Origin of the sequence: Roseivivax sediminis, assembly GCF_900112685.1 — a bacterium.
GTDB classification, from domain to species: domain Bacteria; phylum Pseudomonadota; class Alphaproteobacteria; order Rhodobacterales; family Rhodobacteraceae; genus Roseivivax; species Roseivivax sediminis.
In genome coordinates this window covers 1-56,030 of sequence record NZ_FOMS01000010.1, presented here as the reverse complement: position 1 = coordinate 56,030, position 56,030 = coordinate 1, and the positions used below count along the sequence as shown (strand labels likewise).

General features: G+C 67.8%; 51 protein-coding genes (1 of these 51 running past the window's edge). 28 read left to right on the top strand and 23 right to left on the bottom strand.

The window, feature by feature from the left end; genetic code table 11:
• From F3H57_RS15545 to F3H57_RS15535, 3 genes are all read left to right on the top strand, one after another.
• On the top strand, positions 1–1,617 hold the 3' portion of the coding sequence (locus tag F3H57_RS15545) for a GcvT family protein (RefSeq protein ID WP_149756847.1). It extends 891 nt beyond the left edge of the window; the window shows 1,617 of its 2,508 coding nt (coding positions 892–2,508); the start codon falls outside the window, past its left edge; its stop codon occupies positions 1,615–1,617.
• Between the two features lie 261 nt (positions 1,618–1,878).
• Complete coding sequence (locus F3H57_RS15540) at positions 1,879–2,631, top strand: dienelactone hydrolase family protein (RefSeq protein WP_149756846.1); 753 nt, start codon at positions 1,879–1,881, stop codon at positions 2,629–2,631.
• Positions 2,632–2,732: 101 nt separating this feature from the next.
• Positions 2,733–3,065, top strand: a complete 333-nt coding sequence (locus F3H57_RS15535) for an SMR family transporter (RefSeq protein WP_394349841.1) — start codon at positions 2,733–2,735, stop codon at positions 3,063–3,065.
• 1 nt (position 3,066) lies between these two features.
• Here the strand turns inward: F3H57_RS15535 and F3H57_RS22285 are convergent, their stop codons facing one another.
• The 5 genes from F3H57_RS22285 to F3H57_RS15515 form a co-directional block, all read right to left on the bottom strand.
• A complete protein-coding gene (locus tag F3H57_RS22285) occupies positions 3,067–3,237 on the bottom strand; it encodes a hypothetical protein (RefSeq protein WP_188129720.1) in 171 nt (56 codons plus the stop codon).
• On the bottom strand, positions 3,234–4,361 hold the full coding sequence (locus tag F3H57_RS15530; protein ID WP_149756844.1) for a YeeE/YedE family protein: 1,128 nt from the start codon (positions 4,359–4,361) through the stop codon (positions 3,234–3,236). Before F3H57_RS15530 ends, F3H57_RS22285 begins: the two co-directional genes overlap by 4 nt.
• Before the next feature lie 3 nt (positions 4,362–4,364).
• Complete coding sequence (locus tag F3H57_RS15525; protein ID WP_149756843.1) at positions 4,365–5,300, bottom strand: sulfurtransferase; 936 nt, start codon at positions 5,298–5,300, stop codon at positions 4,365–4,367.
• 228 nt (positions 5,301–5,528) lie between these two features.
• Positions 5,529–6,278: a helix-turn-helix transcriptional regulator gene (locus F3H57_RS15520; RefSeq protein WP_149756842.1), complete on the bottom strand. Its 750-nt coding sequence runs from the start codon at positions 6,276–6,278 to the stop codon at positions 5,529–5,531.
• Positions 6,279–6,391: 113 nt separating this feature from the next.
• Complete coding sequence (locus tag F3H57_RS15515; RefSeq protein WP_149756841.1) at positions 6,392–8,821, bottom strand: mechanosensitive ion channel domain-containing protein; 2,430 nt, start codon at positions 8,819–8,821, stop codon at positions 6,392–6,394.
• A gap of 154 nt (positions 8,822–8,975) precedes the next feature.
• Between F3H57_RS15515 and F3H57_RS15510 the strand changes: the two genes are divergently transcribed.
• The 3 genes from F3H57_RS15510 (at position 8,976) to F3H57_RS15500 (ending at position 12,201) form a co-directional block, all read left to right on the top strand.
• Positions 8,976–10,208 carry a putative DNA modification/repair radical SAM protein gene (locus F3H57_RS15510; protein ID WP_188129709.1) on the top strand — a complete coding sequence of 411 codons (1,233 nt, stop codon included), beginning with the start codon at positions 8,976–8,978 and terminating at the stop codon, positions 10,206–10,208.
• A gap of 3 nt (positions 10,209–10,211) precedes the next feature.
• The gene (locus tag F3H57_RS15505; protein WP_149756840.1) at positions 10,212–11,678 is read left to right on the top strand and encodes a UdgX family uracil-DNA binding protein; all 1,467 of its coding nucleotides are present in this window, start codon (positions 10,212–10,214) and stop codon (positions 11,676–11,678) included.
• Positions 11,679–11,742: 64 nt separating this feature from the next.
• Complete coding sequence (locus F3H57_RS15500) at positions 11,743–12,201, top strand: GNAT family N-acetyltransferase (protein WP_149756839.1); 459 nt, start codon at positions 11,743–11,745, stop codon at positions 12,199–12,201.
• A gap of 43 nt (positions 12,202–12,244) precedes the next feature.
• Here F3H57_RS15500 and F3H57_RS15495 read toward each other — a convergent pair whose 3' ends face one another.
• From F3H57_RS15495 to ectA, 5 genes are all read right to left on the bottom strand, one after another.
• The gene (locus F3H57_RS15495) at positions 12,245–12,760 is read right to left on the bottom strand and encodes a hypothetical protein (RefSeq protein ID WP_149756838.1); all 516 of its coding nucleotides are present in this window, start codon (positions 12,758–12,760) and stop codon (positions 12,245–12,247) included.
• A 175-nt stretch (positions 12,761–12,935) separates the two neighbouring features.
• Positions 12,936–14,366, bottom strand: a complete 1,431-nt coding sequence (locus tag F3H57_RS15490) for an aspartate kinase (RefSeq protein ID WP_149756837.1) — start codon at positions 14,364–14,366, stop codon at positions 12,936–12,938.
• A gap of 20 nt (positions 14,367–14,386) precedes the next feature.
• The gene (locus F3H57_RS15485) at positions 14,387–14,779 is read right to left on the bottom strand and encodes an ectoine synthase (protein WP_149756836.1); all 393 of its coding nucleotides are present in this window, start codon (positions 14,777–14,779) and stop codon (positions 14,387–14,389) included.
• A 6-nt stretch (positions 14,780–14,785) separates the two neighbouring features.
• Positions 14,786–16,069 carry a diaminobutyrate--2-oxoglutarate transaminase gene (ectB, locus tag F3H57_RS15480; protein ID WP_149756835.1) on the bottom strand — a complete coding sequence of 428 codons (1,284 nt, stop codon included), beginning with the start codon at positions 16,067–16,069 and terminating at the stop codon, positions 14,786–14,788.
• Positions 16,070–16,124: 55 nt separating this feature from the next.
• A complete protein-coding gene (gene ectA, locus F3H57_RS15475; protein WP_394349838.1) occupies positions 16,125–16,655 on the bottom strand; it encodes a diaminobutyrate acetyltransferase in 531 nt (176 codons plus the stop codon).
• Between the two features lie 211 nt (positions 16,656–16,866).
• Between ectA and F3H57_RS15470 the strand changes: the two genes are divergently transcribed.
• Positions 16,867–17,532 carry a MarR family winged helix-turn-helix transcriptional regulator gene (locus tag F3H57_RS15470; RefSeq protein WP_316633467.1) on the top strand — a complete coding sequence of 222 codons (666 nt, stop codon included), beginning with the start codon at positions 16,867–16,869 and terminating at the stop codon, positions 17,530–17,532.
• Between the two features lie 22 nt (positions 17,533–17,554).
• On the opposite strand, the gene F3H57_RS15465 is transcribed toward F3H57_RS15470, so the two are convergent.
• The 3 genes from F3H57_RS15465 to F3H57_RS15455 form a co-directional block, all read right to left on the bottom strand.
• Entirely contained in the window at positions 17,555–22,870 is a 5,316-nt protein-coding gene (locus F3H57_RS15465; RefSeq protein ID WP_149756833.1) for a translocation/assembly module TamB domain-containing protein, read from the bottom strand.
• Entirely contained in the window at positions 22,867–24,678 is a 1,812-nt protein-coding gene (locus F3H57_RS15460; protein ID WP_149756832.1) for an autotransporter assembly complex protein TamA, read from the bottom strand. The genes F3H57_RS15465 and F3H57_RS15460 overlap by 4 nt, the downstream gene beginning before the upstream one ends.
• Positions 24,679–24,797: 119 nt before the next feature.
• A complete protein-coding gene (locus tag F3H57_RS15455; protein ID WP_149756831.1) occupies positions 24,798–26,312 on the bottom strand; it encodes a malonate--CoA ligase in 1,515 nt (504 codons plus the stop codon).
• A 196-nt stretch (positions 26,313–26,508) separates the two neighbouring features.
• Here F3H57_RS15455 and F3H57_RS15450 point away from each other — a divergent pair, with 196 nt between their 5' ends.
• The 4 genes from F3H57_RS15450 (at position 26,509) to F3H57_RS15435 (ending at position 30,559) form a co-directional block, all read left to right on the top strand.
• Entirely contained in the window at positions 26,509–27,180 is a 672-nt protein-coding gene (locus F3H57_RS15450) for a TetR/AcrR family transcriptional regulator (protein ID WP_149756830.1), read from the top strand.
• A gap of 159 nt (positions 27,181–27,339) precedes the next feature.
• Positions 27,340–27,798, top strand: coding sequence for a (2Fe-2S)-binding protein (locus F3H57_RS15445; protein ID WP_149756829.1), 459 nt, complete (start codon positions 27,340–27,342; stop codon positions 27,796–27,798).
• Positions 27,799–27,801: 3 nt separating this feature from the next.
• Positions 27,802–29,958, top strand: a complete 2,157-nt coding sequence (locus tag F3H57_RS15440) for a xanthine dehydrogenase family protein molybdopterin-binding subunit (RefSeq protein WP_149756828.1) — start codon at positions 27,802–27,804, stop codon at positions 29,956–29,958.
• Positions 29,959–29,962: 4 nt separating this feature from the next.
• A complete protein-coding gene (locus tag F3H57_RS15435; protein WP_149756827.1) occupies positions 29,963–30,559 on the top strand; it encodes an Isoquinoline 1-oxidoreductase subunit in 597 nt (198 codons plus the stop codon).
• Between the two features lie 324 nt (positions 30,560–30,883).
• Here the strand turns inward: F3H57_RS15435 and F3H57_RS15430 are convergent, their stop codons facing one another.
• Positions 30,884–32,572: an acyl-CoA dehydrogenase family protein gene (locus F3H57_RS15430; protein ID WP_149756826.1), complete on the bottom strand. Its 1,689-nt coding sequence runs from the start codon at positions 32,570–32,572 to the stop codon at positions 30,884–30,886.
• Between the two features lie 148 nt (positions 32,573–32,720).
• On the opposite strand from F3H57_RS15430, the gene F3H57_RS15425 reads away from it, so the two are divergent.
• From F3H57_RS15425 to F3H57_RS15415, 3 genes are all read left to right on the top strand, one after another.
• Entirely contained in the window at positions 32,721–33,491 is a 771-nt protein-coding gene (locus F3H57_RS15425; protein ID WP_149756825.1) for a sulfite exporter TauE/SafE family protein, read from the top strand.
• 591 nt (positions 33,492–34,082) lie between these two features.
• Entirely contained in the window at positions 34,083–34,181 is a 99-nt protein-coding gene (locus tag F3H57_RS22985; RefSeq protein ID WP_394349840.1) for a hypothetical protein, read from the top strand.
• Positions 34,163–34,381: a formate dehydrogenase subunit delta gene (locus F3H57_RS15415; protein ID WP_149756824.1), complete on the top strand. Its 219-nt coding sequence runs from the start codon at positions 34,163–34,165 to the stop codon at positions 34,379–34,381. The genes F3H57_RS22985 and F3H57_RS15415 overlap by 19 nt, the downstream gene beginning before the upstream one ends.
• A 21-nt stretch (positions 34,382–34,402) precedes the next feature.
• Here the strand turns inward: F3H57_RS15415 and F3H57_RS15410 are convergent, their stop codons facing one another.
• Both F3H57_RS15410 and F3H57_RS15405 read right to left on the bottom strand, forming a co-directional pair.
• A complete protein-coding gene (locus F3H57_RS15410; protein WP_149756823.1) occupies positions 34,403–34,942 on the bottom strand; it encodes a DUF3859 domain-containing protein in 540 nt (179 codons plus the stop codon).
• 72 nt (positions 34,943–35,014) lie between these two features.
• Positions 35,015–36,613 (bottom strand): phosphoenolpyruvate carboxykinase, encoded by a 1,599-nt coding sequence (locus F3H57_RS15405; RefSeq protein ID WP_149756822.1) that lies wholly within the window; start codon positions 36,611–36,613, stop codon positions 35,015–35,017.
• Between the two features lie 350 nt (positions 36,614–36,963).
• On the opposite strand from F3H57_RS15405, the gene F3H57_RS15400 reads away from it, so the two are divergent.
• The 7 genes from F3H57_RS15400 to F3H57_RS15370 are packed head-to-tail and all read left to right on the top strand — an operon-like array spanning position 36,964 to position 42,379.
• Positions 36,964–37,665 carry a response regulator transcription factor gene (locus F3H57_RS15400; RefSeq protein ID WP_149756821.1) on the top strand — a complete coding sequence of 234 codons (702 nt, stop codon included), beginning with the start codon at positions 36,964–36,966 and terminating at the stop codon, positions 37,663–37,665.
• 1 nt (position 37,666) lies between these two features.
• The gene (locus F3H57_RS15395; RefSeq protein WP_149756820.1) at positions 37,667–39,397 is read left to right on the top strand and encodes a sensor histidine kinase; all 1,731 of its coding nucleotides are present in this window, start codon (positions 37,667–37,669) and stop codon (positions 39,395–39,397) included.
• A 4-nt stretch (positions 39,398–39,401) separates the two neighbouring features.
• Positions 39,402–39,824, top strand: coding sequence for an HPr kinase/phosphorylase (locus F3H57_RS15390; RefSeq protein WP_149756819.1), 423 nt, complete (start codon positions 39,402–39,404; stop codon positions 39,822–39,824).
• 5 nt (positions 39,825–39,829) lie between these two features.
• The gene (gene rapZ, locus F3H57_RS15385; protein WP_149756818.1) at positions 39,830–40,762 is read left to right on the top strand and encodes an RNase adapter RapZ; all 933 of its coding nucleotides are present in this window, start codon (positions 39,830–39,832) and stop codon (positions 40,760–40,762) included.
• Positions 40,759–41,181, top strand: coding sequence for a PTS sugar transporter subunit IIA (locus F3H57_RS15380; protein WP_149756817.1), 423 nt, complete (start codon positions 40,759–40,761; stop codon positions 41,179–41,181). The genes rapZ and F3H57_RS15380 overlap by 4 nt, the downstream gene beginning before the upstream one ends.
• 32 nt (positions 41,182–41,213) lie before the next feature.
• The gene (locus F3H57_RS15375; protein WP_149756816.1) at positions 41,214–41,492 is read left to right on the top strand and encodes an HPr family phosphocarrier protein; all 279 of its coding nucleotides are present in this window, start codon (positions 41,214–41,216) and stop codon (positions 41,490–41,492) included.
• Positions 41,486–42,379, top strand: a complete 894-nt coding sequence (locus F3H57_RS15370) for a lysophospholipid acyltransferase family protein (protein ID WP_149756815.1) — start codon at positions 41,486–41,488, stop codon at positions 42,377–42,379. The genes F3H57_RS15375 and F3H57_RS15370 overlap by 7 nt, the downstream gene beginning before the upstream one ends.
• Before the next feature lie 7 nt (positions 42,380–42,386).
• Here F3H57_RS15370 and F3H57_RS15365 read toward each other — a convergent pair whose 3' ends face one another.
• Complete coding sequence (locus F3H57_RS15365) at positions 42,387–43,262, bottom strand: 3-hydroxybutyryl-CoA dehydrogenase (RefSeq protein WP_149756814.1); 876 nt, start codon at positions 43,260–43,262, stop codon at positions 42,387–42,389.
• 150 nt (positions 43,263–43,412) lie between these two features.
• Between F3H57_RS15365 and F3H57_RS15360 the strand changes: the two genes are divergently transcribed.
• Entirely contained in the window at positions 43,413–44,261 is an 849-nt protein-coding gene (locus F3H57_RS15360; protein ID WP_149756813.1) for a DUF6473 family protein, read from the top strand.
• A gap of 80 nt (positions 44,262–44,341) precedes the next feature.
• On the opposite strand, the gene F3H57_RS15355 is transcribed toward F3H57_RS15360, so the two are convergent.
• From F3H57_RS15355 to F3H57_RS15335, 5 genes are all read right to left on the bottom strand, one after another.
• Entirely contained in the window at positions 44,342–45,268 is a 927-nt protein-coding gene (locus F3H57_RS15355; protein ID WP_149756812.1) for an electron transfer flavoprotein subunit alpha/FixB family protein, read from the bottom strand.
• Complete coding sequence (locus F3H57_RS15350; protein ID WP_149756811.1) at positions 45,268–46,026, bottom strand: electron transfer flavoprotein subunit beta/FixA family protein; 759 nt, start codon at positions 46,024–46,026, stop codon at positions 45,268–45,270. The genes F3H57_RS15355 and F3H57_RS15350 overlap by 1 nt, the downstream gene beginning before the upstream one ends.
• A gap of 151 nt (positions 46,027–46,177) precedes the next feature.
• Positions 46,178–47,311, bottom strand: coding sequence for a M48 family metallopeptidase (locus F3H57_RS15345; protein WP_149756810.1), 1,134 nt, complete (start codon positions 47,309–47,311; stop codon positions 46,178–46,180).
• 4 nt (positions 47,312–47,315) lie between these two features.
• Complete coding sequence (locus tag F3H57_RS15340; RefSeq protein ID WP_149756809.1) at positions 47,316–48,545, bottom strand: DUF898 family protein; 1,230 nt, start codon at positions 48,543–48,545, stop codon at positions 47,316–47,318.
• Positions 48,546–48,616: 71 nt separating this feature from the next.
• On the bottom strand, positions 48,617–50,950 hold the full coding sequence (locus F3H57_RS15335; protein WP_149756808.1) for a DNA topoisomerase IV subunit A: 2,334 nt from the start codon (positions 50,948–50,950) through the stop codon (positions 48,617–48,619).
• A gap of 159 nt (positions 50,951–51,109) precedes the next feature.
• Between F3H57_RS15335 and F3H57_RS15330 the strand changes: the two genes are divergently transcribed.
• The 4 genes from F3H57_RS15330 to F3H57_RS15315 all read left to right on the top strand — a co-directional run bounded on the left by F3H57_RS15330 (position 51,110) and on the right by F3H57_RS15315 (position 53,445).
• Positions 51,110–51,727 (top strand): SH3 domain-containing protein, encoded by a 618-nt coding sequence (locus F3H57_RS15330; RefSeq protein WP_149756807.1) that lies wholly within the window; start codon positions 51,110–51,112, stop codon positions 51,725–51,727.
• A 40-nt stretch (positions 51,728–51,767) separates the two neighbouring features.
• A complete protein-coding gene (locus F3H57_RS15325; RefSeq protein WP_149756806.1) occupies positions 51,768–52,592 on the top strand; it encodes an SDR family NAD(P)-dependent oxidoreductase in 825 nt (274 codons plus the stop codon).
• Positions 52,593–52,663: 71 nt separating this feature from the next.
• The gene (locus F3H57_RS15320; RefSeq protein ID WP_149756805.1) at positions 52,664–52,870 is read left to right on the top strand and encodes a twin transmembrane helix small protein; all 207 of its coding nucleotides are present in this window, start codon (positions 52,664–52,666) and stop codon (positions 52,868–52,870) included.
• A gap of 2 nt (positions 52,871–52,872) precedes the next feature.
• Positions 52,873–53,445 (top strand): cob(I)yrinic acid a,c-diamide adenosyltransferase, encoded by a 573-nt coding sequence (locus F3H57_RS15315; RefSeq protein ID WP_149756804.1) that lies wholly within the window; start codon positions 52,873–52,875, stop codon positions 53,443–53,445.
• Between the two features lie 270 nt (positions 53,446–53,715).
• On the opposite strand, the gene F3H57_RS15310 is transcribed toward F3H57_RS15315, so the two are convergent.
• Entirely contained in the window at positions 53,716–55,083 is a 1,368-nt protein-coding gene (locus F3H57_RS15310) for a cytochrome P450 (RefSeq protein ID WP_149756803.1), read from the bottom strand.
• 117 nt (positions 55,084–55,200) lie between these two features.
• Here F3H57_RS15310 and F3H57_RS15305 point away from each other — a divergent pair, with 117 nt between their 5' ends.
• Both F3H57_RS15305 and F3H57_RS15300 read left to right on the top strand, forming a co-directional pair.
• Complete coding sequence (locus F3H57_RS15305) at positions 55,201–55,815, top strand: hypothetical protein (RefSeq protein ID WP_149756802.1); 615 nt, start codon at positions 55,201–55,203, stop codon at positions 55,813–55,815.
• Positions 55,816–55,935: 120 nt separating this feature from the next.
• On the top strand, positions 55,936–56,030 hold a 95-nt coding region (locus tag F3H57_RS15300), incomplete at its 3' end, for a GTP-binding protein (RefSeq protein WP_227446961.1).

The window sequence follows — 56,030 nt, the reverse complement described above, 5'->3', positions numbered from 1 at the left end:
AGCTTCCGCGCCGACCTCTTCCCGCTCGACCTCGAGCGGATCGAGGAAGAATACATGTCGATGATCAACCGCATCCCCTCGACCGAGACGGTGGGCCTCAAGGACGATTTCAACGGCCCGATCTGCTACACGCCGGACGGCAACCCGCTGATCGGGCCGGCGCCGGGGCTGCGCAACATGTGGCTGGCCGAGGGCTTCTCCTTCGGGATCACCGCCGCGGGCGGGGCGGGGCACTACCTCGCGCAGATGATGGTCGCCGGCGAGGCGGAGATCGACATGGCGTCGCTCGACCCCAAGCGGTTCGGCGGCGACTGGATGACCACCGAATACGCCGCGCGCAAGAACGAGGAAGCCTACGAGAACGTCTACGTCCTGCACCACCCCGACGAGGAGCGCGAGGCCTGCCGGCCGCTGCGCACCGGGCCGTGCTACGACCGACAGAAGGCGCAAGGCGCGCAGTTCGGCTGCGTCAACGGCTTCGAGCGGCCGAACTATTACGGGCCGAAGGACGCGCCCTCGAGCTTCGATCACGACGCGCGGTCGTTCCGCCGCGGCGAGTGGTGGCAATACGCCGTGGAGGAGGCGAAGGCGATCCGCGAGGGCGTCGGCCTGATCGACGCGACGGCCTTTGCCAAGCACGCGGTCACCGGGCCCGGCGCGGCCGAGTTCCTGTCGGGCTTTTCGTGCAACAAGCTGCCGAACGTGGGACGAATCAACCTGACCTACGCCCTGACCGAGGCCGGGACCGTCCGCACCGAATACACCATCGTGCGGCGCGGGGAGCGGGACTTCTACCTTGTCTCGGCCGGCGCCTGGGCGGCCTATGACGGCGACTTCCTGCGCAAGGCGGCCGAGGATTACATGGCCGCCGGCGGCGGCTGCGTCGTGGTGCAGGACATCACCACGCAATGGGGCGTCTTCGCCATCGCGGGGCCGAAGTCGCGCGACGTGCTGAACGCGCTCGTCAAGGACGCCAATCCCGCCACGGCGCTGTCGAACAAGCGGTTCCCGTGGCTGGCGATGCGCAATATCGAGCTTGGCATGGTGCCGGTGATGGCGCTGCGCGTGGCCTATACCGGGGAACTCGGCTGGGAGCTGCACCACCCGATCGAGATGTCGGCGCATCTGTGGGACAGGCTGATGGAGGCGGGCGCGCCGCACGGGCTGAAGCTCGTCGGCGGGCGGGCGCAGAACTGGCTGCGGATGGAGAAATCCTACCGCGCCTTCGGCCACGAGCTCGGCCGCGACGCGACGCCTCTGGAGGCCGGGCTCGACCGGTTCGTCGACTGCACGCGGCCCTATGCCGGCAAGCCGGCGATGCTCGAGACGGGCATCCGGTCGAAATGCTGCACGCTGCTGATCGACGGGCCGGCGGATGCCGACCCCTGGGGTCGCGAGGCGCTGTATACCGAGGACGGGGAGCGCGTCGGGCGCCTGACCTCCGGCGGCTATTCGGTCGCCTTCGGCAAGTCGATCGGCATGGGCTACGTGCGCCCCGGACTGGCGCGGGCGGGCACGAAGCTGAAGGTGCGGATCATGGGCGATCTCTGGGATGCGGAGGTGACGGAGGATTCACCCTACGATCCGAAGAACGAGGTGATCCGCGCGGACGGCTGATGGCGCGGGGTGGGCTGATTGCCCACCCTATTTCCTGTTCGACCGTTCGGCTCTGGTGGGGCGGACGGGAGCGAGGGGCCAGCCCCTCGCGCTCCCCGGGATATTTTCGGGCAGATGAAGAGGGGAAGGGGCGCGGGAGGGCGAAGGCGGGTCGCTGTGCGGCCGGGGCGGTGCGCGAGGACTGACCAATTCGTGAACGCGGTCCGCGGCCGCGGCTCTACCTGCTGGCGTGATCGTTACGTTCAGGAGAGGAGAGCTGGAATGACCCGCACGCTTACCCTTGCCGCGGCGGCGCTGGTGGTGCCGGTGGCCGCGAGCGCCCAGATCATGGGCGAGGCACAAACGTATACCGTCGGCGAGCGCGAATACGAGGGGTACGTCGCGCGACAGACGACGCTTGAAGAGCCGCTGGGCACGGTGCTGATCGTGCACGACTGGGACGGGCTGACCGAGTACGAGATGCGCCGCGCCGACATGCTCGCCGCGCAGGGCTACCTGGCCTTTGCCGTCGACGTCTACGGCGCCGATGAAGAGCCGCAATCGGTGGAGGACAACCGGCGCCTCTCCGGCGCGCTCTACGAGGATCGCGAGGAATTCCGCGCGCGGCTGATGGGCTCCATCGAGGCGGCGCGGTCGCTGGAGGGCGCCACGGACAATATCGCGATGATGGGCTATTGCTTTGGCGGTGCCGCGGTGCTGGAGGCGGCGCGCGCGGGCGCGGACCTCGATGCTTTCGCGACGTTCCATGCCGGGCTCGACCTGCCGGAGGGGCAGGATTACTCCGACGTGAGCGCGCCGGTCATGCTGTTTCATGGCTCTGCCGATCCGGTGTCCGGCATGGACGCCATGGCGATGACGCTGGGCGCGATGCAGGAGGCCGGGATCGCGCATGACGCGCGGATCTTCGGCGGCGCGCGGCATTCCTTCACCGTCTGGGGATCGGACGATTACGTGCTGGAGGCCGACCGCAAGTCTTGGGACGGGCTGCTGGAGTACCTCGACGAAACGCTCTGAGTACCCGTTCCCGCGTGGCGGCCGGGCGGCGGATGGACGGCGCGGCCCGGCCGGGCTAGGGCAGGGCGGACCCTTCCGCCGGAGTGCCGCCCATGCCGTCCCTGTCGATCTATGCCCTGCTTGCCGCCGCGATCTGCGCGGAGGTGATCGCCACCACCGCGCTGGCGCAGAGCGACAGTTTCCGCCGGCTCTGGCCATCGGTCCTGACCGTGGTGGGCTACGCCTTCGCGTTCTACTTCCTGAGCTTTCCGATCAAGGTGCTGCCGACCGGCGTGATCTACGCGATCTGGTCGGGACTCGGCATCGTGCTGATCACGATGGTGTCGTGGCTCTGGGCCGGGGAGCGGCTCGATACCCCGGCGGTGCTGGGTCTTGCCCTCATCATCGCCGGGGTGATCGTGATCAACGTCTTTTCAGACGCGGTGCGCCACTAGGTCATTGTGGCAGCGCCGCGCAATGCGCGCCGCCGGACGCCTGGCCCGACCCGAGCGCGATGATGGGTGGCTGGCCGTAGATGTCGGGTGCGCCGCTCGCCGCGAGGTCGGCGAGCGTCATGGTGGCCAGGCCGACCAGGGCGATGCTGACAACGATCAGGCGGGTTTTCATGTGCGCGGCTCCAGTCCCAGGATCGGGCGCAGCTTGATGCCGTAGAAGGCGCCGCCGAAGGCCGCGGCGAACCAGACCCAGCCGTGCAGGCTGCCGGTAGAGATGCCCGAGAAGAAGGCGCCCACGTTGCAGCCGAAGGCGAGGCGCGAGGAATAGCCCAAGAGGAACCCCGCGATGACCGTCGCGACCCAGGCGCGCGCCGGAAGCTGCGGGATGCCGGCGCCCAGCCCCGCGCGCCACGCCGCGACGAGGGCGGCGCCCGCGACGATGCCGAGATTGGTCAGCGAGGTCACGTCGGTCAGAAGCGACGCGCCAACCCGCTCCATGTTCGCCTCCGTGCCCCAGAAGGAGGAGGCGGAGAGATCCGCGCCGAGCGCCGTCGCCCCCTTCGCCGCCCAGAGCCCGAGGCCGTAGACCACGCCCCAGGGCTGGCCGGCAACCACGAGGTTGGCGATGGCCAGCGCGGCAAGGCAGATCGCCGCGAGCCAGAGCCGGCGGGGGATCACCCGCTGCTCGGGCGCCGCGCGCCACCACAGGAAAGCCGAGACCGCGGCGAGACCGGCGAGCGTGACGATCAGGCCGGTGGTCCCCGAGAGCGCGACCGTCGGAGCGGTGCCGAGCGAGGTCCACCAGAGCAGGTGATCGGCGCCGAAGAAGCTGCCGATTGCGAAGAACGGCAGGGCCAGAAGGCTCACGGCATTGCCGCTGCCGGCATTGACCAGCGTGCCCGAGCCGCAGCCCATGACGATCTGCATGCAGGCGCCGAAGACGAAGGCGCCGCCGATCATTGCAAAGCCGACGGGCGCGTGGGCGCCGATCAGTTCCTGCCCGTGGGTGGCCAGCAGCGGGAAGGCGGCGAGCGCGACGAGGCCGATGGAGACCAGTTGCGCCACGGTGGCGGCGGGGTCACGCTCCCGGATCAGGCGGCGCCAGGGGCCCGCAAAGCCGAAGCGGAAGCCTTCGAGCACGATCCCGAAGCCGAGGCCGATGGCCAGAAGGAGCCCGTAGCGCGCGCCCACGAACGAAGCGACGGCCAGAACGAGGATGGCCGCGCCGACAAGCAGCGCGGCCCGCGGGAGCGCCCCGGGTTCGGGGCGCTCGGCAGCAGGTGAGACGGTGGCCATGGCTTAGAAGACACCCCGGATCTGGTGCCAGAGCGTGCGCAGCGGCCCCGGCACGTTGGCCATGTCGTAGCCCGCGTTGGACCAGCCGACCATGGATTCGGGGTAGAGCTTCACGTTGTCGATCCCGGCGAGTTCGGACAGCGCGAACCAGTTCGTCGCCGCCCAGTGGCCGGTATTGCAGAACGAGATCAGGTTCTCGGCGCCGGTGAAGCCCTGCTCTTCGGCAAGCTGGCGCGCGGCGTCCGCGTCGACGATCGCCGGGCCGTTGGAGAACCAGCCGGCGTGCTCGAAGTAGTCCGACTGCGGCAGGGTGCCGGGTTTGGCGGCGGCCGGGTGCGACTCGGTGCCGTTCCAGAAGCTCTCCGGCCGGGCATCGAGCAGGAGCGTGTCGTTTTCGCCGTCGATGGCGGCCTGAACGTCCTCGGTCGACGCGGTCCAGGTGTCGTCCCATGTCACGTCGATCTGCGACGGCTCGGGGTCGGCGGCGTCTTCGGACAGGTCCAGCCCGGCTTCGGTCCAGGCGTTCACGCCGCCGTTGAGGATGGTCAGATCCTCGATCCCGGCGGATTTCAGCGTCCAGTAGACGCGCGCGGCGGCGCCGAAATCGGAGACGCTCTCACCCTGGTAGGTGACGACGACCGGCGTGTCGGCCTCCAGCCCGAGCTCGCGCAGCGTGTCGGTCAGCGCTTCTTCGGTGGGGAGCTGTCCGGGATTGTCGGACGGGCCGCGGAAGAGGCCGTAGGGTGCGTTCACGGCACCGTCCACATGACCGGCGGCGAAGGCGTCCTCGGCCCGGATGTCGATCACGTCGACCCCGGCCCCCGAGGACAGAAGCTCCGACAGCTCTTCGGGGGTGGCGAGCGGGCCGGGCAGGGTCTGGGCCGAGGCGGCGCTGGCGCAGGCCAGCGCGAGGATGGATGCGGAAGCGAGGGGCTTCATTGGGGAACCTCCGATCTGTGCGGTTTGCGTCTTACTTGCGGCCGCAGCGCGCAGCTTCAAGGTCGCATCGCGCGGGCCCGGCGGCGCGGCGCAGGGCTATCGTTTTGTCCCGGGTGCCTCTTTCCCGACGGCGTTTCGCGGGACCCGCGCCACCGCAAACGCGCGTTTCGCGGCAGGGGCGACACAAGGCCGGTCATTCTTATCTGCCTTTCGGGCCCCCGGTCCGGATCAGAGTCGCAGCAGACCCCGGCTCATCGCCAACGCGAGAGTCTGGTCGCGGCTGTGCGCGTCCATCTTGCGCGCTGCATCGCGGATCTCGCGCCAGACCTCGCGCTCGGTCAGCCGCAGCCGGTCGGCGATGTCGCCCTCGTTCAGCCCATGGGCGAGCAGGCTGAGTATGTCGGTCTCGCGCACGGACAGGCGCTGCCAGTTCGCGCCGAAGAAGCGGGCGGCGTCTGCGCCGCTGCCGGGCGGCCCGAGCGACAGGCTCAGCATCGCAGAGACGGCGGACAGTGCCCGGGCCGTGCCATGGCCGAAGAGATCGGTCGGATCGCCCTCCGTGGCGAGGGCGAGGGTCTTGCCCGTCGTACCTTCGATCCAGCTGTGGGTCAGCATGTAACGATAGCCGTGGCGCAGCATGCCCGCATGGAGCGCCGCGCCGGGCGTGCCGTCGGTGTCCCTCGCGCGCGCGGCCACGTCGTAGAGCGGCGGCGGGGTGCCGGCGATGGCGGCCTGCAGCACCGGATCGCTGTCGTGATATTCAGCGCCGGCATATTCGTCGAGCCAGTCGGGCGCCATGGTACTGCGCATCCAGGCGATACCCGGGGCGCCGCGCAGGAAGGCGCCGGCGTTCACCGCGCTCGCCCCGATGCGGGCCGCCACCGCCTCCACACGCATCCACGCATCGTCGGCGTCTGACGCATCGGCCAGCGTGTCGGCGGCGTCGATCAGCAGCCGGGCAAAGCGGGTGGTGGTCATCTGCGGGCGGCGCTCTTCTCGTGCATCGCACAGAGTGCGTGCTGAGGCGGTTTGGCGTCAAGGTATCTGGCCCGTCCCGCGCCGGCGCCCGGAGCCGGCGCGGGACGGGCGGCTCACTCCTCTCCGGCCTCGGGGCCAAGATCGGCCTCTGGCGGCGCGTCGCGCGTCGGGCGGGTGGTGCCGCGGGACGTGTCGCCCTCCGTGTCGCTGCTGGCCTCGCGCGAGCGGCGGGCATCGGCACGGTCCTCGTCGCGGCCGACATCGCGCAGGCGCAAGGTCTGCGTCGCGCCGGACTTGTCCTCGCCGAAGAACAGGGTCTGGTGCGGGAAGGGGATCTCGATGCCGCGCTCGTCGAAGAGCTTCTTGAGAAGCTCGTTGTAGGCGCGTCCGACGCCCCACTGGCTGCCCGGAAGGGTCATGATGCGCGTGCGCAGCACCACCGCGCTGTCACCCAGCGAATTGACCCCGAACCATTCCAGGTCGCCGATGATCGCATCGCCGTTCTCGCCTTCGCGCAGGGTGGCGAAAGCGTCGTGCATCGCCTCTTTCGCGGCGTCGATATCCTCGCGGTAGGCGATGCCCATGTCGGTGACCGTATATGCGAAGTCGCGCATGTAGTTCGACACCATGTCGAGCGACGAGAACGGGATGATGTGATAGGTTCCGTCCAGCGCCCGGAGCGAGACCGAGCGGATCGTCAGCTTCTCGACCGTGCCTGTGGTGCCGCCGACGGTCACCACGTCGCCGACGTTCATCGCGTTCTCGAGCTGGATGAACACGCCGGTGATGATGTCCTGCACCATCTTCTGGGCGCCGAACCCGATGGCGAGACCGAGAACCCCTGCAGAGGCGAGAAGCGGGCCGATATTGATGCCGAGTTCGGAGAGCGCGAACATCAGCGTCAGGATGATCAGCGCGATCGACGCGGCGTTCCGGAACAGCGAGAAAAGCGTCCGCTCGCGCGAGGTCGGGCGCTTGCCGTGGTTCTCGTCCAGCCGGTAGTCGACCCAGGCATTCAGCGCCAGCCAGACGCCGGCGGCGACGATGAGGATGATCGCCACCGATACGACGGCGCCAGACAGGCGCAGGCCCGGATCGCTCGCCAGCCATTCGGCGATGCCGAGAAGGCCGATCACCTGGATCGTATAGACCAGCACGCCGAAGGCGACGAGCAGGCGCAGCACCATCAGGATCTTCGGAACCACGCTGTTGACGCGCGATTCGAGCAGCGGCAGCCGCTCGGTCGCCCAGTCGGGCAGCGACACGCCGTTCTTCGACGCGCGCCCGAACGCGCCGACGATCACCGAACCCAGGAGGATCGCCGCGGCGATCTTGCCCGACGCGGTCAGCGTGGCGAAGACCACTTCGGCGGGCCGGGTCATCACGATGACGAAGACAACCGCGAGATAGGCCAGCATGAACCAGTGCCAGAGGCGGATGAGCGAGCCGAGGATTCCCGTCGGCTTCATCCGGTCGGGTACCGGGCTTTGCGCTTCGTCATCTGTTTCGTCCACGAAGCGGCCGGAGGCGAGCCGGCGGGCCAGCCAGTCGGCCACCGGATCGCGGAAGCGGATTACGGTGATCACGAGGTAGAGCAGCACCAGCAGCGCCAGCAGCGCCGACACCCCGGTTCCGGCGGCGTAGGAGACGTTGCGGTTCACGATCGGCACGATCAGCAGCTGGCCGTAACCGAGCACGCTGACCACGACGCTGAGGATGCGGTAGAGCCGCTTGGCGCCGGCATCCGCGAGATTCATGAGCCGCAGGCCCCAGGCGGCGGGCGAGACGATCATGCGGATCGCGACCTTCACCAGTTCGACCAGCAGGAAGGCATTAAGATAAAGGGCCTGGCGGAAGCCCATCTGGCCGTATTCGCCGACGACGAGCAGGGTGACCGCGTAGCCGATGGCCCAGGCCAGCGCGACGATGAGGATATCGAGCAGCGCCGAGCCAAGATAGATCAGGATCGTCCGCACGAGGCTGGCTTCTTCGGCGCGGCGGCCCATGCGCGCGAAGATCGGCAGCAGGATCAGCCGCAGGGCCACGAAGACGACGATGGTGATCGCGATCACCAGGAAAAGGTTGCCGAAGGCGTCGAAGAGCACGCTCAGTTCGTTTCCACCCAGACCGCTGAGGACATTGTTGGACATCGAGAAGCTGTCGATGACGGCCATGACCTGCGCCAGGGCGGTCTCGGCCACCGACTGCGTGAACTCCGCGATCTGCGCGCCGAGCGAGGCGGGCGCCTCCGCGGCGCTGGCCGCGCCTGCGTCGGACTGTCCCTCGCCCTCCTCGGTAGCGCCGGTTTCTTCCAGCGCCGTTTCGAGCTGGCGTACCAGTTCCTCGCGGGCAGCCTCGTCCTGCAGCACGGTCAGCAGGCTTTGCAGCGCGAGAGTTTCGGAAGGCACGTCCTCGCCGCTCTCGCTGCCACTTTCGGAAGTCGCGCCTGCCTCCTGCGCGAGCGCCGGGCCGGGAAGCGCCAGCAGTGCCGCGACAACGAGTGCGACTAGACAGGCCGCGAGGCATCGGGCGATCCGGAGCATTGCTGCTTTCTCCTTCGTGCTGTGCAGCCGCGCAAACTAGCGGTGCTGTCGGCCGATGCAAGCGAAGCGTAGCTTTGCGCAAAGAGTCGCACCGGGGCGATCGGTCCGCAGCCGCCCCTTGCCCGTGACGGCTTCTGGAACATAATGTGAACACATGGTGAAGCGCACGCTGGCGGAAAAGCTCTCGATCCTGTCCGACGCGGCCAAGTACGACGCCTCCTGCGCGTCGTCGGGCGGCGAGCGGCGCGACGCGCGCGACGGCAAGGGGCTCGGATCCACGGGCGGGTCCGGGATCTGCCACGCCTACGCGCCGGATGGGCGGTGCATCTCGCTTCTGAAGATCCTGATGACGAATTTCTGCATCTACGATTGCGCCTATTGCATCAACCGCGCCTCCAGCCGGGTGGAGCGGGCGCGTTTCTCCGTCGAGGAGGTGGTGCACCTGACGGTGGAGTTCTATCGGCGCAACTACATCGAGGGCCTATTCCTCTCCTCGGGCATCATCCGCTCGCCCGATGACACGATGGCGGACATGGTGCGAATCGCGCGCAGGCTGCGCGAGGTCGAAGGCTTCCGCGGCTACATCCATCTCAAGACGATTCCCTCGGCGAGCCCGGAGCTGATCGACGAGGCCGGGCGCTGGGCCGACCGGCTGTCTATCAACGTGGAGATGCCGACCGAACGCGCGCTGGCCGACCTCGCGCCGGAGAAGTCTGCGCAGGGCATCCGGCGGGCGATGGCCGACGTGCGCAGCCGGCGCGAGGCGTCGCGCGAGGGGCAGAGCTTTCGCGGCAAGCGGCCGGCGAAATTCGCGCCGGCCGGTCAGTCGACGCAGGTGATCGTCGGCGCGGACGGCTCGGACGACCGCACGATTCTGACGCAGAGCGCGGGGCTCTATGCCTCCTACGGGCTGAGCCGGGTGTATTACTCGGCCTTCTCGCCGATCCCCGATCCGGCGCGCGCGCTGCCGCTGAAGGCGCCTCCGCTGGTGCGCGAGCACCGGCTCTACCAGGCGGACTGGCTGCTCAGGTTCTACGGCTTCGAGGTGGGCGAGATCGGCGGCCGGTCGGGGATGCTCGACCTCGATGTCGATCCCAAGACGGCCTGGGCGCTGGAACACCGCGAGCGCTTCCCGGTCGACGTGAACGGCGCGAGCCGGGAGTCGCTTCTGCGCGTGCCGGGCTTCGGCACGAAGACGGTGGGCCGGATCCTCGCCGCGCGGCGACGCGGGGCGGTGCGCTACGAGCACCTCGCGGCGATGGGCGCGGTGATGAAGCACGCCCGCGCCTTCGTCACCGCCCCCGGCTGGAGCCCGCGAGGCATGCTGGACGAGGACAATCTGCGCGCGCGGTTCGCGCCGAAGCCCGAGCAGCTGGCGCTGTTCTGAACGATGCGGCAGGTGGTTCTTCCGCTCGTCGGAACGGTGGCGGCGTGGCGCCAGGAGGCGCGTGCGCTGGCGGCGGCGCGCGTGCCGCCCGAGGAGGTGCTGTGGTCGGTCGGGGCCGCGTCGGGGGACCTGTTCGCGCAAGGTGGTGGGGACGGGACCGGGGCGCTGCCCCGGACCCCGGGATATTTGAAGGCAGATGAAAGCCCGGTCCAGGTGTCGAAACGGGCGCTGGAGAGCATCGAGGCGGCGCTGTGTCATTCCGATCCCGAGCGCTTCGCGCGGGCCTATCGGCTGGTGCTGCGGCTGTCGGCGGGTGACGTCGCTTGGGGCGACCGGAGCGACGGCGACGTGCGGATTGTGCTGGCGCAGGCCAAAGCGGTGGCGCGCGATGTGCACAAGATGCACGCCTTCGTGCGGTTCCGGGAGGTCGAGGGGGCGGGCGCACGCCGGGCCTTCGCCGCGTGGTTCGAGCCCTGGCATCCGTGCCTTGAGCGTGGGGCGCCGTTCTTTGCCAGGCGTTTCGGGGACATGGACTGGGCGATCGCGACGCCGGATGTGACCGCGCGCTTCGTGGACGGGCGGCTGCGGTACGAGGAGACGCGGGAAGAGATGCGGCCGCCCGCCGATGCGACCGAGGATCTGTGGCGGACCTATTACGCTTCCATCTTCAACCCGGCGCGGGTGATGGTGAAGGCGATGTGCGCCGAGATGCCGAAGAAATACTGGAAGAACCTGCCGGAGGCGGAGCTGATCCCCGGCCTCGTGCGGGACGCCGAGGCGCGGGTGCGCGGAATGGCCGAGACCGCGCCGGCGGAGGGGCCGATGCCGCGGGCGGAGCGGGTGCGGGAGACGACACGGGCGCTCCTGGCCGAGACCGCGCCGCGCGATGCTCTGGACAGGCTGGCGCGCGAGATTCGGGGCTGCGCGCGCTGCGGGATCTGCGCCGCGGCAACGGCGCCGGTGCCCGGGGAGGGGCCCGCGCCGGCCGAGCTTATGATCGTGGGCGAGCAGCCGGGCGACCGCGAGGACCTCGCCGCGCGGCCCTTCGTCGGACCGGCGGGGCAGGTGCTGGACCGGGCGGCGGAGGTGGCGGGGCTCGACCGCGAGGCCGTGTACGTGACCAACGCGGTCAAGGGGTTCAAATATGCGCCGCGGGGCAAGCGGCGCATCCACCAGCGGCCCGATGCGGGCGAGGTCGAGCGCTGCCGCTGGTGGCTCGACCTGGAGCGGGAGCTGGTCCAGCCGAAGGTTATCGTGGCGATGGGGGCGACGGCCGCGGTGGGGCTGACCGGCTCCGACGCGGGGCTTCTTAAGCGGCGCGGGCGGGTGGAGCGCGCGGAGGACGGCACGCCTGTCCTGCTGACGGTGCACCCGGCCTACCTTCTGCGTCTGCCCGATGCGGCGCGCGCGGAGGCGGAAACGGAGGCGTTTCACCGTGATCTGGCGCAGGCGGCGCGGATGCTTGACTGATCGGTTGCGCGGCGGGGCGATCCGTGGCACCCGGCCGGCATCCCTGCAGAGAGGAGACGTGCCCGTGACCGGTCTCACGATCCGCAAGAACGCGCCCTTCGAACTGGTGACGCTAGGCGAGATGCTTACCGATCCGGACGACCTCAAGTTGGTCAATCCGAACGCCAAACACCCGTTCGATGCGCAGGAATGGGCCGAGAAGTGGCTCAACGAGCCGGACGACGCGTCATTCTACATCCTCGACGGCGACGGCACTCCCGTCGGCTTCTTCGCGCTGCGCGTCGGGATCGGGCCGGAGGTGCGCCACCTGACCTACGCCTATGTCGTGCCCGAGGCGCGCGGGGGCGCCGGGGCGGAGATGGCAAGGCTGGTTGAGGAAGCGGCGCGTGCGCTGGATGCACTGACCATTACGCTGAAGGTGGAGACGGACAACGAGCCGGCACTGAACGCCTATCGCTCGGCGGGCTTCGAGGAATTGTCCCGCCGGGGCGGCATGGCCACGATGCGGCGCGACCTGGGATAGGGGGGCCGCCCCGAGGACCGGGGCAGCCGGATCTGCGGGCAGATCAGTTGTTGACCGTCTCGATCGGGCCGGTTTCGAGCGCGGCCGCGAATTGCTGCGTCGTCATGTCGAGCATCAGGCCCTGCTGGCCGAGGCTGAGCGACGAGACGCGGACCGCTGCGTTTTCCACGCCCGGACGCTCCAGCGAGGTTTCCATCGCGGTGTCGATGTCAATGTAGACGCGCCCGGAATCGAGGTCGGTGCGGTAGATCGTGCCGACCACGTTGCCGTCCGAGGACATCACTACCGCGTCGTCGGTGAGCGCGCCCTCGAGCTGAGCGGCGGTGTCGCTGGCGGCGCCATAGGCGCTCGCTGCAGCGTCGCCGGTCGCGTCCACGCCCGATTCGACGGCGTTCGCGGTGCCTTCGACGGCGGCTTCGCCGGTGTCGACGATCGCGTCGCCCGCCTGCGCGGCCTCGGTGCCGAGGCTCTCGTCGGTCGGTGCGGTCGACTGTGCGGCGGCCATGCCGGACAGGCCGAGCGCGATTGCGGTGGTGGTGGCGAGGATACGCTTGGTCATCTGCGGTTTCCTTTCGTCTGTCGCACGGTCCTGATCGCAGACCGTTCACAGACGAAATGCGCTCCCCCTTGCGTCATGTTCCATGTGCGCTCGGAGGCGGCGGATCCTTGCCGGGGCGGTGCGTCCCGCACAAAAAAGGCCCGCCGTGATGGCGGGCCCAGTCGGGTTCAGATCGTCACGCCACCAGCTTGGCTGAGGCGTTGCCCTTTCCCATGAAGGTGTCATGGAGGGACTTGATACACAGGTCGCGGTCATCGCGTTTGACCACGAACTGCGCGTCCACGGTGCGCGTCGTCTGATGCGCGGAAATCACGTCGACCCCGGCCTCGCGCAGCGCGGCGAGCCCCCGTTCGAGCACGTGCAGACCCCGCAGGTCGCGGCCGATCACCGAGACGATCGCGGAAGAGCGCACGTTGATCGACGCGTTCGGGTAGATCCCCGCCAGCTCCTTCTCGACCTTGCGCAGGGCGGACAGCGGGCCATCCACGTAGTGCGTGATCGTGTTGGCGTTCGAGGTCTTCGACACGATGCGCAGGTTGTGGCGCGTCAGGATGTCGAGCGTCGCCGCGTCGTAACCCTTCACGCCGACCATGTCCTGTTCGAACAGTTCCAGCGCCTGCACATCGACGCCGCAGACGATCTCGGCCACGCCCTTCTCGGCGTCCTTCTCGTCGATCAGCGTACCGGGATCCTCGGGCTCGAACGCGTTGGTCACGCGCAGCGGCACCTCGGCCTGGCGCAGCGCCTTGGCCGCGGTCGGGTGGATCGCCTCCATCCCCATGTTCGACAGCTGGTCGGCCACGTCGTAGTTGGTGTGGCCCAGCTTGCGCACGTTCTCGGCCCCGACCAGCTTGGGATCGGCGGAGGAGAGGTGGAACTCCTTGTGGATGATCGCCTCGCGCGCCTTGGTGAGCGCGGCGATCTGGCTGAACGTGACCTCGGAATAGCCGCGGTCGAACTTGTTCATCAGCCCTTCGACGCATTGCGCGTAGCCGGTCACGATCGGCATTTCGGTCTCGAGGTCGACCGAGTCGAGCCCGTCCAGAATGCGCTCTTCGAGCGACAACTCGCGGTCGTCGCGCCAGCCCGAGAGGTCCACGAAGCGCGCGTTGACGCCGTGGCGCTTGAGCAGCTGCGTGGTCACGAAGGCGGAATGCGCCTCGCCGAGACCGGACAGAAGCTCGCGCGTTTCCTGCATGTGGGTCGACAGGCGGAAGTGCCCGTAGGAGCACAGCCGGTGCAGGTCGATCAGGCAGTTGCGCGCGCCCTCGATGCGGTCGCGGACGAAATCGTCGGCTTCCTGACGGTCGCCCTTGTGCTCCAGCAGGCCGTCATGGGCCTCGCGCATGGCGCGGTCGACGCGGTTGAGCGCGGACATCCAGCCATGCTCTTCGGTCTCGTCGGCGAACTCGGCGTAGACGCCCGATTCGCCGCTCTTCTTGTGCTCCAGCAACAGGTCGGTGATGCCCCCGAAGGCGGAGACGACGAAGATCCGGTTATAGTCGGGCGCGGAGACGCGGAACAGCGGCTCCAGCAGTTCGGAGAGGCGGGACATGGACGTCCCGCCGATCTTCTCCACGGTGTGGTTCTTGAACTCTACGGTCATGCAATCCTCGCAGCGTCGCTTCAGGCCACCTCGTCGGCGGCGGCGTAGGAGCCGTCTTCGCGGTGCACCTCATTGCCCGTCACGGGCGGGTTGAAGCAGCAGGCGAGCACGAGCTCTTCCTCGCAGCGCACGGTATGCTTGTCGTGCTTGTCGAGCGCGTACATCACGCCGGGCTTGATCTCGTGCACCTCGCCGGTGGCGAGGTCCTCGATCGTGCCCTTGCCGCGGATGCAGTAGACGCTCTCGAAGTGGTTCTTGTAGTGGAACGTGTGCTCCGATCCGGTCTGGATGTACGTGATGTGGAACGAGAATCCCATCTTGTCGTCGGCCAAGAGCATCCGTACGGAGGTCCATTGCTCGTTCGACACCGTGCGCTCGGTGCCATGCAGTTGGTTTTCGTCACGAACGATCATGGTGTCTTACTCCGCTGCGATCTTGTGTTTTTCGGTGGCTTCGCGGGTCGCTTCGAGCAGGATGTCGAGCCCGCGGCGCAGGTTCTCAGGCGACACGGTCAGCGCGACCAGCACCTTGACGACCTCGTCGTCGGCGCCCGAGGTTTCGATGATGAGGCCCTTCTCGAAGGCGCGGGCGCAGATGTCCTCGGCCAGCTCGCCCGAGCCGACGTCGACGCCCTGCATCATGCCGCGGCCCTTGAGCTTCGCGCCCGGCACTAGGTCAGCCACTGCCTGAAGTCCAGTGGTCAGTTGCACGGCTTTTTCTTGAACCTCTGTCTGGAAGCTGTCGTCCTTCCAGAACTTCTCCAGCGCCACGCGGCCGGTGACGAAGGCGTGGGTGTTGCCGCGGAAGGTGCCGTTGTGCTCGGCCGGTTTCCAGACGTCGTGCTCGCCCTTGATCAGCAGGCACGCGAAGGGCAGGCCGAAGCCCGAGAGCGATTTCGCCTGGGTGACAAAGTCGGGCTGGATGTCCATGCCCTCGAAGGCGAAGTAGGTGCCCGAGCGGCCGCAGCCCGACTGGATGTCGTCGACGATGATCATCGCGCCGTGGTCGCGGGCGAGCTTGGCGACGCCCTCGATCCATTCCTTGGAGGCGGCGTTGAGGCCGCCTTCGCCCTGGATCGGCTCGAAGATGAACGCCGCAGGCTTGTCGATGCCCGAGGACGAGTTGTTGAGCATCGCCTTGATGTAGTCGAGCGTGTTCACGTCGTCGCCGAAGGCGCCGTCATATGGCAGGTGGCTGACGCCATCGAGGTAGCCGCCGCCGGCCCCGCCCCGCTTGCCGGCATTGCCGGTCAGCGACAGCGCACCCATGGTCATGCCGTGGAACGCGTTGGTGAAGGAGATGATGTTGCGACGGCCGGTGATCTTGCGGGCCAGCTTCATCGCCGCCTCGACGGCGTTCGTGCCGGTCGGCCCGGTCATCATGATCTTGTAGTCGTCCATGCCGCGGGGCTTGAGGATGATGTCCTCGTAGGCCTGGAGCCACTTCGCCTTTTCGGCGGTGAACATGTCGAGACCGTGGGCGATGCCGTCCGCGGAGACGTGGTCGATCAGCGCCTGTTTCATGTCCGGGTCGTTGTGCCCGTAGTTGAGCGATGAGCAGCCGGCGAGGAAGTCGATATAGGTCTTGCCGGCCTCGTCGGTCATCTCGGAGCCGACGGCCTTGGTGAATACGGTATCGAAACTACGGCAGTAGCTGCGCGCCTCGGATTCGCGGCGCGCAAAGATCTGTTTGTCTGTCGACATTGGAAAGTCCTCTGGACTGTTAATCGGGGGTAACGCGTAAGCGGGAGCGCGGGTTTCAGGCCGCGCTCTGCACCGCTTCGCGGAAGGTGATGGTCACCATGTGCTCGGTCGCGTGCTCGCCTGCGAAATGCGTGTCGCGGGTGAAGTGCGCGTCCGAGGTGAGATCGCCGTTGGACTTGTCCGCGAATTTACGGAAGAGCGCCCAGGACGCCTCGTTGTCGAGAGTGATGGTGGTCTGCATGCGCTTGACGTCGGCGGTTTCCTCGCGCGCCATCAGAGCTTGCAGCATACGTGAACCGAGACCGATGCCGCGCGCATTCGGCGACACGGCGACCTGCCAGACGAAAACCGCCTCGGGATCGTTCGGCGTGACGTAAGCCGAGATCCAGCCGACGATTTCACCGTCTTTCTCCGCCACCACGCAGGTATCGCCGAAATGGTCGCTTTGCAGCAAGTTGCAGTACATGGAGTTCTCGTCCAGCGGCTTGCAGCTGCGGATGAGTTCCCAGATGGCTGCGCCGTCCTCACGGACAGGCTTACGGAAGGTCACTGTGCCTTCGGGTTTCGCGCTTTGCAGTGTCTGCACGGGTCTGAACCTTTGTCGCGTCTCTTTGTTCGTGACACTAAGTATAGGTGTGGCGAGACATATTTCAACATGCAAAGTAATTTTCTTCCCCGGCATGCGGCTGATTGAATGCGATTTGTGTATAATCTTTTAAATACAGCAGGTTATCATGTTTCCGTTCGGGAAGGAAACTTGAATTCTTCGATGGGCGCGCTGTGTTTCCGAAGCGTACATGACGGGGCGCGCCGTTGCAAAGGTGTATCGCAAGCCTAAATACCTTTGTATGCTTGACCAGTTCGACAGACAAAGCCATGCCTCGACCTGCACGATGGGGTCGTGCGGCGGCGTGGCCAACAAGACGAGTGAGCCGGAGATGGACAGAACTGACGAAAGCTTGGTCGCACTGCGCCGAATTCTTCGCGCGACCGAGCTTTATGGTCGCGACCTGGCGCGGGATGCCGGGCTGACGGCGGTGCAACTTCGCGTTCTGCAAATCGTGAGCGAGCGCGGGCGCTGCCATCCCTCCGAGGTGGCCGCGCAGATGGGCGTGAGCCAGGCGACGATCTCCGTTCTGATCAAGAAGCTGGTGTCCTACGGCCTGATCGAACGGCGCCAATCGGCCTCGGACCGTCGCCAGATCGACCTGACGATCACGAGCGCGGGCCGCGACAAGGTTGCGACCGCGCCCGACGCGCTGCAGCAACGCTACGTGGAGCAGTTCGAATCGCTCCCCGCTTGGGAACAGGCGATGGTCGTCTCGGTGCTGGAGCGGGTGGCGGGCATGCTGGACGCCGGCAAGCTCGACGCGGCTCCTGTCCTCGCGATGGGTGAGATCACGCGGATGCACCAGAACGGCAGCACCCCGCGCGAGGTGGGCCAGAAGAAGAGCGCCGGCTGACCGGCGCCCTTTTCGTTGCCGCTCAGTAATCCCGTTCGTAGTAGACTCCGACGCCGGTGTTGCCGTCTGTTCCGGCCGTTCCCCGGGCCGTGATGCTTTTCGAGATGGTGAGATTGAGGTTGATCTCGGTCTCGCCCTCGCTGTTCACGGTCACGTCGGTATAGGTGCGGTCGTTGATGTATCGGCCGAGACGCAGTTCGGTCTGCCCGTCCGCTCCGGTCTGGATGTCGATATCGTCGAGACCGGTGGATTGGCGCAGACGGTCGACGACGCTGGTGCCGCTGCGCCCGGCGAGCGTATTGATCGCGGTGGCGATGCGCAGCGCCTGTAGGCCGGAGATTTCCGACAGATCGCGCCCGAAGAGCAGCAGCGCCAGCACCTCTTCCTGCGGCCGGTCGGGTGAGGAGGAGAATGTGACCTCCGGATCCGACACCGGCCCCTCGATCAGGATAGTGATGGTGTTGTCGTCGCGCTCGGTGTCGGCGCGGACGGTGATGAACGGGTTGAGATCGCCCTGCAGGACAACCGAGGCCTCGGACAGCGTCAGGCGCTGGCCGAGAATGTCGAGGCGACCGCGGATCAGCTCGAACTGGCCGGCGGGTTCCGGTGACTGGATGGTGCCGCCGACATAGAGTTCTCCGCCCAGTTCGGCATCGAGTCCGCGGCCGCGGATGAAGATCTGCGACGGCGCCGCGATGGTCACGTCGAGGCCGTAGTTCACGCCGCCACCACCACCGCCGGCGCCTTCTTCGACGTCGCCGGCGTCATCGGCACCGCCCAGCAGGCCCGCCCGAGCCTGGGTCTGGCGGACGGCGGGCGGGGTGCCAACGTGTTCGATGCCGAAGCTGAGCCGGCTGGCGCTGGCCCCGCCGGCAGGCACGCGCACCTCGGTACGGCCGACGTCGATGCGCCCCGACAGCGTCGCGGTGGAGGCCAGCGGGCCGGCGAGGCTCAGCGTGCCGTTGAGCTCGGTCTCGTAGAGGCCGGGATCGGTGACGACGAGGTTGTTGAGCGCGATGGCGAGATCGCCGTTGAACGGCGACGAGAGCGTCACCGGCCCGGAGACGGTGACTGTGCCGCCAGTGGAGAGCCCGCCGGTCAGGTCGATATTGGCCTGCCCGCCCGAAAGGCCGATCTGTGCCGAGATTCCTTCGAGCGCGATCCCCTGTCCGGCGACGACGAACGCCGCGTTGGACGTGGACACCGTACCCGACACCGATTCCAGCGCCAGGGGCCCGTTGACGTTGAGCGACAAGCTGGCGGTGCCTTCGAGGATGTTCGGCTCAAGGAACGGGTTGGCGAGGCCCAGCGGCACGGTGCCGTTGGCCGACAGGTTCGCGCTGCCGAAATCCCGCGCGATCGTGCCCGCGACGGTGGCGTCGGCGCCGCCCGGCCCGGTGAGCGCGGTGTCGATGTTGTAGCCTGCAGGCGTGATCGTCGCGGTGCCGTTCGCGGTGGCCGGGCCGTTCAGGTCGGTCACGAAGACCCCGACGTCGCGCAGGCGGACGTCGTAATCCAGATTGCCGCTGGACTCGCCGTAGGTGCCCTGAACCTGGGCGTCGATTTCGGCGGCGTCCACATTCAGCCGGTCGATACGGATGATGCCGTCGGTGCCGCGCGCTGCAGTGGCGCCGAACGTCGTCGTGCCGCCGATCAGCTGGTCGACCGCCGCGATGCCGGTGGAGAGGTTGTTCGCGCTGCCGTCCACGTCCGCCTCGAATGCGCCGGTCTCCATCGTGTAGGCGCCCGAACCTTCGATGGAGACCGAGCCGCCAAGCGACTGGTTCGCCAGCGCGCCGTAGGGCGACAGCGAGGCGACGGAGACGGTGCCGTTGCCCTCGACGCGCTCCAGCGCGTTGTCCACGACTCGCGCGGTGGCGTCGATATCCGCCTGCGCGCCGCCGGGGCCGGAGGCGTCGGCGGTCACGTCCCACGTTTCGGGGCCGGTCCGCTCGGCCCGCGCGTCGACACGGGCGGGGCCGGAGAGGCCGGGGACCACGTCCGCGACGTCGGTCATCTCGGCGAGGATGTCGAAGGCGCTGTCTTCCGCGCGGTAGCCCCCCGCGGCCGTGACGCTGGCGCGCGGCGCGACGATCTGCAGGTTGCGCACGGTGATGCCGTCTTCCTCGCGCGCGGCGTCGATGTCGTAGGTCACCGTGCCGGCAAGAAGCGTGTCGGCCTGGTCGATGCCGGTCACCACGTCGACGGACCGGCCGGTGACGTCGGCAGAGAAGAACTGGCTGTCCATCTCGTAGCGGCCAGACCCTTCGAATTGCGCCGACCCGCCGAGGTCGCGGCCCGCAAGATCCGAGAAGGGAGCGAGGGTGTCGACGCCGAGCGTGCCGGCGGCCTCCACCGCCGTCAGGTCGAGCCCGTCGAGTGTCGCGGTGCCGTCAAGGTCGGCAGAGGCGCCCCCTGGGCCGGAGCCCGTGATGTCGAAATTCAGCGCATCTCCGTCCTGTTCGGCCGTTCCGCGCAGGCTGGCGGAGCCGTCCATGCCTTCGGCGATGGCGGCGAGGTCCGACAGCGTGGCGTCGAAATTCGCGCGGCTGCCGCTTTCGGCGTATACGCCTTCGCCGGTCACCGACAGGCGCGGGGACTGCAAGTCGAGGCTGTTCACGGTGATTCCGTCCTCGTTGCGCAGCGCGTCGATGTCGAGCGTCATGGTGCCTTCGAGGATGGCGTCCACCGGCTCGATCCCGGTGACGATGTCGGTGGTCTCGCCCGAGACGTCCGCGGTGAAGAACTGCGTCTCCAGCGCGTAGGAGCCGGAGCCCGAAAGCGTCAGCGCGCCGCCGATCTCGCGGTCCGCGAGGCCGGAATAGACGGAGATATCCTCGGCCGCGATGTCGCCGGTGGCGGCCACTTCGCGCAGGCGGTCGGCGACCACTTCCGCGGTGCCCGCGATGTCCAGATCGACACCCCCCGGCGCGTCGCCTGTGATGTCGTAGCTCCAGGTGTCGCCGTCCTGCGAGGCGGTGCCCGACAGGGTGGCCGCGCCCGAGAGCGACGGCACGACCGCCTGAAGCTCGCGCAGGGCGACGTCGAAGCGCGCGCTGCTGCCGTCGTCCTGGTAGCTGCCTTCGGCGGTGATGTCGGCGCGCGGCGCGTCGAGGACGAGCTCGCGCAGGGTTATGCCGGTCTCGTCGCGGCCGGCGTCGAGCGTGAACTCCGTCGCGCCGTCGAGAAGGGCGTCGACCTCCGGAATGCCCACGGCGAGATCGTTGGCCGAGCCGGTCACATCCGCCGCGCCGCCCTGCGTTTCGAGGTTGTAGCGGCCGGTGCCGGTGATCTGCACCGCGCCGGCGATCGGGCGGCCGGCGATGCTCGCGTAAGTGTCCAGCGTGTCGACCCGGACCTCGCCGTCGCCGGCAACCGCCTGCAGCACGTTCTCGACCAGCGTGGCGGTCACGGCGGCGTCGATGCGCGCGCCGCCTGGCCCGTTGCCGGTGACGTCGAGCGTGTAGTCCTCGGCCTCCTGCACCACGGTGCCCGACAGGCGCACGGGGCCCGACAGCTCGGGTCGCACGTCCGAGATGTCGGCGATGTCGAGGTCGAAGCGCGCGTCGGTGTCGCTGCTCGCGACGCGCCCCTCGGCCGTCAGGGTCAGCGCGTCGGAGCGCACGTCGAGGCCGCGCAGGATGATGCCCGCCTCGTTGCGCGCGGCGTCGAGCGACAGGTCGATCCGGCCGGCGATGAGGCCGTCGGCCTCGGGGATGCCGGTCTCGATGCCGGTGGCGGCGCCATTGACGGCCATGTCGAAGGCGCCGGTGACCGGTTCGAACGTGCCGGAGGTCTGCACGTCGACAGAGCCGGCGAGGTCGCGCCCCGCGAGGCCGGAGAAACGCGAGATATCCTCGGCCACGACCGCGAGGTCGGGGGCGATGACGATGTTGAGGTCGTTGGCAAGGCCGCTGACCTCCACGTCGCCGGTCGCGGAGACACCCGCACCGGAGAGATCGATGCCGGTCAGTTGCAGCGGCTGGCCTTCGGTCCAGTCGAAATTGACGAGGCCGGACAGGGTGGTGCCGACCGCGGTTTCGAGGTCCGGATTGCTGAAGGCGAGCCCGTCGCCGGACATGTCGAGCGTGCCGGAGGCGCCGCCCTCGGCCGCGCCGTCGCCGCGGACCAGCGTGCCGCCGCCATCGAGCGTGAAGCTCTCGGCGGTCAGGTCCGGCCGGCGCAGCCCCTCGACGGCGATGTCGGCGCGCCACTCGTTGCCGGTCTCCGAATCGTAGGCGACATCGATCACCGTGCGGTCGAGCCGCGTGTCCTGTCCGGGGATCGGTAGCGCCACCGGCCCACCATCGGCTCCGGCCACCTCGCCCTGAAGCGAGAATCGCACCGGCCACTGGTTTTCGGACAATTGCAGGTTGCCGCTGAGATTGATGGCGTCCGACGCCACCTCGAGCGTGTCGATTTCCAGAGCGCCGGAGGGGAAGCGCCGGCCCGCCACATCGAGCGACAGGTTGGGGCCGAAGAATTCGCGGTTCTCGGGCGTCAGGAGCGGGCGGATGTCGCCGTCGATGGCGACGTTGAAGCCGCGCGCGCCGGTCTCGCTCTCGCGGATCCGGATCTGGCCCGAGAGCCGGTCCTCGCCATCGGTGGCGAAGGCCAGATCGGCGGTGAAATCGGTCAGCGGGCCTTCACCTTCGACACTGAGGTTGAGCGGCGGCTCGCCCGGGATGCCGGCGAGCGAGGCGACGATGCCGCCTTCGCCCTCATCGACCTCTAGGTTGACCGACAGAACGCCGGTCTCGTTGGCGTAGGAGCCGGCGAGCGTGACCTCGCCCTGCCGGTCGTCGATGCGGTTCACGTCGAGCGTGACCTCGCCCTCGCCGCCCTGCAGGCTCGCGGAGCCTTCGAGCGACAGTTCGACCGGCTGGCCGATGACCGGCTCGCCCAGTTCGACGCGCTCCGCCGAGATTTCGCCGATCTGGATCGACACCGGAAGCTCGGGCAGGGAGAACGGCTGCGTCTCGGCGTCCGGCACCTCGACGGTGCCGTCTGCGGGCTGGCCGGGCAGGCGGCTCAGCACGATTTCATCGGCCGTCAGGGCGTTGACCGACACGCGCCCGCGCAGGAGCGCGGTGCGATTCCAGTCGAGCACGGCGCCCCGCAGTTCCAGCCAGACGCCGTTCTCGTCGGCGATGGTCAGGCTTTCGAGCTGGGCCTCCGACGACAGCGCGCCGCGGAAGCCCTCGATGTCGATCTGCATGCCTTCGGCCGAAAGGTTGTCCTCGATCAGCCGTTCCAGTCGCCCGCGTTCGTCATCCTGGGAGGAGGCCGGCACCGCGAGGAAAGCGCCGAGCAGCAGGAAGGGAAGTGCGCGTCTCAAAATGCCTGTCCGATGCCGATGTAGAATTGCGCGCCGCCGCCGGTATCGCCGCCCACCGGGCCAGCCACGTCGAAGCGGATCGGGCCGATCCCGGTCTGGTAGCGCAGGCCGAGCCCGGCGCCCGCGTGGTAGTCGCTGTCGCCGTCGACGAAGCTGTCGGCGTCGATGAAGCCGGCGTCGTAGAACGCCACGGCGCCGAGGTTCTCCGTGATGTCACGGCGGTATTCGAGCGAGGCGCCGAGGAAGCCGCGGCCGCCGATCTCGTCCCCGTCGCCAAGGTCGACGTTGAGCGACTGGTAGGGCTGGCCGCGCACGGTGCCGCCGCCGCCCGAGTAGAACAGGTAGTCCGGCGTCGTCTCCGTCAGCTCCGAACCGACGATGGAGCCGACCTGAAGTCGTCCGGCCAGCACGTTCGGGTCGCCGTCGCCGAAGCCGAGGTAATAGCGCGCATCGGCGTAGAGCCGAGCGCCCGACTGCGTGTCGTTGAGTCCGACATAGGGCGTCGCGGTCGCGTTGACGTAGTAACCCTGGCGCGGGTTCAGCTCGTTCGAGCGCTTGTCGAGCGTGAGCCCGGCCGGGAAGGTAAGCAGGAAGAATTCGCGTTCGCCGAGGTCGTCCTTCACGTCGGAGTAGCGCAGGCCGAGACCCAGATCGACTTCGAGGTCGTCGGTCAGCTCCCTCGTGGCGCCGAAGCCGAATTCCAGCCGTGCCGATTCGTAGGTCGGCTCGTCCTCGAATGCGGCGAGCCCGCGGATGTAGCCGTCCGTCCTGGGCCCGTAGATCGCCGGGATGTCGAGCCGGCCGGACAGCCGGTAGTCCATGCCGCTTTCCGAAGAGCCGATGTTCGAAACCGACCCCTCGACCCGGAACCGCTCCGCCCCGCCGAAGAGGTTGCGGTGCAGCCAGAAGGCGTTGAGCGCGCCGCCCTCCAGCGTCGAGATCTCGGCGCCGAAGCCGATGCGGCGGGGCGGCTGGTCCGACACTTCGAGTGTCATGTCCAGGGTGTCGCCGGGGCCGAGCGCCTCCGCTTCCGTCAGTGTGACGGAAGAGAACGCGCCGGTGTCGCGCAGCCGTTCGAGCACGCCGTCGATCTCGTCGGGGTGGAATTCCTCGCCGCGCGGGAAGCCGGCGATCCGACGGATGGCGCTTTCGCGGACGGCGGAGGCGGTGGCGACCGCCATGTCGCCGAAGATCACGTTGGGGCCGGGCGCGATGCCGATCTCGGCCGAGAGCCGCGCCGCGTTGTGATCGGCGATCACCCGCTCGCGATTGATGCGTGCCTTTGCGTTGCCGTCCTCGCGCCAGGCCTCGATGGCGGCGTCGACGGTGTCCGAGATCACCTCGCTCTCGGCGATCTCGCCTTCGGCGAACCCATCGGGCAGCTCCGTCTTCGACGACGGCAGCGGCGCGATGTCGGCGCGGGAAAAGCGGAATTGCGGCCCGGTCTCCACATCGACGCGGATCACGCCGATCTGGTCGGGCAGGTCGAGAAGCGGGATCGCACTCGCCTCACGCCCGTCGATGGTGATGTTGATGACGCCGGAATAGTAGCCGCGGGCGTAGAGGGCTTCGAGAAGCTGGCGGTAATCGGCCAGAGCGGTGGCGACGAGATCCTGCGGGTCGGTGCGCCCGTCATTCTCCGCCTGGCTGATCAGCGACACACCGCGCAGGAGGTCGCGCATTTCTTCACGCTGTTCCTCGGACGGGGCGCGCACGGTGTAGGACACATCGTCGAGAGCCACGGCGCCCCCGGTGCCGATCAGGAAAGTCAGTCCGGCAGCGCCGAGATTCCGTCGCGTCGCAGTCACGTGTTCTGCCCTCGTTGATCGTGGAGCTTCTGTTTACGGCTCACCGCGATAGTAGCTTTCGGCTCTTGTTCCGACCAGCCTTGTGGACAGGGGTGCGTGTCTTTCGGGCCACGGTGTGCCTAGGCTGCCGACGAGCGCCCAAACCGTTCCTTCAGAACGGTTTTCTGCACCTTTCCCATGGCATTGCGCGGCAATTCTTCGATCACTTCATAGTGGGTAGGGTGCTTGTACCGGGCCAGGCGTTCAGCCATCGCCGCCTGCACGGCGGCAAGGTCGGGCGCGTCCGGTGCGTCGGGAATCAGCACCGCCAGGGGCGTCTCGCCGAAATCCTCGTGCGGCACGCCAATCACCGCGCTCTCGGCGATCCCCGGCAGCGTGTCGAGCAGCGCCTCGATCTCCTTCGGGTAGACGTTGTAGCCGCCCGAGATGATCAAGTCGGTCTTGCGACCCGAGATCGTCAAGTAGCCGTCCGCGTCGACATGCCCGAGGTCGCCGGTGATGAAGAAGCCGTCGGCGCGCATTTCCTCGGCGGTCTTCTTGGGCATGTTCCAGTAGCCGGCAAAGACGTTCGGGCCGCGCACCTCGATCATGCCGGTCTCGCCTCGCGGCCGTTCGGCGCCGGTGTCCGGATCGGTGACCCGCAGTTCCACGTCCGGTAGCGGCAGGCCGACCGTGCCGGCGCGCCGCTCCCCCTCGTAGGGGTTCGAGGTGTTCATGCCGGTTTCGGTCATGCCGTAGCGTTCGAGGATGCGGTGGCCGGTGCGGTCCTCGAACCGGCGATGCACCGTTTCGGTCATGGGCGCGGAGCCGGAGATGAACACGCGCATGTGGCTCGCCGCGTCCCGGGTGAAGCCCGGCTCCGCAAGCAGGCGGGTGTAGAACGTCGGCACGCCCATCATCGCCGTCGCCTGCGGCATCCGTTCCAGCACCTGGCCGGTGTCGAACTTTGGCAGGAAGATCATCGAGCCGCCGGCCATCAGCGTGACGTTGCACGCCACGAAGAGACCGTGCGCATGGAAGACCGGCAGCGCGTGCAAGAGCACGTCGTCTTCGGCGAAGCGCCAGAGATCGGTCAGGGTGCGGGCGTTGGACAGAAGGTTGTCCTGCGTGAGCATCGCGCCCTTCGCCCGTCCCGTCGTGCCCGAGGTGTAGAGAAGGGCGGCCAGGTCGCTGCCGGATCGGTCCACCGTCTCGAACCGTTCCGGCAGACTGAAAGTTCGCGCCGCCAGGCTGCCCAGCCCGTCCGCGCCCATGGTCTCGATCCGTGTGCCCTCATGCTCGGCAACCGGAGCCAGCGCTTCGCGTCGGGCGGGGTCGCAGATCAGAATCTTCGCGCCTGAATCCTGCACGAAATAGGCGATCTCGGCCGGGGTGTAGGCGGTGTTGAGCGGCAGGAAAACGATGCCCGCGCGCAGGCAGGCGGCGTAGATCATCAGCGCCTCGGGCGTCTTGGCGACCTGCAGCGCCAGCCGGTCGCCCGGTTCGATCCCGGCATCGGCGAAGAGCCGGGCGAACTGCGCCGTCCGGGCGAGGAACTCGGCGTAGCTCAGCGTGCCGCCGCCGGCGAGGCGCATCAGTGGCGCCGGTCGGTCGGAATGGCGCGCAAAGAGCATGTCGTAAAGCGGGTTGGCCATGTCTCTCGCGATAAAACGGGGGATTTGGAGAGTTTTGAGCACAGCGTGCGCCGATCGGGCAAGACCCGAGGTGACGTCGATTGCTGACTGGCGCGCGCAAGAGGCGGGAACATGCCGGTTGCGGGGCCGTTTGCTTGACAGCAATGTCACCACCGTTAGGGGACATACCGATACACGCCGTGGCAGATGAGCGTCCATGACCGAACCCGCGCCGGCAGAATTGAAGTGGATGCGCTGCGTGCAGCAGACGCGCAGCCGCCGCACCCAGGGTGCGCTTCTGGACGCGGGCGAACGTCTGTTCGCCGAACGCGGGCGCGACGAAACCTCCGTCACGGAGATCGCCGCCGCCGCGGACGTGTCGGTCGGGGCGCTCTACCACCACTTCCGCGACAAGTCCGCGCTCTACATCGCGGTGATCGAGCGTATCGGCGAGGAAATGGCCTGCACCAACGCCGCGGCGCTCGACCCCTGCCGGTGGGAGGGCCGCGGCATCTCGGAGATCCTGCGCGGCTACATCACCTTCGTGCTGCGTGACGTCGCGCCGACACCGATGGTGCGGCTCCTCGATTCGCCAGACCTGGCCACCGTGCCGGAGCTGCGCGACCGCATCCTCGCGCTCAAGGCAGAGTTCAACCGCGGGCTCGCGGCACTCCTGCGTGCGCGGATTGACGAGATCGACCACCCCGATCCCGATCGCGCCATCGCCTATGTGGTGGATTACATGGCGGCGATGAGCAAATGGCGCGGTCCCAACGTCATCTGGCCGCGCCAAAGCGACGGGCTCACGGACGATCAATTCATAGAGGAAGCGTTGCGCGCCGCGTTCTGCTATCTTGGTCTCAAGGAGACTGCGGCGGCGACGGGGTGACTTTGTCCGCTAACCTGCATTGACGTCACCGCATCTGCGTCTAGAATTCGAACCAGTATTCGGTTTTAGGTTCCGATCGGCCGGTGCATTGCCGCGCGGCCGCATCCCGCCAGCTTGTCCGGACGACGCTCCGGCCGCCAGATCCACAGGGAGACGTGCATGACCACATTGACCGTGAACGGAGAAGAGGTCGCGCTCGACCTTCCGGACGACACCCCGTTGCTCTGGGCGCTTCGCGACGAGATGCGCCTGACCGGTACCAAGTTCGGCTGCGGCATCGCCCAGTGCGGCGCCTGCACCGTCATGGTCGACGGCATGCCACGGCGGTCCTGCGTGACGCCGGTCGGCACGCTCGAAGGGGCCAGCGTGGAGACCATCGAGGGGCTCGATGGCGCGGAGGCCGAAGCGGTGCAATCGGCCTGGGTGCAGATCGACGTGCCGCAATGCGGCTGGTGCCAGTCGGGCCAGGTGATGAGCGCGGTGGGCCTTCTGCGCATGAACCGCGCGCCGTCGGACGAGGACATCGACAACGCCATGGCTGGGAACATCTGCCGCTGCGCCACCTATGTGCGCATCCGGCAGGCGATCCATGACGCCGCCGACACCCTGGAGGGCTGAGCCATGACTGTTCAATCACGCCGACAGTTCCTCGCCTCTGCCGCCGGCCTCGTCATCGGGGTTGCGCTGCCGCTGAAAGGCCGCGCGCAATCGGGCGCCGCCGCCGCGCTCGGCGACGGCACTCTGGCCGAAGGCGCCTTCGCGCCCAATGCCTTCATCCGCATCGCGCCGGACAACACCGTTACCGTGCTGTCCAAGCATATCGAGTTCGGGCAGGGGCCCTATACCGGCCTCGCCACCCTCGTGGCCGAGGAACTCGACGCCGACTGGTCGCAGATCCGCGCCGAGGCCGCGCCGGCGGATGACGAGCTTTATGCGAACCTCGCCTTCGGTCTGCAGGGCACCGGCGGCTCGACCGCCATGGCCAATTCCTGGATGCAGATGCGCCAGGCCGGCGCCGCCGCCCGCGCGATGCTGGTGTCGGCCGCGGCAGAGGAATGGGGCGTCGACCGCGCCACGATCCAGGTCGAGAAGGGCGTGGTCAGCGACGGCACCAGCTCCGCCACGTTCGGAGAACTGGCCGAAGCCGCCGCCGGCCAGAGCGTGCCGGTGGAGCCGGCGGTCAAGAACCCGTCGGAATTCACCCTGATCGGCACCGACCGGCCCAAGGTCGACAGCCGGGCGAAGTCCGACGGCACTGCCCAGTTCACCATGGACGTCTACCGCGACGGGATGGAGACGGTCGTCGTCCGCCGCCCGAGCGTGATCGGCGCGACCGTGGCGTCTTTCGACGACAGCGCCGCGCGCGAGGTGCCCGGCGTCGTCGCCGTGCACCGGATCCCGCAGGGCGTCGCCGTCTATGCCACCTCCACCGCCGCCGCGCTCAAGGGCCGCGCGGCGCTGGAGGTCGAATGGGACATGTCGGAGGCCGAGACCCGGTCGTCGCAGGAAATCTTCGCCGATTTCCGCGAAATGGCGAACGGTGAGGCGATGGAAGCGGAACGGATCGGCGACGCCGCCTCCGCCATCGACAGCGCCGAGATTGTGCACGAGGCGGAGTTCCTGTTCCCCTTCCTCGCCCACGCGCCGATGGAGCCGCTCGACGCGGTCCTGGAGGTCCGGGGCGGCAAGGCCGAGATCTGGATGGGCGCGCAGTTCCCCACCGCCGACAAGGGCGCGGTGACGCAGGTCCTGGGCCTCGAGCCCGAGAACGTGACGATGAACGTCATGCTTGCCGGTGGCAGCTTCGGCCGGCGCGCGCAGCCCACGGCGCATATCGGGGTGGAGGTCGCTTCCATCGCCAAGGCACGCGGCGGCGACGGCGCGTGGAAACTTGTCTGGACCCGCGAGGACGACCTCACCGGGGCCTACTACCGCCCGATCACTCTGCACCGGATGCGCGGCGGGATCGACGCGGACGGCAACATCACCGGCTGGGAGAACCGGGTGGTGAACCAGTCCATCGTCGCCGGCACGCCCTTCGATCAGGGCGGGCTCGACCGCACATCGGTCGAGGGCGCGATCGAAATGCCCTATGATCTTCCCAACCTCGCCGTGGACTGGGTCAAGGCCGACCTGCCTGTGGCGCCGCTCTGGTGGCGCTCGGTGGGCCATACCCACACCGCTTACGCTACCGAGGTCTTCCTCGACGAGCTTCTGGAGAAGGCGGGCAAGGACCCGGTTCAGGGCCGTCTCGACCTTCTGAAGGACGAGGCGGGCCGCGACCGCGCCGTGCTCGAACGGGTGGCCGAGATGGCCGGCTGGGACGGCACGAAGGTCAAGGGCGACCGCGCCTACGGCGTGGCGCTGCACGAGAGCTTCCAGACGTATGTGGCCGAGATCGTGGAGGTCTCGGACGCTGGAGGCTATCCCAAGGTGCACAAGGTCTGGGCCGCGGTCGATTGCGGCGTTGCGATCAATCCCAACGTCATCCGCGCGCAGATCGAGGGCGGTATCGGCTACGGGCTCGGCACGATCCTGCACAACGCGCTGGTCCTCGGCGAGGGCGGCGAGGTGCAGCAGAAGAACTTCGACACCTACCGCATGCTGCGGATCCACGAGATGCCGCAGGTCGAGGTCGCCATCATCGACTCCGGCGCCGATCCCACCGGCGTCGGGGAGCCGGGCACGCCGCCCATTGGCCCGGCGGTGGCCAACGCCTGGCGCGCGCTCACAGGACAAAGCCCGCGCGAACTTCCCTTTGCCCAAGCAGGTGTCTGAAGTGATGAGACGACTGGCAATGATCCTGGCGGTGGCCGCGGGCCCCGCCATGGCCGACACCGTGAACGGCCTGAAGACCGCCGACGAATTCGACGGCGTCGAGGGCGAGGAGGCGCGCTCCGTCGCGCTCTTCGAAGAAGTGCTGAAGGTGGTGGAGCACCCTCGCTGCATGAACTGCCACCCGGTGACGGGCGGGCCGCTTCAGGGCGACGACATGCAGCCGCACCAGCCGCCGGTGGTGCGCGGCGCCGCCGATTTCGGCGCGCCGGGGATGAATTGCACGACGTGCCACGGCGCGGAGAACGTCGCGTTCTCCACCGGCGAGGGCTCGATCCCCGGCCACGACCCTTGGCATCTGGCCCCTGTGTCGATGGGCTGGGTCGGCCTGTCCGGCGCGGAGATCTGCGCCCAGCTCAAGGACCCCGAACGCAACGGCAACCGCGACCTCGCGGCGATCCACGAACACATGGCCGAGGACGGGCTTGTCGGCTGGGGCTGGCATCCGGGCGAGGGCCGCGACCCCGCGCCCGGCACGCAGGAGGTCTTCGGCGAGCTGGTGAAGGCCTGGATCGACACCGGCGCGGCCTGCCCCTCGGGCTGAGCCGCCACGCGAGCCGCAGCTCCCGCCCTCCCACCCCGCTGCGCCTCGCGTGGCGGGGCGTTGTCTCGCGCTAGGGAAGAGTCCCGCGCGCGTGGATTGTCTGCCGAGAAGCCATTGAGAGGCGGTCCTGCCCCTCAAGTAGCGTTGTCCAGCGTATGCCCTCCGGACCCGCGTCAAGGAGCGCGCCGCTTGACCTGGCCCCGGAGGGCGAACCGGCTCCGCCGCGACGTCCTGCTTCTTTGGGCTTCAAATACTCCGGAGAGCGCGAGAGGCAGCGCCTCTCGCCCCGGTCCGCGCGTCAGGCGCGGACCGGGCTGCGCCGGCTCAGGCCAGAAGACGCCGCGCGATCACCTGCGCCTGGATCTCGGCGGCGCCCTCGAAGATGTTGAGGATGCGCGCGTCGCAGAGAATCCGGCTGATCGTGTATTCCAGCGCGAAGCCGTTGCCGCCGTGGATCTGCAGCGCGTTGTCCGCCGCCGACCACGCCACGCGTGCGCCGAGCAGCTTGGCCATCCCCGCCTCGAGGTCGCAGCGGTGGCCGCGGTCCTTCTCGAGCGCAGAGAAGTAGGTGAGCTGGCGCGCCACCATGATCTCTACCGCCATCATCGCCAGCTTGGAGGCGACGCGCGGGAAGGCCATCAGCGGCTTGCCGAACTGCTTGCGGTCCTGCGCATAGCGCATCCCTTGATCGAGCGCCGATTGCGCCACGCCGACGGCGCGGGCGGCGGTCTGGATGCGGGCGCTCTCGAAGGTCTCCATGAGCTGCTTGAAGCCCTTGCCCTCCTCGCCGCCGAGCAGGTTCTCGCCCTTCACGCGGAAGTCGTCGAAGCCGAGCTCGTATTCCTTCATGCCGCGATAGCCGAGGACCTCGATCTCGCCGCCGGTCATGCCGTCGGTGGGGAAGGGGGCCTCGTCGGTGCCGGGCTCCTTCTCTGCAAGGAACATCGACAGGCCGCGATAGTCGGTGCTGTCCGGATCGGTACGCGCCAGCAGCGTCATCACATGGGTGCGCGCGGCGTGTGTGATCCAGGTCTTGTTGCCGGTCACGCGGTAATCGCCGGCCTCGTCCCTCTTGGCGCGTGTACGCAGCGCGCCGAGGTCGGAGCCGGTGTTGGGCTCGGTGAAGACCGCGGTGGGCAGCTTCTCTCCGCTCGCCAGCGCGGGCAGCCATTTTTCCTTCTGCGCCTCGGTGCCGCCGGCGAGGATCAACTCCGCCGCGATCTCCGAGCGGGTGCCGAGCGAGCCGACGCCGATATAGCCGCGCGACAGCTCTTCGGACACCACGCACATCGACGCCTTGGACAGGCCCAGCCCGCCGTACTCCTCGGGGATGGTCAGGCCGAAGACCCCCATTCCGGAGAGCTCCTCGATCACTTCCATCGGGATCAGTTCGTCCTTGAGGTGCCAGTCGTGGGCATGGGGTTCGATCTTGTCGACGGCGTAGCGGCGGAACTGCTCGCGGATCATCTCGAGTTCTTCCTCGAGACCGCTGCGGCCCACCGTGATCTCGGCCGAGCGTTCCTGCATCAGCTCCACCAGACGCAACCGCGCGGCCTGGCTGTTGCCGCCCTGGGTCAGCGTCATCACGGCGTCGTCCATCAGCGCGCGCTGGTCGTCCTGGCCAAGGCCCATGTCCTGCAGGCGCACGACCTCGCCCTGGTTCATCTGGATGCCGCCGTAGATCTGCCAGAGATACTCGCCGAAGGCGATCTGCAGGATCAGCGCTTCCACCTCCGAAAGCTGCCCCTCCGCGTCGAGCGCCTGCGCCCAGGCGTGCATCTGCCGAAGCGATTCGACATAGGTAGCCAGCCAGGCGAGCCCGTGCGCGGCGGTCTGGTGCGCCTCCACCAGCCGGGACGAGACGCGGCCATCCTCTTCGGTCATCGCGCGCACGCGCGCCTTCGCCGTCTCGAGGATCGCCTCGGTGGGGGCGATCGCGGCGCCGGTCAGCGCGAGGAGGTCGGGCAGCACGGCGCTGCCGGAACGTGTCATGTCCTGACCGTCATGTGCCATGTCTGGTGTCCTTTGTCCGGTGTCCCGCCGGAGATAGGCTCTTCGCAGGTGCAGCGCAACAAAAATACCTTGGCCGCGACGTTTCGTTGCGAAAATTACGCTCACGATTCTTGCGGCGGCCGGCGGAGGGTCTTGCTAAGAGACGGGCATGGACCCGCTTTTCGGCCTCTTGAGCCCCGCCGCGCTGCTTCTCTGCCTTGCCGTCGCGCTGCTTGCGGGGGTGGTCAAGGGCATGGTCGGCTTTGCCATGCCGATGATCATGATCTCGGGCATGGGGTCGGTCGTCGCACCGGAACTGGCCATCGCCGGGCTGATCCTGCCGACCCTGGTCACCAACGGGATGCAGGCGTTGCGGCAGGGCGCGGGCGCGGCCTGGGCGTCGGTGCGCCGGTTCCGGGTGTTCCTGATGGTGGGCGGCGCCATGCTGCTGGTTTCTGCGCAGCTGGTGGCGGCGCTGCCGGCCGCGGTGCTTTACGCGATGATCGGGGTGCCGATCATCCTGTTCGCGGCGGCGCAGCTTCTGGGCTGGGGCGGTGCTCTGCCGGGCGGGGGCAACCGGCGGCTCGAGGTGGGCCTCGCGGCGCTTGCGGGCTTCACCGGGGGGATGTCGGGGGTCTGGGGGCCGCCGACAGTGGCCTACCTGACCATGATCGGCACCGAGAAGACCGAGCAGATCCGGGTGCAGGGCGTGATTTACGGCCTCGGCGCGGTGTTGCTGACCGGCGCCCATGTCGGGTCCGGCGTGCTCGACGGGACAACCGTGCGGCTGTCGCTGGCGCTTGTGCCGGCGGCGGTGCTGGGCATGTGGATCGGCGGGAAGGTACAGGACCGGATCGACCAGGCGGCATTCCGGCGCGCCACGCTGGTGGTGCTGCTCGTGGCGGGGCTTAACCTCGTGCGCCGGGCGCTGCTGGCCTAACTGCCCGGCCGCACAGCCGCACCGGATCGCACCCGCGCGGCGGGGGATCATGGCGGCCATTCGTGCCTTTCAACTGCACACGGTCTGATGCCACGCGTCGACGGTGCGAGGGCGCGCGTTCCGTATGGTTGGCGGTGCTGGCCCCGAGGCATCGTGCACCCAGTGATCATGCTTTGTCACTTGGCCTTTGCCTTGGCGCGATAATCACGTAAATTAAACAGTTATTCGTGAAGGATGCATGGATATGACAGATTATGCCGAATGAAACGTATGCTCGATAAGCTCGAAATGTGCATTGCCGTGGCGACGTAGGCGCATTTCGGGCGTGCCGACGAACCCCTCGGCATCAGACAGCCGACGCATTCATCCGGGATCAAGCAGCGCGAGGACCACCTGGACGGGGTGATCGACCCGCTCGACCTCGACGCCTACGCCGCGCATGGCGAGCTCGCCGGGCTGCGCCGCGAGCTGGAGATGACGTCCGAGGACATCGGTTGAACTCGTGCAGAAATGCACCCTGGTCGGGGCGCCTGTGCTGATCGCCGTCTCGGCCCAACGGCGGCGGCGCTGCCTGCGGCGCATGCCTCCGGCATCACGCTTGTCGCCTTTGCCCGCGGCAACGGCTTCGACGTCTATTCCCATTCGCTTCGCATTGGCAGCGGAGAGCCACCATGTCGCCTGACAAGATGACCCACATGGCCAATCTGATCGCCACCTTTCTCAAGACCCAGCTCGGAGATGACGGGGCGGACATGGTCGCCGCGCATATCAACGAATTCCGGGAACCTCGGATGCGTGCGCAACTGTTCGACTATGTCGACAATGGCGGGGCCGGCCTCGGCTCGCTGGTGCTGGAGGCCGTCGACAAGGATCTCGTCGCGCCGGTCTGAGACCACGTCGGGGCAGGGGGCTCAGGACAGCGGCATGCCCCCGCAGGCATTGGCGATCTCGGGCGCGGCGGAGGGCGGCACGACCTCGAACAGCGCCGAGTAGAGCACGCGACCGTTGCGCGTGGCGGTGAAGGACCAGATGCCGGGCGCCAGTTCCTCCTGCGTGTCGAAGGTGTACGCGTTGATCGAGGTGGACGCACCGCCGAGCATTGTGACATAGCTTTGCGCCGTCGCGCCGGAGTCGCGGAAGGCGGGGTGGGTGAGCGTCAGCACCACGCCGTCATAGACCATGCCGTCGCGGGCCGTGGTCTTCACCCCGAAGCTCAGGCCGGGCACAGCCGGCACCACGTTGGTCAGCCACTGGAATTCCGGCACTTCGGCGAAGAGGTCGACATGCCCGGCCACGGTGCCCGGCGCCTCTGAACGGCCGGTCGTGGGCACTTCGCAGAATACGCCCTGCACGATCTCGAACTGGTCTGGATCGTAGTCGAGAGCGGTACTCGGTTCGGCGGCGGCCGCCGAACCGGCAATCAGGAGGGCAAAGGCGAGGCAGAGACGCATGTCGGAGTGATGCCGTCCTGGGCGCCGCAGCGCAAGCCGGCGCGCGAACACGTCCTCGCGCGCCGGCCGGGCTCAGCCGATTGCCGCCGCCTTCACGTCGTCGTCGATATAGGGGACGTATTGCGCGAAGTTGTCGGCGAACATGCCCACCAGCTTCTCGGCCTGCGCGTCGTAGGCGGCCTTGTCGTCCCACGTGCGGCGCGGGTCGAGCAGAAGCTCGGCGACGCCTTCGACCTGCACCGGCACGTCGAAGCCGAAATTGGGGTCCTTGCGGAATTGCACGTCGGCGAGGCTGCCATCGAGCGCGGCGGTCAGCAGCGCCCGGGTCGCCCGGATCGGCATGCGAGAGCCCTGGCCGTAGGCGCCGCCGGTCCAGCCGGTGTTGACCAGCCAGCAGGTCGCGCCGTGCTTGGCGATCTTGTCGCGCAGAAGGTTGCCGTAGACCTCGGGCCGGCGGGGCATGAACGGCGCGCCGAAGCAGGTGGAGAAGGTCGGCTGCGGTTCGGTGACGCCGCGCTCGGTTCCGGCGACCTTGGCGGTGAAGCCGGAGAGGAAATGATACATCGCCTGCGCCGGCGAAAGCCGCGCGATCGGCGGCAGAACACCGAAGGCGTCGCAGGTTAGCATGATGATGTTCTTGGGATGCCCGCCGAGCCCGGTCTGCGAGGCGTTCGAGATGTAGTCGAGCGGGTAGGCGCAGCGCATGTTCGCGGTCAGGCTGTCGTCCTCGAAGTCGAGTGAGAAGGTCTCCTCGTCGTAGACCATGTTCTCGATTACGGTGCCGAATTTCGAGGTGGTGTCGTAGATTTCGGGCTCCGCCTCGCGGCTGAGGTTGATCGTCTTGGCGTAGCAGCCGCCTTCGAAGTTGAAGATGCCCCGCTCGGACCAGCCGTGTTCGTCGTCGCCGATCAGCACGCGGCCGGGATCGGCCGACAGCGTCGTCTTTCCGGTGCCCGACAGGCCGAAGAACACCGCCGAGTCCACCGGGTTGCCGACGGCGTGGTTGGCCGAGCAGTGCATCGGCATAACGCCTTTTTCGGGCAGCAGATAGTTCAGCAACGTAAACACGGATTTCTTGTTCTCGCCGGCGTATTCGGTGTTGCCGATCAGGATCAGCTTGCGGTCGAAGTTGAGCGCGATCACCGTCTCGGACTTGCAGCCGTGCTTGGCCGGATCGGCCTTGAAGCTGGGGCAGTTGACGATGGTGAAATCGGCCGTGAAATCGTCAAGATCGTCGCGGTCCGGCCGGCGCAGCATGTGGCGGATGAAGAGCCCGTGCCAGGCCAGTTCCGTCACGACGCGCACGTTGATCGCGTGCGCGGGATCCGCCCCGCCGATCAGGTCCTCGACAAAGTAGTCACGGCCCTTCATGTGCTCAGTCATATCGGTGTAGAGCGCGTCGAACGCCTCCGGCGTCATCTCGGCGTTGTTCTCCCACCAGATGGAATCCTCGACCGACGGGGTGCGCACGACGTGCTTGTCCTTGGGCGACCGCCCGGTGAACGTACCGGTGGTCACGAGCAGCGCACCGCCCTGGCCCAGTTGACCTTCGCCGCGCTTCAATGCCGCTTCGATCAGTGCCGGCTCGACGAGGTTGTAATGCACCTCTCCCAGGCCCTCGATCCCCTGATCCTCGAGCCGGAATTTCGGGTTCACCCGTCCAGTGGTCATTGCTTTCATGCTCCTCGTGGCCCGCCGGTGGCGGTTCTTTCGAAACTGCTCTTGCCGACCGCCGGGGCCGGCATCGGTTTCGCTGTAGCATGACGGTTTCATGGCTGAACAGTGCGCCACGGCGCGGTTAGCGCAACCAAATTCGGTTTAGCGCAACCAAGACTTGAGGATCGGTGCTGCCGCTCTGCGACATTCCGACAAAAGTGCGGCAATTAAGCCATTGGTGAGACATTTTCGATTGCAATGAAGCCGCGTCGCCGCCGCGATTCGCAGTTTGGATTTGCCGGGGGACGACGAACCACTCATAATATGGCAAAAGATAACATTAAGAGCAGAGCAAGGAACTTCCGATGTCCAAGATCGCCCTCGTGGACGATGACAGGAACATCCTGACATCCGTGTCCATGACGCTCGAGGCCGAAGGTTTCGAGGTCGAGACCTACAACGACGGACAGCAGGCCCTGGAAGCGTTCAACAAGAAGATGCCGGACATGGCCGTCTTCGACATCAAGATGCCTCGCATGGACGGCATGGACCTGCTGCAGCGCGTGCGCCAGAAGTCCAAGATGCCGGTTATCTTCCTGACCTCGAAGGACGACGAGATCGACGAGGTCCTGGGCCTGCGCATGGGCGCGGACGACTACGTCAAGAAACCGTTCTCGCAGCGCCTGCTGGTCGAGCGCATCCGTGCGCTCCTGCGGCGGCAGGAGGCGGTGTCGACCGGCGAAGTGGGCGATACCGAAGAGACCAAGCTGATGACACGAGGGTCGCTGAGCATGGACCCTCTGCGCCATTCGGTGACGTGGAAGGGCCAGGACGTGTCTCTGACCGTCACGGAGTTCCTGCTGCTGCAGGCGCTGGCGCAGCGCCCCGGTTTCGTGAAGTCGCGCGACCAGCTGATGGACGTGGCCTACGACGACCAAGTTTATGTCGACGATCGCACGATCGACAGCCACATCAAGCGGTTGCGCAAGAAGATGCGCTCGGTCGACGAGGAATTCTCGGCGATCGAGACATTGTACGGCATAGGCTACCGCTACAACGAAGAGTGAGATGGCCCTGGCAGAGCGGATCGATGCGCAGGGCGAGCCGCCGCCGGAGAAGCGCGATGACGACGTCGTTCTCGGCGACGACTGGGTTGCGCCCGACGCCACGGTCGAACGCGAGCTGAGGGAAAGTCGCGCCCGCCGCGGCCTGTTTTCGCTCAACCGCTCGCCGCTGACGCGCAAGATCATCACCTTCAACCTCATCGCGCTGAACGTGATGGTGGCGGGAATCCTGTTCCTGAACACCTCGCGCGATACGCTGGCGATCCAGCGCGCCAACGCCGCTCAGGCAGAGATCGAGCTTGTCGCCGACGTGTTCGAGGCGCAGATCCCGCGCACGGCGCCGGTGAACTTCGCCACCGGCGACGGCATCGACGTCGCCGCGACGCTCGATGGAATCGAGCTGCGCGGCGGTACACAGCTGATGGTCTTCGACGCCCGCAAGGTGCTGGTTGGGGAGGCGACCGGTGCCATGGCCCCCGCCGCCGGAGAAACCGCGTCCGAAGCCGCCGACCGGCCCACCGTCATCTCCGACCTGTTGTCGGCGATATGGCAATCGGCTTCGGGCATGTTCGACATGCTGTCGGGCGACGCACCGCTGACGCTCGAGGATCGCCTGCGTCGGCTGATCGAAGAGGGCGATCCGCGCGAGACCCGCGTCGTGCAGTCGAGCTCGGACGACGGCGACACGATCTTCACCGCGCTGACGCCGATCCTGCAGGGCGACCGGGTCGTCGGCGTGCTGGGCGCGGTCACGCCCGCCTCCGAGATCGACACGGCGGTGCGGCTCGAACGCGAACGGGTGCTGCAGATGTTCATGATCGCGACGCTCGTATCGATCGGGCTCAGCCTCGTGCTCGCCTCCACCATCGCGCATCCGATCTCCGATCTCGCCGAGGCGGCGGAAATCGGCCGCGACCGTAACCGGTCGCGCACCGCGAACGGGCGCATCCGCATTCCAGACCTGACCGCGCGGCCGGACGAGATCGGGCGCCTGTCCGGCGCGCTGCGCGGCATGGTCGGTGCGCTCTACGACCGGATCGACGGCAACGAGCAATTCGCAGCCGACGTCGCGCACGAGATCAAGAACCCGCTGGCCTCCCTGCGCTCCGCCGTGGGGTCGCTGCGCATGGTCAAGAAGGAGGAGCACCGCACCAAGCTGCTCGACGTGATCGACCACGACGTGCGCCGGCTCGACCGGCTGGTGTCGGACATCTCCAACGCCTCGCGCCTCGACAGCGAGCTGGTCAAGGAGGAAGAACAGCAGTTCAACCTCCTGGAGATGATCGACAACATCGCACAGTTCCTCGGCGAGGACGCCAAGACGAAGGGGATCGAGTTCATCACTGACCTGCCGCCGCGGCCGATCCGCATCCACGGCCTGGAGGCGCGGCTGGCGCAGGTCTTCGTGAACCTCATCACCAACGCGATTTCCTTCTGCGAGGACGGCGACGCCATCCGCATCTGGGCGCGGCGGCGCGACAACCGGGTGCTGGTCGTGGTCGAGGATACCGGCCCCGGTATCCCCGACCAGGCGCTCACCAAGATCTTCAAGCGTTTCTATTCGCAGCGTCCCGAAACCGATTTCGGCAACAATTCCGGCCTCGGCCTTGCCATCTCCAAGCAGATCGTGGAGGCGCATGGCGGCGTCATCTGGGCCGAGAACATCCGACCGACCGAAGCCGACGTGACCTCCGAACCGCTCGGCGCGCGCTTCGTCGTCGGGTTGCCGCTCTAGGCCGGTGCCCGGCTCCGAGATCCTGCACGCCACCGCCATCGCCTTCGGGGCGCGCGGCGCGCTGATCCGGGGCGCGTCGGGCAGCGGCAAGTCCTCTCTCGCGCTGGAGGCGATGGGCCTCGGCGCCGTGCTCGTCTCCGACGACAGGGTGATTCTGCGCCGCCGGACGGATGGCCTGGAGATGTCGGCACCCGACCCGATCCGCGGGCTGATCGAGGCGCGGGGCGTCGGCCTTCTGCGCGCTGAGACATGTGCGCAGGCGCGCCTATGTGTCGTAGTGGACCTGGATTGCGAGGAAAGCGAACGCTTGCCCCCGCTGCGGCATGTTTCACTCTTGTCATGCGACGTCCCGCTCCTTCACATGTCTGCGCAGACCCGTTTCGCGGCGGCGCTCGTCCAATATCTAAAGGGGGGGCGAAAGGAGTAGGCTGTATGTACAATCCCGCGCATCGCGTGGTTCTCGTCACTGGGCCGTCCGGCGCCGGGCGGGCCACTGCGATCAATGCGCTCGAGGATCTGGGTTACGAGTCCATCGACAACATGCCGCTGAGCCTCATTCCGCGGCTGCTCGACGGTCCGGCGCCGGTGCGGCCCATGGCGCTTGGCCTCGACGTGCGCAATCGGGACTTTTCCGTCGCGGGCCTTCTGGAGCTGAAGGCGCGGCTAGAGGAGGAAAGCCGACTGTCGCTGGAGCTTCTCTATCTCGATTGCAGCATCGACGCGCTGGTCCGCCGATACTCGGAAACCCGCCGGCGCCACCCGCTGACCCCAGATGCCGCCCCGACAGAGGGGATCGAGCAGGAGCGCGCGCTGCTGGAGCCGGTGCGTGCCGTGTCGGACACGCTGATCGACACGACGGAATTCAGCCCGCATGAACTGGGCGCCTTGCTGCGGGCGCAGTTCGGTCTGGAAGAAAGCCGCCAGCTGGCCGTGACACTCAGCTCGTTTTCCTACAAGCGCGGTGTGCCGCAGGGCGCCGACACGATCTTCGATTGCCGTTTCCTGGCCAATCCCCATTGGACGCCGGAGCTGCGCCCGCTTACCGGGCTCGATACCGCCGTTGCGTCGCACGTCGCGGCCGATCCGCGCTATGAGGGGTTCGAGGGGCGGGTGATCGACCTGCTGAGCTTCCTGCTGCCGGCCTACCGCGAGGAGGGCAAGGCGCATTTTTCCGTCGCTTTCGGGTGCACCGGCGGCCGGCACCGCTCCGTCGCCGCGGCGGAACGGGTGGCGGCCGGGCTGACGGGCGCGGGCTGGACCGTGCTGATCCGCCACCGCGAACTGGAACGGCAGGGGCTCGCGGCGAGCCGCCACACCGCCACCGCGAGGGCCTTCGACATGGAAAGAGGAGCGACCGGGACGTGATCGGAATCGTCATCGTGGCGCATGGCGGACTCGCGCGGGAATACCTCTCGGCTGTCGAACACGTGGTCGGCGCGCAGGCCGGAATCCGCGCCATCTCGATCGAGGCCGACCATGATCGGGCGGCGAAACAGAACGAGATCTGTTCAGCTGCCGACACCGTGGATCAGGGTGACGGGGTTGTGATTGTCGTCGACATGTTCGGCGGATCCCCCTCGAACCTCAGCCTTCGGGCCTGCCAGCCCGACAATCGCCGTATCCTGTACGGGGCAAACCTGCCGATGCTGATCAAACTCGCGAAAAGTCGGCAGAAAACCGTTGCCGACGCGGTGCGCGGAGCGCTGGAGGCGGGCCGGAAATACATTGACAGTCAGAACATCAAGCCGGATTACGGCGCGGATGCGTCGTCGCGGACGGCGTGAGCCCCGCCCCGATCCGAGCCCACGCGAGCCCCATGAGCACCACCGACCGCAGAGAGCTTCGCATCGTGAACGAGAAAGGCCTGCACGCGCGCGCCTCCGCCAAGCTGGTCGAGGTCGTCGAAGGGTTCGATGCGCGCGCCGAAGTCTATCGCGACGGCATGAGCGCCTCGGGCGACAGCATCATGGGCCTTCTGATGCTCGCCGCCTCGAAGGGCTCGACCATCGAGGTGGAAACCTCGGGCCCGGACGCCGAAGCGCTCGGTGATGCCATCGAGGCGCTGGTGGGCAACCGCTTCGGTGAATCATGCTGAGCCCCGATCCCGCGCCGCGCCCCGCCCCCCCGCTCACGCGTGACACGCCCCGCAGCCCGCCCCCCGATGCGCCCTACGACAAGCGCAAGCTGAGCTATGCGGGCACCTTCGACAGTGCCTGGAAGCGCGGCACCATCCGCACGATGGAATGGGCCACGGGCAAGCTGCCGCTCCTGCGCATGGTGCGCCGGTTCGAGCGTATCGGTCCGGCCGAAGGGCAGGCGTTCTGGGCGCAGGCGCTGTCGATCATGGGAATCACGCTGGAGACGCCCGAAGAGCAGATCGCCCGCATCCCGCGCGAGGGGCCGGTGGTTCTGGTGGCGAACCATCCGCACGGGCTCGTCGACGGCATGGTGTTGGCCGAACTCATCGGCCGGGTGCGGCGCGACTACAAGATCCTGACCCGCTCGCTCCTGACCGGCGTGAAGGAGGTGGAGCGCTTCATGATCCCGGTGCCGTTCCCGCACGAGGCGGAGGCGCGCGCCCTGGGGCTGGAAATGCGCCGCCGCGCGATGGCCCATCTTGGCGATGGCGGGCTTATCGCGCTGTTTCCGTCGGGCGTGGTCGCGGCCTCGGACCGCTGGTTCGGCCCGGCAGAGGAAGCGCCGTGGAATCCGTTCACCGCCAACCTCATACAGCGCTCAGGCGCGACGGTCCTGCCGGTGCATTTCCCCGGCCAGAACAGCCGCGCCTACCAGATCGCCAACAAGCTGTCTGCGACGCTGCGGCAAGGTCTGTTGATCCACGAGGTCGTGCATGCCTGTCGGCGCCCGCAGGCACCGATCATCGGCGCGCCGATCGCCCCCGAGGAGATAGCCGCCTTCGACGGGTCGGGCCGCGATCTCGTCGCCTGGCTGCGCCGACGGACGCTCGCGCTCGGCGCCTGACGCGCGTTCAGCGCGTCGGCACCGGGGTTTCGCCGCGGTAATCGTAGAAGCCGCGCTGCGTTTTCCGGCCGAGCCAGCCGGCCTCCACGTATTTAGACAGAAGCGGGCAGGGGCGGTACTTCGTGTCGCCAAGCCCGTCGTGCAGCACGTTCATGATCGCAAGGCAGGTGTCGAGACCGATGAAATCGGCCAGCTCCAGCGGCCCCATCGGGTGGTTCGCGCCAAGCTTCATCGCCTCGTCGATGGACCGCACGTTGCCGACGCCCTCGAGCAGCGTGTACACCGCCTCGTTGATCATCGGCATCAGGATGCGGTTGACGATGAAGGCCGGAAAATCTTCGGCCGAGGCGGCGGTCTTGTTCAGCTTCTCGACCACGGCAAGGCAGGCCTCGTAGGTCTCGTGCTCCGTCGCGATGCCGCGGATCAGCTCCACCAGCTTCATCACCGGCACCGGGTTCATGAAGTGGAACCCCATGAAGCGCTCGGGCCGGTCGGTGCGGCTGGCAAGCCGCGTGATCGAGATCGAGGAGGTGTTGGTCGTCAGGATCGTCTCAGGCTTGAGATGCGGCACCAGCGTCTCGAAGATCTTGATCTTGACCTCCTCCCGCTCGGTCGCGGCCTCGATCACGAGGTCGGACTGGCCCAGCTCCTCCAGCTTGGAGGTCGTGCGGATACGCGCCATCGCCGCGTCGCGATCCTCTGCCGAGATCTTCTCGCGCGAGACCTGCCGGTCGAGGTTCTTCGTGATCGTCTCCACCGCGCGCTCCAGCGCGTCCTCGGAAACGTCGTTAAGAAGCACGTCGTAGCCGGCGACCGCCATCACGTGCGCGATCCCGTTGCCCATCTGCCCGGCGCCGACGACCCCGACGGTTCTGATCTCCATGCCCTGCCTCGTCTGCTTTGATGCGAGCGCAGCATAGGCACGCGGGAAAGCCGGGCACAAGGCCGCCCCGGGCTCCTTTCTCCGTCATTAGGGAAATCGCAAGGCGAATCGTGTTCCCTGATAATGGGTGAGAACACAAATGGGTGTGAGATGAGCTATGCCTCCGGACATCGGGGCGGCGTGGAGTACTATCCGTGTCGTTACGGAAATTCGCGGATCACGTTTCGCGGGCCGAAGATACGCTGTGAAGGCGATTTCATCGCCTGCCTCGGCGGGAGCGAAACCTACGGCCGCTTCGTACCGGATCCGTTCTGCACGCAGCTTGGCCGCGCGCTGGATCTGCCCTGCGCGAATTTCGGGATCGTGAACGCGGGGCTGGACGCCTTCACGCAGGACCCGGCGATCCTGGGTCTCGCCGCCGGGGCGCGGCACACGGTCCTGCAGGTGGTGGGCGCGCAGAACCTGTCGAACCGGTTCTACTCGGTGCATCCGCGCCGCAACGACCGTTTCGTGCGTGCCTCGGACACGCTGATGGCGCTCTACCCGGACATCGACTTCACCGAACACGCCTTCACGCGCGCTATGCTGCAATCACTCCTCGATACCGCGCCGGACCGCTTCGCGCTGGTCGTGGAAGAGCTTCAGACGGCCTGGGTGGCGCGGATGAAATCCCTCCTCGCGGCGATCGGCGGCGCTCCGGTGCTGCTCTGGTGCGCCGATGCGGCGCCGCCGCAGGCAGCGAATTTCGAGGCGGGCGACACGCTGGGCGCCGATCCGCTCTTCGTAACCGCGCCGATGCTGGAGGCGTTACGCCAGAGGGTGGCTGACATCGTTGTCTACACGCCGAGCGCGGCGGCGCGGGAAGCCGGAACGGAGGGCATGGTATTTTCGGATTTCGACGCCTCCGCCGCCTCCGCGACGCTGGGTGCCGCGGCGCATAGGGAGGTCGCGGCGCAGCTTGCCGACACTTTGGTATCGGAGAACGCCGTGGCCGCGTGACCGGGCCGGCAAGGGTGCGTCGCGCCAGGCCCCGTGCGGGCGGACAGGCAGGGTGGGCAACCTGCCCACCCTCATGGCTCTCAGAGCTTCTCGGTCAGTTCCGGCACGACCTCGAAGAGATCGCCGACGAGGCCGTAATCGGCGACCTGGAAGATCGGCGCTTCCTCGTCCTTGTTGATCGCGACGATGACCTTGGAATCCTTCATGCCGGCAAGGTGCTGGATCGCCCCCGAAATGCCGACCGCGATGTAGAGGTCCGGCGCCACGACCTTGCCGGTCTGGCCGACCTGCCAGTCGTTCGGCGCGAAGCCCGAATCGACCGCCGCACGCGAGGCACCGACTGCCGCGCCGAGCTTGTCGGCCAGCTTCTCGATCACCGCGAAGTTCTCCTCCGAGCCGATGCCGCGCCCGCCCGAGACGACGATGCCGGCAGAGGTCAGCTCCGGCCGGTCGCTCTCGGCCAGCTTGTCCTCGACCCATTCCGACAGCGCCGGATCGTCCGCAGCGGCGACGTCCTCGACCGAGGCCGAGCCGCCGGTGCCGGCGGCGTCGAAGGTCGAGGTGCGGATCGTCAGCACCTTCTTGGCATCCTTCGATTTCACCGTCTGCATGGCGTTGCCGGCGTAGATCGGCCGCTCGAACGTGTCGGCGTCGATGACGCCGGTCACGTCGGTCAGGATCATCACGTCGAGCAGCGCGGCGACGCGCGGCAGGATGTTCTTGGCGTCGGTCGTGGCCGGTGCGCAGATGTGGTCGTAGCCCTCGGCAAGCGAGGCGACCAGCGCCGCGGCGGGCTCCGCCAGGCGGTGGCCGTAGCGCGCGTCCTCGGCGACGACGACCTTGGCGACGCCATCGATGGTCGCCGCCTCCTTGGCCGCGTCGGCGGCCTTCGCGCCCATGGCGAGCACCGTGACGTCACCCAGCGCCTTGGCGGCGGTCACGGCCTTCGCGGTCGCGTCCATCGACAGGTGGCCGTCGTTGATTTCGGCAAGCAGCAGAACCGCCATCACACCACTCCCTTTTCCTTGAGTTTCGCCACCAGCGTGTCGACGTCCGGCACCATCTCGCCGGCCGCGCGCTCCGGCGGCTCGGAGGTCTTCACGACCTCGAGGCGCGGCGAGACGTCGACGCCGTAATCCTCGGGCGTCTTCTCCTCGAGCGGCTTCTTCTTGGCCTTCATGATGTTCGGCAGCGAGGCGTAGCGCGGCTCGTTAAGGCGCAGGTCGGTGGTGACGATCGCCGGCAGCTTGACCTTGATGGTCTGCAGGCCGCCGTCGACCTCGCGCGCGACGGTCGCGTGATCGCCTTCGACCTTCAGCGAATTGGCGTTGGTCGCCTGCGCCCAGCCGGTCAGCGCGGCGAGCATCTGGCCGGTGGCGTTCAGATCGTTGTCGATGGCCTGCTTGCCGGCGATCACGAGACCCGGCTGCTCTTCGTCGATCACGGCTTTCAGAAGCTTGGCGACGGCGAGCGGTTCGATGTCCTGGTGCACGTCGTCGGCGGCGACGATCAGGATCGCGCGGTCGGCGCCCATGGCGAGCGCCGTGCGCAGCGTCTCCTGCGCCTGCTTCACGCCGATGGAAACGGCGATCACCTCTTCGGCGGTGCCGGCTTCCTTCAGGCGGATCGCCTCTTCCACGGCGATCTCGTCGAACGGGTTCATCGACATCTTGACGTTGGCGAGGTCCACACCGCTGCCGTCCGACTTCACCCGGACCTTCACGTTGTAGTCGATCACCCGCTTCACGGGGACGAGTATCTTCATCCTGTTGGGCCTCCTTCGGATTGCGGCCGGGCTGGGCCCGCCCGCCAGTATCGTGCGAATGGGTTGCGTGATATCGTGTCGCTGCGCTGCGAAACAGCGCAAAATCGTCATGTTGTCGCTCACATACGCCGCGTCGCGGTCGCGCGCGGGTTTACTGGTCGTCGGCGCCGCAGATGCCCTGGAGCGCCTGCCATTGCGCGTCGTTCAGAAGCGGGCGCGGTTCAAACCCTTCCGGGATGGCCGCTTGCGCAGCGTCGATGCGCGCGTCCAACTGCGGGTGGCTGGCAAAATGCGCCAGCGCGCCGGGCGTCTCGCCGCCGATCTCGCGGAAGCGGGCGAACATCTCTCCGATCGCAGCCGGGGAGATGTCCGCCTCGGCCAGCATCCGGTGCGCGAAGGCGTCGGCCTCGGTCTCGGCCGTCCGGCTGTAGGAGGCGTCGATCAGGCGCTGCGCGACCGCCAGCATCGCCGCTCCGCCCGCGAAATCGCCGAAGACGAGGCCGAGAAGCCCGACCGATCCGGCCGTGCGCAGCGCCGCGCGGGTCGGGTCGCGGTGGACGACGTGGCCGATCTCGTGGGCGAGCACGGCGGCGAGCGCCTCGGGCGTCTCCGCCTCTTCGATCAGGCCGCGGATCAGCACCACCTGCCCGCCGGGCGCGGCGAAGGCGTTGATCATCTCGTGGTCGAAGACGCGCACGTTGAGGTCGTAGGCGATGTCCTGCCTCGCCATCAGCCGCCCGGTCATCGCGTCGAGCGCCGCGCGCCCCGCGGGCTCGGTGCAGTCGAGCGCGCCGATCTCGCGCGCGCCGAGCAGCCGCTCCATCTGCGCCGTTACTGTCTTGCCGAAGGCGATCTCGCGCTCCAGCGGCAGCATCCGCGCCAGCGTTCCGGCCAGAAGCGGCAGGATGACGAAGAGCATCACGGCGACCGCCGCCGCCGCCCCGCCGAGCCAGAGCGCGACCTTGCGGCGTGTGCCGGGCCGCGTGTCTCGGGCGAAGAGGTTCGGGCGCGTCGCCAGCAGCCAGTCGCGGAAGGCGGTGTCCTCGATCTCCAGCCGTGCGGGCGATTGCAGGGATTCGTCGCCCGTGTCCTCTGCCCGTGTCACCACGATCCGTCTTGCGTCAGACTGGCCGCGCAGCGCGCGCAGATCGCTCAGCGGCCAGCGCAGGGGGGCGGGCAGCGTGGTGCCCTCGATCACCAGCGTCAGCCGGTCGGGGCCGAGCGCGACCTCGACGTCGTGGACCTTGGCGCGTTCGCCGTCGTGGAAGCGGGCCGGGGCGCGCATCGGCTCAGATCGCCCCGCCGACATCGAGCGCGTCGGCGAACCCTTCGGCGTCCGCGCCCTCGTCGGCGGCGCGCTGGCGGATGGTCTCGATCGCGGCCACGTTCTCCACCCGGAGGGTTGCGATGTAGTGGGCGAGGATCGGCTGCACCACCAGCGCCAGCGACAGCGCGCCGGCCGCGAGGATGACCGCAAGGTAGCCCAGCACGCCGACGAATGCCGGGGCGACCATCGCCTGCCAGGAGGCTGGCCCGTCCGCTTCGAGCATCTGGAACAGGCCACTGAATAGGACCGCGAAGATCCCGCCGAAGACCATCACCAAGATGCCGAGAAGGAGGGAGATTGCGATGCTGCCGATCATGTACTTGAAGATCACCGTGCCCGTCTGCGGCCGGGAGTCGACTGAGACGCCGTTTTCCAGCGTGGTATGGCTGGTCGTGTAGGCGAAGCTCTGCACGTTGTAGTTCACCACGCCGACGATCAGCCAGATCACGAAGACCGGCGGCAGCACCGCGATCAGCCAGTCCTGATCGAGAAATCCGGCCATGAGGGAGCCGGCGATCAGTCCGAAGACCGGGATCAGCACGTGCCGCATCGCGCGGTAGAGACCGGTCCAGCGCCCGCCGAGCTCGAACTTCGCATCCCCGAACCAGGAGCGGTCCGTCATGTATTTCGTCAGCCGGTAGGTGGCCAGCGGCATGAGCAGGCCCAGCGTCAGGAGCGCCAGCGCATAGTATCCGATGGCCCGCCAGGCATAGCCCCAGGCCGCCTTGTCCATGCCGAAACGGATGCCGCGCCAGCGCGTGCGCGCCAGCTTGTAGCGCCGCGCGCGGTACTGGGCAAATAAGATGAACGGCAAAAGCGCAAGGAAGGTGAGCGAGAAGGCCGCGCCCTGTGCCATCGCCTCGCCCGGCGTATTCGGCTCTCCGGCGAGGCTGAGACCGGCGAAGGTCAGCACGATCTGCACGAGGCCGAGATAGACCGCCAGGAACACCACCGCGACGAGAAAGCCGAGCAGCTTTTCGAGCCCGGTTCCGGTGTATTCGAACCGCGTGCCGTCGAGCGCGGCGGACGACCAGATGTAGCGACGGATCCGGGTCTTGGCCCAGAAGCGGTAGATGCCGAACGTGATCAGCGTCAGCACCGCCGTGCGGAAGCCGAGCGAGAAGATCGGCCCGGATTCGCCGGTATAGGTCGGATCGCTGGCGTGGGGCGGTTCTGCGGCGGTGTCGGTCATCGGGGCCCTCGTAATGGCTCGGGCGCCTCTCTGCACCGACGACCGGGCCGGGGCAAGTCAGCCCCGGCGCGTCACGATTTCGGCCGCGGGAAGCGGTTGTCGCGCGGGAAGCCGCGCGGCGCCATGCGCCCGGCGCTCGCCCGTTTCGCCCGCCATTCGTCGAGTTCGGGCGGGGACACGGTGCGGGTGCGCCCGGCGGTGTCCTGCCATGACAGGCCCCGCGCGTAGTCGATGGTGATGGCGTCCGACATGCCGCCATCCTTGTATTTCTGCAGGCGCACGCCCTTGCCCTTGCCCATCTCGGGCAACTCGGACAGGTCGAAGACCAGCAGCTTGCGGTTCTCGCCCACCACCGCGACGGCGTCGCCGCGCACCGGCACGCAGACCTTGGCGCGCGTCTCGCCGCGCACGGTCAGCACGCCCTTGCCGGCGCGGGTCTGGGCGACGACATCGTCCTCGGACACCACGAAGCCGTCGCCCGCCGACGAGGCGAGCAGAAGCTTGCGGCCCGGCTGGTGGATCAGGATGTCGACGATCTCCGCCTCGTTCGGCAGGTCCACCATCAGGCGCAGCGGCTCGCCCATGCCGCGCCCGCCGGGCAGGGCCGCGGCGGACACGGTGTAGAACCGACCGTTGGAGGCAAAGACCAGGAGCTTGTCGGTGGTCTCCGCGTGGAATGTGAAGCGCGGGCCGTCGCCGTCCTTGAACTTGAGCTCCCGGTCGAGCGCTATATGCCCGGTCAGCGCCCGGATCCAGCCGCGTTCGGAGCAGACGACGGTGACCGGCTCGCGCTCGATCATCGCCTCCAGAGGCACATCCTCGGTCTCGCGCGCCTCGTCGATCAGGGTCAGGCGCTGGCCGCGCGGATAGCCCTTGGTGAAGGCCTTCTTGGTCTCTTTCAGCTGGTCGGAGATGCGCGCCCATTGCAGATCCTCGGAGGCGAGCAGGTCCTCGATCCCGGCGCGTTCCTCCATCAGCCGGTCGCGCTCGGCGACAAGCTCGATCTCTTCCAGCCGCCGCAGGGAGCGCAGGCGCATGTTGAGGATCGCCTCGGCCTGCACGTCGGACAGGCTGACCGCGCCGTCCTCGGACAGCGGCGGCGGGGCGACGTAATCCTTCTCGGACATCGCGCGGACATGGTCGCGGCCCCAGTCCTCGCGCATCAGCGCGGCCTTGGGGTCGTCGTCGTAGCGGATGATGTCGATCACGCGGTCGAGGTTGAGGAAGGCGACGATCAGGCCTTCGAGCACCTCGAGCCGGTGGTCGATCTTCTCCATCCGGTGATGCGAGCGGCGCACCAGCACGTCGCGGCGAAAGTCGAGGAAGGCACGCAGCACCTCCTTGAGCGAACAGACCTTCGGCGTCACCCCGTCGATCAGCACGTTCATGTTGAGCGAGAAGCGCAGTTCGAGGTCGGAATTGCGGAAGAGCGTCGACATCATCACGTCGGGATCGACGTTCTTGGAGCGCGGCTCCAGGATCATCCGCACGTCCTCGGCGCTCTCGTCGCGGATGTCGGCGAGGATCGGCACCTTCTTGGTCTGGATGAGCTCGGCGAGCCGTTCGACCAGCTTGGACTTCTGTACCTGGTAGGGGATTTCCGTCACCACGATCTGCCAGGTGCCGCGGCCCAGATCCTCGATGTGCCAGCGGGCGCGCAGGCGGAACGCGCCGCGGCCCGTGCGGTAGGCTTCGAGGATCTGGTCGCGCCCCTCCACCAGCACGCCGCCGGTGGGGAAGTCGGGGCCGGGGATGTAGTTGACGAGCGTGTCGTCATGCGCGTTGGGCGTGCGGATCAGGTGCAGGCAGGCGTCCACCAGTTCCCCGATGTTGTGGGGCGGGATGTTGGTGGCCATGCCGACCGCGATGCCCGAGGCGCCGTTGGCCAGAAGGTTCGGGAAGGTCGCCGGCAGGACCACGGGCTCTTCGAGCGTGCCGTCGTAGTTCGGGCGGAAGTCGACGGCGTTCTCGTTGAGGCCTTCGAGCAGCGCCTCGGCGGCGACGGACATTCGCGCCTCGGTGTAGCGCGAGGCGGCGGGGTTGTCGCCGTCGATATTGCCGAAATTGCCCTGGCCGTCGACCAGAGGATAGCGGATCACGAAATCCTGCGCGAGACGGGCCATGGCATCGTAGATCGCGGCGTCGCCGTGCGGGTGGTAATTGCCCATCACGTCGCCCGAGATCTTCGCCGACTTGCGGAAGCCCCCCGAAGAGCTGAGCCGAAGTTCGCGCATCGCGTAGAGGATGCGGCGATGCACCGGCTTCAACCCGTCCCGCGCATCGGGCAGCGCGCGGTTCATGATCGTCGAGAGCGCGTAGGTCAGGTAGCGCTCTCCGATCGCGCGGCGCAGCGGCTCGGCGAGGTTGCGGGGGTTCATGTTGGGGTCGTCGGAGAGCTCGTCCATAGATCCTGTGATATCCCGCCACAGGTGGGTCGTAAAGCAGGCCAGGCCGCCGCACGCCGAACTTTTGAAACTATTCTCGCATGCGGGCGTTGGGAAGCAGCTAAGCGACTTCTTGCCGGTTCTGGCCCGGCAAGACCAAGCCACCTGTTGGGGACGATTATGAAAAGCTTCATCCTTGCGACCTTCGGTTTCCTGTTCCTGGGGTTCTACGAGATGTCCGGCGGTACCGATTTCGAGCCGGGCTGGTGGCTCGATAAAGCCGGGGCAGAAGAGGCTTCGGTCGCGCAGGCCGGGCCGCAGGACGACCAGGTGGCGCGCGCCGATACCGGTGGAATGCTGACGCAGGTCGTGGCCAGGCCTGCCGAAGCCTCCATCAGCGAAGAGAATGCCGCGGAGGCCGAAGCAAACGCCGCGGCGGAAGCCGAATCCGAAACGGCCCAGACTAACGGCCGGGTAGACGATCTTCTGCTGACCCGCCGTGAGGTACCGGCGCAGGAGACGAAGGTGTCGACCGCCTCTTCCGCCTCTGTCGAGACGTCCTCGGCCGAGGCTGACTCCGGCCAAGAGTCCTTCAGGGACATCCGCAGCGTAGATGGCAATGTGGTCAACATGCGCAGCGGGCCGGGCACCGATTTCTCGGTTGTCGCACAGCTCAGCCGTGGCGATGACGTGGAAGTGCTGCGCGACACCGGCACCGGCTGGATCAAGCTTCGCGTGATCGAGACCGACCGGATCGGCTGGATGGCCGATTGGCTGGTCACCGCGTCGGCCGAGTAGCCGTTGCAGGCGGGGCACGAGGCGTCGTAATGGGCGCTCCATGACTACACCCCGTTCGATCCTCATCACCGGCTGCTCCTCGGGCATCGGCTACGACGCCGCCCATCGCCTCGCGAAAGAGGGGTGGCGCGTCTTCGCCACCTGTCGGCGGGAAGAGGATGCGGCGCGCCTGCGCGGAGAAGGTCTCGACTGCCGCAGGCTCGACTACGCCGAGCCAGAGAGTATCGCGGAAGCGTTCGACAGCGTCGTGGCGGAGGCCGGCCGGCTCGACGCGCTCTTCAACAACGGTGCCTACGCGCTGCCCGCGCCTCTCGACGATGTGCCGGTGGACGCGATGCGCGCGGTTTTCGAGGCGAACTTCTTCGGTTGGCACGACCTGACGCGCCGGGCGATCCTCCACATGCGCCCGCATGGGGGCGGACGGATCGTCAACAACTCGTCGATCCTGGGTCTTGTCGCGGCCAAATGGCGCGGTCCCTATGTGGCGACGAAATTCGCCGTGGAGGGCTGGTCAGACACGATGCGGATGGAGCTCAAGGGCACCGGCATCGACATCGTGCTGATCGAGCCCGGACCGATCACGACGGAATTCCGCGCCAACGCTGTGCGCGCCTTCGAACGCTGGATCGACTGGGAAAAGAGCCCGCGCGCCGACGAGTATCGCAGCCACCTCCTGGACAAGCTCTACCGCGGCAGCGACGGGAAAAGCTGGCCGGCTTCGGCGGTGACCGACGTGCTGATCCGCGCGCTCGATGCGCGCCGGCCGAAGGCCCGCTACACCGTCACGACGCCGGCGCATCTGGGCGCCTTCGCTGCGCGCATCCTGCCGGCGCGGTTGCTCGACCGGCTGCTCGACAATGCCTGAGCGGTGGTCTTTCGCGACCGCACCGCTAGGTCGTAGGCTTCGGAAGGCGATGCCCGGGAAAGGAGCCGTTCATGGCTGACGATCCGCTTTTCATCCTGATGGCCGTGGTCATGCTCGCGGTGGTCGTGATCCTGATGACCGGGATCGGCGGCTTCGCCAAGGGCGGCGAGTTCAACAAGAAATATGCCAACAAGCTGATGCGCTGGCGGATCGCGGCGCAGTTCGTGGCGGTGATCCTGATCCTGCTCTTCGTCTGGGTCAGAGGCGGGGGAAGCTGACAATGGTCGTTCTGAACAAGATCTACACGCGCACCGGCGATGCCGGGGAAACCGCGCTCGGCGACGGCAGCCGGGTGTCGAAGCACAGCCTGCGGGTTCGCGCCTACGGCACGGTGGACGAGCTGAACTCGGTCGTCGGGATAGCGCGGCTGCATGCAGAGGGCGATCCGGATGAGGCGCTGGCGCGCATCCAGAACGACCTCTTCGATCTCGGCGCCGATCTCTGCCGTCCCGACATGGCCCGGGACAGCGATGCGGAGTACGCGCCGTTGCGCATGGTGCCCTCGCAGACCGAGCGGCTGGAGTCGGAGATCGATGCAATGAACGGCCGGCTGGAGCCGCTGCGCAGTTTCATCCTGCCGGGGGGCACGCCGCTGGCGGCGTATCTGCACCAGTGCAGGACCGTGGCGCGCCGGGCAGAGCGGCACGTCATCGAACTCGCCACGATGGAGGGCGTGAACGAGGCGGCCGTGATCTACCTCAACCGCCTGTCGGACTGGTTCTTCGTCGCCGCGCGGATCTCCAACGACGAGGGCCGCGCGGACGTGATGTGGGTGCCGGGCGCCAACCGCTGAGGCGGTCCGGCGATTTGGCGGGGCGGACCGGTCCGGTGTCGCTGGTCTTCGTCCTTGCCGTATTTACCCAGTTGAACATTGTGCTGTCCGTCCGAACAGCGCCGAAGGTGCCGGGCGCGCGCCAGCCCCCGGCCCGGCGCGCGCCCGGCACCTTCAGGCACTCGTCGCCAAGAGAGAGTATTCCGGATCCGAACCGCGAGATCGCCGGTGCCTTGCAGGAGCAGGGGCGGGGGCAACCCGCCGGCTGACAGGCTTTCAGGCGCGCTGTGCCTAGGCCCGCTCCACGTTCAGCCAGACGCCGCCCTCGGGGCGGAGCGTGATGACCGCCACCGGATCAGGGTCCCGCCCTTCGACGGGGGTGAAGCGGAACCGCGCCAGCAGCGTCGCCAGCACGATCACCGCCTCCTGCATCGCGAAGCGCGCGCCGATGCACACCCGGGGCCCGTCGATGAAGGGCAGGTAGGTGTAGCGGTCTGGACGGGGCGCATCGATCCAGCGCTCGGGCACGAACTGGTCCGGATCGCTCCAGATCTTGCGGTGACGGTGCAGCGCGTAGATCGGGATCATCACCAGATCGCCCTTGCGCACCGACGCGCCCGGCAGCTCGTCGTCCGCCACGGCATTGCGCGATACGAAGGCGCCGGGCGGATATAGACGCATCGCCTCGTCGAGGATGGCGTGGATGAAGGGCAGCTCCGGCAGATCCTCCGCCGTCGCGGCACGGTCGCCGAGGGCGGCCTGCGCCTCGGCCCGGGCGTGCGCTTGCCGTTCGGGGTCGCGGCCGATCAGGTAGAACGCCCAGCTCAGCGCCAGCGCCGTGGTTTCGTGCCCGGCCACGATGAAGGTGATCAGGTTGTCGCGCATCTCCTTGGTGGTCATCTGCCGGCCGCTCTCGGGGTCCTCGGCAACCAGCAGCAGGTCCAGAAGGTCGGGCGGTCCGTCGCCCGGCCCCTTGGCGCGGCGCAGCTCCACCGCGCGGTCGGCCTGCCGCTTCATCGCCTTGAGCTGGCGCCCCCCGAAGATCCGCCCCGGACGCGGCACCCAGTCGGGCGCGCCGAGCACGTCAAGAAGCCCGATCCTCCCGATCTGGTGCAAATAGGCGTTGATCGCCCGGTGCATGGCGTCGCGGTCGAAGCCGGCATCGCCCGAGAAGGTCACGTCGGTGATCACCTCCAGTGTCACCGTCACCATTTCCTCAAAGAGGTCCGCCGGCCCACCGGCCTGTGCCGCCACGCGTTCGGCTGTGCGCTCTGCCGCCGCCGTCATCACCGGGCCGAGCGCCGCCACCGGCTTGGGCGCGAAGGCCGGCGAGGCCGCGCGACGCTGCCAGCGCCAATGCGCGCCTTCGGAGATGAAAAGGGAGTCGCCAAGCCCGGGGCGCAGCAGCTGCTTGGTCACCACCGATTTCGGGTAGTTCTCCAGCCGGTCCTTCATCACGATGCGAATCGCGGCGGGGTCCATCAGCATGTGCCAGCGCCGCCCGGCCTTGCCCGAGATCACCCGCTCCTCGAGCGCCGCCTCGGGCACGATGCCGAGCGCGTTCTTGCGCGCCAAAGTCAGCGTCTCCCAGATCCCGATATCATGATCGAGAAGCGGCACCGCCACCGGGGTGTCCCTCACATCCTTCGGCACGCGCATCTCTCCCCTCGTCCGTGCAACCCGTGGCCACGATAACGCGCTTCGCGCTGCTGCGCGATTGCGAAGACGCCGCGGCTCCGTTATCCGGTTTCGGACCCACGATCCGGAGCCCCGCCCATGCGCCGCCTCGCCTCGCTCGCCCTGATCCTGGCGCTCGCCGCCTGCGCCGACGGCGGGCGCGAGTTGCGGCAGCCGTTCGAGCCGCTCGGCGACTTCCGGCTCGGGCACGCGGTGGTGACGGCCACTAACCTGCAGAAGGGGCCGGTGTCGCGCGATGCGTCGAAGGAGGAGTGGATCGCCGCGGTGGATGCCGCGCTCGAGGAACGCTTCCGCCGCTACGAGGGCGACCAGCTCTATCACCTGGGGGTCAGCGTGGAGGGCTACGTGCTCGCGCAGCCCGGCATCCCGCTGGTGCTGAGCCCCAAGTCGGTGCTGATCGTGCGCGTGTCGGTGCTGCGTGATGGCGAATACGAGGACGTGGCCGAGGCGCGCCTGCATCCCGAGGCCAAGGAAATCAACGTGCTCGAGGCACCGTCGGCCGACACCTTGGTCGGCTCCGGCGTGACGCAGACCAAGCAGGAGCAGATGACGGCGCTCAGCCGCAACGCGGCGCTGCTGATCGAGACGTGGATGCGCCGGCAGGCCCGGGCCGAAGGCTGGTTCGGCGGGCTCGATGCCGTCGAACCGGCGGCCGCCGGCCGGGGCGAAGAGGTCGCGCAAGCGGCCGAGTGAGCTGCCCCCCGGATCCGGACACATCCGCTTGATTTTCCCCACCCGACCCAATATGTGGCCCGCGATACAAGCCCCGGGTCGCTCGAGCCCACGAAACCGCAACAAAGGCGTCTGAGAGAGATGGCAAAGGAAAAGTTCGAACGCGGCAAGCCGCACTGCAACATCGGCACCATCGGTCACGTCGACCACGGCAAGACCACGCTGACCGCGGCGAT

What these genes read in the sequence shown, in the direction of transcription:
- F3H57_RS15540 (WP_149756846.1), top strand. Translation starts at nt 1,879, where the DNA reads ATGACCCGCACGCTTACCCTTGCCGCGGCGGCGCTGGTGGTGCCGGTG.
- F3H57_RS22285 (WP_188129720.1), bottom strand. Translation starts at nt 3,237, where the DNA reads ATGAAAACCCGCCTGATCGTTGTCAGCATCGCCCTGGTCGGCCTGGCC.
- F3H57_RS15530 (WP_149756844.1), bottom strand. Translation starts at nt 4,361, where the DNA reads ATGGCCACCGTCTCACCTGCTGCCGAGCGCCCCGAACCCGGGGCGCTC.
- F3H57_RS15525 (WP_149756843.1), bottom strand. Translation starts at nt 5,300, where the DNA reads ATGAAGCCCCTCGCTTCCGCATCCATCCTCGCGCTGGCCTGCGCCAGC.
- F3H57_RS15520 (WP_149756842.1), bottom strand. Translation starts at nt 6,278, where the DNA reads ATGACCACCACCCGCTTTGCCCGGCTGCTGATCGACGCCGCCGACACG.
- F3H57_RS15515 (WP_149756841.1), bottom strand. Translation starts at nt 8,821, where the DNA reads ATGCTCCGGATCGCCCGATGCCTCGCGGCCTGTCTAGTCGCACTCGTT.
- F3H57_RS15510 (WP_188129709.1), top strand. Translation starts at nt 8,976, where the DNA reads ATGGTGAAGCGCACGCTGGCGGAAAAGCTCTCGATCCTGTCCGACGCG.
- F3H57_RS15505 (WP_149756840.1), top strand. Translation starts at nt 10,212, where the DNA reads ATGCGGCAGGTGGTTCTTCCGCTCGTCGGAACGGTGGCGGCGTGGCGC.
- F3H57_RS15495 (WP_149756838.1), bottom strand. Translation starts at nt 12,760, where the DNA reads ATGACCAAGCGTATCCTCGCCACCACCACCGCAATCGCGCTCGGCCTG.
- F3H57_RS15490 (WP_149756837.1), bottom strand. Translation starts at nt 14,366, where the DNA reads ATGACCGTAGAGTTCAAGAACCACACCGTGGAGAAGATCGGCGGGACG.
- F3H57_RS15485 (WP_149756836.1), bottom strand. Translation starts at nt 14,779, where the DNA reads ATGATCGTTCGTGACGAAAACCAACTGCATGGCACCGAGCGCACGGTG.
- ectB (WP_149756835.1), bottom strand. Translation starts at nt 16,069, where the DNA reads ATGTCGACAGACAAACAGATCTTTGCGCGCCGCGAATCCGAGGCGCGC.
- F3H57_RS15470 (WP_316633467.1), top strand. Translation starts at nt 16,867, where the DNA reads ATGACGGGGCGCGCCGTTGCAAAGGTGTATCGCAAGCCTAAATACCTT.
- F3H57_RS15455 (WP_149756831.1), bottom strand. Translation starts at nt 26,312, where the DNA reads ATGGCCAACCCGCTTTACGACATGCTCTTTGCGCGCCATTCCGACCGA.
- F3H57_RS15450 (WP_149756830.1), top strand. Translation starts at nt 26,509, where the DNA reads ATGACCGAACCCGCGCCGGCAGAATTGAAGTGGATGCGCTGCGTGCAG.
- F3H57_RS15445 (WP_149756829.1), top strand. Translation starts at nt 27,340, where the DNA reads ATGACCACATTGACCGTGAACGGAGAAGAGGTCGCGCTCGACCTTCCG.
- F3H57_RS15440 (WP_149756828.1), top strand. Translation starts at nt 27,802, where the DNA reads ATGACTGTTCAATCACGCCGACAGTTCCTCGCCTCTGCCGCCGGCCTC.
- F3H57_RS15435 (WP_149756827.1), top strand. Translation starts at nt 29,963, where the DNA reads ATGAGACGACTGGCAATGATCCTGGCGGTGGCCGCGGGCCCCGCCATG.
- F3H57_RS15430 (WP_149756826.1), bottom strand. Translation starts at nt 32,572, where the DNA reads ATGGCACATGACGGTCAGGACATGACACGTTCCGGCAGCGCCGTGCTG.
- F3H57_RS15425 (WP_149756825.1), top strand. Translation starts at nt 32,721, where the DNA reads ATGGACCCGCTTTTCGGCCTCTTGAGCCCCGCCGCGCTGCTTCTCTGC.
- F3H57_RS15415 (WP_149756824.1), top strand. Translation starts at nt 34,163, where the DNA reads ATGTCGCCTGACAAGATGACCCACATGGCCAATCTGATCGCCACCTTT.
- F3H57_RS15410 (WP_149756823.1), bottom strand. Translation starts at nt 34,942, where the DNA reads ATGCGTCTCTGCCTCGCCTTTGCCCTCCTGATTGCCGGTTCGGCGGCC.
- F3H57_RS15405 (WP_149756822.1), bottom strand. Translation starts at nt 36,613, where the DNA reads ATGACCACTGGACGGGTGAACCCGAAATTCCGGCTCGAGGATCAGGGG.
- F3H57_RS15400 (WP_149756821.1), top strand. Translation starts at nt 36,964, where the DNA reads ATGTCCAAGATCGCCCTCGTGGACGATGACAGGAACATCCTGACATCC.
- F3H57_RS15395 (WP_149756820.1), top strand. Translation starts at nt 37,667, where the DNA reads ATGGCCCTGGCAGAGCGGATCGATGCGCAGGGCGAGCCGCCGCCGGAG.
- rapZ (WP_149756818.1), top strand. Translation starts at nt 39,830, where the DNA reads ATGTACAATCCCGCGCATCGCGTGGTTCTCGTCACTGGGCCGTCCGGC.
- F3H57_RS15375 (WP_149756816.1), top strand. Translation starts at nt 41,214, where the DNA reads ATGAGCACCACCGACCGCAGAGAGCTTCGCATCGTGAACGAGAAAGGC.
- F3H57_RS15370 (WP_149756815.1), top strand. Translation starts at nt 41,486, where the DNA reads ATGCTGAGCCCCGATCCCGCGCCGCGCCCCGCCCCCCCGCTCACGCGT.
- F3H57_RS15365 (WP_149756814.1), bottom strand. Translation starts at nt 43,262, where the DNA reads ATGGAGATCAGAACCGTCGGGGTCGTCGGCGCCGGGCAGATGGGCAAC.
- F3H57_RS15360 (WP_149756813.1), top strand. Translation starts at nt 43,413, where the DNA reads ATGAGCTATGCCTCCGGACATCGGGGCGGCGTGGAGTACTATCCGTGT.
- F3H57_RS15355 (WP_149756812.1), bottom strand. Translation starts at nt 45,268, where the DNA reads ATGGCGGTTCTGCTGCTTGCCGAAATCAACGACGGCCACCTGTCGATG.
- F3H57_RS15350 (WP_149756811.1), bottom strand. Translation starts at nt 46,026, where the DNA reads ATGAAGATACTCGTCCCCGTGAAGCGGGTGATCGACTACAACGTGAAG.
- F3H57_RS15345 (WP_149756810.1), bottom strand. Translation starts at nt 47,311, where the DNA reads ATGCGCGCCCCGGCCCGCTTCCACGACGGCGAACGCGCCAAGGTCCAC.
- F3H57_RS15340 (WP_149756809.1), bottom strand. Translation starts at nt 48,545, where the DNA reads ATGACCGACACCGCCGCAGAACCGCCCCACGCCAGCGATCCGACCTAT.
- F3H57_RS15335 (WP_149756808.1), bottom strand. Translation starts at nt 50,950, where the DNA reads ATGGACGAGCTCTCCGACGACCCCAACATGAACCCCCGCAACCTCGCC.
- F3H57_RS15330 (WP_149756807.1), top strand. Translation starts at nt 51,110, where the DNA reads ATGAAAAGCTTCATCCTTGCGACCTTCGGTTTCCTGTTCCTGGGGTTC.
- F3H57_RS15325 (WP_149756806.1), top strand. Translation starts at nt 51,768, where the DNA reads ATGACTACACCCCGTTCGATCCTCATCACCGGCTGCTCCTCGGGCATC.
- F3H57_RS15320 (WP_149756805.1), top strand. Translation starts at nt 52,664, where the DNA reads ATGGCTGACGATCCGCTTTTCATCCTGATGGCCGTGGTCATGCTCGCG.
- F3H57_RS15315 (WP_149756804.1), top strand. Translation starts at nt 52,873, where the DNA reads ATGGTCGTTCTGAACAAGATCTACACGCGCACCGGCGATGCCGGGGAA.
- F3H57_RS15310 (WP_149756803.1), bottom strand. Translation starts at nt 55,083, where the DNA reads ATGCGCGTGCCGAAGGATGTGAGGGACACCCCGGTGGCGGTGCCGCTT.
- F3H57_RS15305 (WP_149756802.1), top strand. Translation starts at nt 55,201, where the DNA reads ATGCGCCGCCTCGCCTCGCTCGCCCTGATCCTGGCGCTCGCCGCCTGC.